Origin of the sequence: Neisseria blantyrii, from assembly GCF_962747855.1 — a bacterium.
Lineage (GTDB): Bacteria > Pseudomonadota > Gammaproteobacteria > Burkholderiales > Neisseriaceae > Neisseria > Neisseria viridiae.
Window position 1 is genome coordinate 57,672 of the sequence record NZ_CAUIZY010000007.1, and the last position, 56,440, is coordinate 114,111.

General features: G+C 50.5%; 54 protein-coding genes and 3 pseudogenes (1 of these 57 running past the window's edge). 31 read left to right on the top strand and 26 right to left on the bottom strand.

The window, feature by feature from the left end; translation table 11 throughout:
• The 3 genes in view from rlmN to ispG are tightly spaced (at most 15 nt apart) and all read left to right on the top strand, a layout consistent with a single transcriptional unit that may run on beyond the window.
• On the top strand, positions 1–982 hold the 3' portion of the coding sequence (rlmN, locus tag Q9J80_RS07240; protein WP_301668898.1) for a dual-specificity RNA methyltransferase RlmN. The gene continues 113 nt to the left of window position 1, outside the view; the window shows 982 of its 1,095 coding nt (coding positions 114–1,095); the start codon falls outside the window, past its left edge; its stop codon occupies positions 980–982.
• Between the two features lie 2 nt (positions 983–984).
• Positions 985–1,746 carry a type IV pilus biogenesis/stability protein PilW gene (pilW, locus tag Q9J80_RS07245; protein WP_301667186.1) on the top strand — a complete coding sequence of 254 codons (762 nt, stop codon included), beginning with the start codon at positions 985–987 and terminating at the stop codon, positions 1,744–1,746.
• Between the two features lie 15 nt (positions 1,747–1,761).
• On the top strand, positions 1,762–3,027 hold the full coding sequence (gene ispG, locus Q9J80_RS07250) for a flavodoxin-dependent (E)-4-hydroxy-3-methylbut-2-enyl-diphosphate synthase (RefSeq protein WP_118792150.1): 1,266 nt from the start codon (positions 1,762–1,764) through the stop codon (positions 3,025–3,027).
• A 52-nt stretch (positions 3,028–3,079) separates the two neighbouring features.
• On the opposite strand, the gene clpP is transcribed toward ispG, so the two are convergent.
• The 3 genes from clpP to Q9J80_RS07265 form a co-directional block, all read right to left on the bottom strand.
• Positions 3,080–3,700 carry an ATP-dependent Clp endopeptidase proteolytic subunit ClpP gene (gene clpP / locus Q9J80_RS07255; RefSeq protein WP_118792151.1) on the bottom strand — a complete coding sequence of 207 codons (621 nt, stop codon included), beginning with the start codon at positions 3,698–3,700 and terminating at the stop codon, positions 3,080–3,082.
• Between the two features lie 90 nt (positions 3,701–3,790).
• A complete protein-coding gene (gene tig / locus Q9J80_RS07260; RefSeq protein WP_301673253.1) occupies positions 3,791–5,101 on the bottom strand; it encodes a trigger factor in 1,311 nt (436 codons plus the stop codon).
• Between the two features lie 205 nt (positions 5,102–5,306).
• Positions 5,307–7,745 (bottom strand): DNA translocase FtsK, encoded by a 2,439-nt coding sequence (locus Q9J80_RS07265; RefSeq protein WP_301673216.1) that lies wholly within the window; start codon positions 7,743–7,745, stop codon positions 5,307–5,309.
• Positions 7,746–7,761: 16 nt separating this feature from the next.
• Here Q9J80_RS07265 and Q9J80_RS07270 point away from each other — a divergent pair, with 16 nt between their 5' ends.
• Both Q9J80_RS07270 and Q9J80_RS07275 read left to right on the top strand, forming a co-directional pair.
• Complete coding sequence (locus Q9J80_RS07270; RefSeq protein ID WP_301673215.1) at positions 7,762–7,932, top strand: hypothetical protein; 171 nt, start codon at positions 7,762–7,764, stop codon at positions 7,930–7,932.
• 34 nt (positions 7,933–7,966) lie between these two features.
• Positions 7,967–9,178, top strand: a complete 1,212-nt coding sequence (locus Q9J80_RS07275) for a uracil-xanthine permease family protein (RefSeq protein WP_107818973.1) — start codon at positions 7,967–7,969, stop codon at positions 9,176–9,178.
• Between the two features lie 51 nt (positions 9,179–9,229).
• On the opposite strand, the gene Q9J80_RS07280 is transcribed toward Q9J80_RS07275, so the two are convergent.
• Positions 9,230–9,712, bottom strand: coding sequence for a DUF4189 domain-containing protein (locus Q9J80_RS07280; protein ID WP_301673252.1), 483 nt, complete (start codon positions 9,710–9,712; stop codon positions 9,230–9,232).
• 327 nt (positions 9,713–10,039) lie between these two features.
• Here Q9J80_RS07280 and Q9J80_RS07285 point away from each other — a divergent pair, with 327 nt between their 5' ends.
• The 3 genes from Q9J80_RS07285 to Q9J80_RS07295 are packed head-to-tail and all read left to right on the top strand — an operon-like array spanning position 10,040 to position 10,608.
• Positions 10,040–10,177, top strand: coding sequence for a cupin domain-containing protein (locus Q9J80_RS07285; RefSeq protein ID WP_301673214.1), 138 nt, complete (start codon positions 10,040–10,042; stop codon positions 10,175–10,177).
• Between the two features lie 15 nt (positions 10,178–10,192).
• Positions 10,193–10,390, top strand: a complete 198-nt coding sequence (locus Q9J80_RS07290) for a hypothetical protein (RefSeq protein WP_301668907.1) — start codon at positions 10,193–10,195, stop codon at positions 10,388–10,390.
• A complete protein-coding gene (locus Q9J80_RS07295; protein ID WP_304671592.1) occupies positions 10,381–10,608 on the top strand; it encodes a hypothetical protein in 228 nt (75 codons plus the stop codon). Before Q9J80_RS07290 ends, Q9J80_RS07295 begins: the two co-directional genes overlap by 10 nt.
• Positions 10,609–10,718: 110 nt before the next feature.
• Here the strand turns inward: Q9J80_RS07295 and Q9J80_RS07300 are convergent, their stop codons facing one another.
• On the bottom strand, positions 10,719–11,099 hold the full coding sequence (locus Q9J80_RS07300; RefSeq protein WP_301668909.1) for a hypothetical protein: 381 nt from the start codon (positions 11,097–11,099) through the stop codon (positions 10,719–10,721).
• Entirely contained in the window at positions 11,042–11,491 is a 450-nt protein-coding gene (locus Q9J80_RS10915) for a hypothetical protein (protein ID WP_369422234.1), read from the bottom strand. The genes Q9J80_RS07300 and Q9J80_RS10915 overlap by 58 nt, the downstream gene beginning before the upstream one ends.
• Before the next feature lie 366 nt (positions 11,492–11,857).
• Between Q9J80_RS10915 and pssA the strand changes: the two genes are divergently transcribed.
• Positions 11,858–12,604 carry a CDP-diacylglycerol--serine O-phosphatidyltransferase gene (gene pssA, locus Q9J80_RS07310; RefSeq protein WP_025458074.1) on the top strand — a complete coding sequence of 249 codons (747 nt, stop codon included), beginning with the start codon at positions 11,858–11,860 and terminating at the stop codon, positions 12,602–12,604.
• Positions 12,605–13,411 (top strand): sulfite exporter TauE/SafE family protein, encoded by an 807-nt coding sequence (locus tag Q9J80_RS07315; protein ID WP_061726629.1) that lies wholly within the window; start codon positions 12,605–12,607, stop codon positions 13,409–13,411.
• 575 nt (positions 13,412–13,986) lie between these two features.
• Here Q9J80_RS07315 and Q9J80_RS07320 read toward each other — a convergent pair.
• The 6 genes from Q9J80_RS07320 to trxB all read right to left on the bottom strand — a co-directional run bounded on the left by Q9J80_RS07320 (position 13,987) and on the right by trxB (position 16,607).
• Positions 13,987–14,109 carry a universal stress protein UspA gene (locus Q9J80_RS07320; protein ID WP_239991936.1) on the bottom strand — a complete coding sequence of 41 codons (123 nt, stop codon included), beginning with the start codon at positions 14,107–14,109 and terminating at the stop codon, positions 13,987–13,989.
• A gap of 14 nt (positions 14,110–14,123) precedes the next feature.
• Positions 14,124–14,576, bottom strand: a complete 453-nt coding sequence (rplI, locus tag Q9J80_RS07325) for a 50S ribosomal protein L9 (RefSeq protein ID WP_301673212.1) — start codon at positions 14,574–14,576, stop codon at positions 14,124–14,126.
• A gap of 16 nt (positions 14,577–14,592) precedes the next feature.
• Entirely contained in the window at positions 14,593–14,823 is a 231-nt protein-coding gene (rpsR, locus tag Q9J80_RS07330) for a 30S ribosomal protein S18 (protein WP_002213306.1), read from the bottom strand.
• A 6-nt stretch (positions 14,824–14,829) separates the two neighbouring features.
• On the bottom strand, positions 14,830–15,132 hold the full coding sequence (gene priB, locus Q9J80_RS07335; protein WP_301673211.1) for a primosomal replication protein N: 303 nt from the start codon (positions 15,130–15,132) through the stop codon (positions 14,830–14,832).
• Entirely contained in the window at positions 15,133–15,501 is a 369-nt protein-coding gene (gene rpsF, locus Q9J80_RS07340; protein ID WP_002232587.1) for a 30S ribosomal protein S6, read from the bottom strand.
• A gap of 155 nt (positions 15,502–15,656) precedes the next feature.
• Complete coding sequence (gene trxB / locus Q9J80_RS07345) at positions 15,657–16,607, bottom strand: thioredoxin-disulfide reductase (protein WP_002239799.1); 951 nt, start codon at positions 16,605–16,607, stop codon at positions 15,657–15,659.
• Between the two features lie 138 nt (positions 16,608–16,745).
• Here trxB and Q9J80_RS07350 point away from each other — a divergent pair, with 138 nt between their 5' ends.
• The 5 genes from Q9J80_RS07350 (at position 16,746) to Q9J80_RS07370 (ending at position 23,873) form a co-directional block, all read left to right on the top strand.
• Positions 16,746–18,908 (top strand): heavy metal translocating P-type ATPase, encoded by a 2,163-nt coding sequence (locus Q9J80_RS07350; RefSeq protein WP_301673251.1) that lies wholly within the window; start codon positions 16,746–16,748, stop codon positions 18,906–18,908.
• 54 nt (positions 18,909–18,962) lie between these two features.
• Positions 18,963–20,849: an excinuclease ABC subunit UvrC gene (uvrC, locus tag Q9J80_RS07355; RefSeq protein ID WP_304671593.1), complete on the top strand. Its 1,887-nt coding sequence runs from the start codon at positions 18,963–18,965 to the stop codon at positions 20,847–20,849.
• A 116-nt stretch (positions 20,850–20,965) separates the two neighbouring features.
• On the top strand, positions 20,966–22,369 hold the full coding sequence (locus Q9J80_RS07360; RefSeq protein ID WP_304671594.1) for a tetratricopeptide repeat protein: 1,404 nt from the start codon (positions 20,966–20,968) through the stop codon (positions 22,367–22,369).
• Between the two features lie 121 nt (positions 22,370–22,490).
• Positions 22,491–23,207: a tRNA (guanosine(46)-N7)-methyltransferase TrmB gene (trmB, locus tag Q9J80_RS07365; RefSeq protein WP_304671595.1), complete on the top strand. Its 717-nt coding sequence runs from the start codon at positions 22,491–22,493 to the stop codon at positions 23,205–23,207.
• A gap of 318 nt (positions 23,208–23,525) precedes the next feature.
• Positions 23,526–23,873, top strand: coding sequence for a hypothetical protein (locus tag Q9J80_RS07370; RefSeq protein ID WP_301668922.1), 348 nt, complete (start codon positions 23,526–23,528; stop codon positions 23,871–23,873).
• Between the two features lie 74 nt (positions 23,874–23,947).
• On the opposite strand, the pseudogene Q9J80_RS07375 reads toward Q9J80_RS07370, so the two are convergent.
• Positions 23,948–24,186 (bottom strand): annotated as a pseudogene (locus tag Q9J80_RS07375) (REP-associated tyrosine transposase); the annotation flags it as partial.
• Positions 24,187–24,245: 59 nt separating this feature from the next.
• On the opposite strand from Q9J80_RS07375, the gene Q9J80_RS07380 reads away from it, so the two are divergent.
• The gene (locus Q9J80_RS07380) at positions 24,246–24,710 is read left to right on the top strand and encodes a hypothetical protein (RefSeq protein ID WP_301673208.1); all 465 of its coding nucleotides are present in this window, start codon (positions 24,246–24,248) and stop codon (positions 24,708–24,710) included.
• 261 nt (positions 24,711–24,971) lie between these two features.
• On the top strand, positions 24,972–25,448 hold the full coding sequence (locus tag Q9J80_RS07385) for a hypothetical protein (RefSeq protein ID WP_301673207.1): 477 nt from the start codon (positions 24,972–24,974) through the stop codon (positions 25,446–25,448).
• A gap of 57 nt (positions 25,449–25,505) precedes the next feature.
• Here the strand turns inward: Q9J80_RS07385 and uvrB are convergent, their stop codons facing one another.
• From uvrB to Q9J80_RS07405, 4 genes are all read right to left on the bottom strand, one after another.
• Entirely contained in the window at positions 25,506–27,578 is a 2,073-nt protein-coding gene (gene uvrB / locus Q9J80_RS07390) for an excinuclease ABC subunit UvrB (RefSeq protein WP_407075237.1), read from the bottom strand.
• Between the two features lie 64 nt (positions 27,579–27,642).
• A complete protein-coding gene (locus Q9J80_RS07395; RefSeq protein WP_304671599.1) occupies positions 27,643–28,464 on the bottom strand; it encodes a YwqG family protein in 822 nt (273 codons plus the stop codon).
• Positions 28,465–28,524: 60 nt separating this feature from the next.
• Positions 28,525–30,000, bottom strand: coding sequence for a S41 family peptidase (locus Q9J80_RS07400; protein WP_304671597.1), 1,476 nt, complete (start codon positions 29,998–30,000; stop codon positions 28,525–28,527).
• 126 nt (positions 30,001–30,126) lie between these two features.
• Positions 30,127–31,923: a peptidoglycan DD-metalloendopeptidase family protein gene (locus Q9J80_RS07405; RefSeq protein ID WP_301673204.1), complete on the bottom strand. Its 1,797-nt coding sequence runs from the start codon at positions 31,921–31,923 to the stop codon at positions 30,127–30,129.
• Between the two features lie 326 nt (positions 31,924–32,249).
• Between Q9J80_RS07405 and Q9J80_RS07410 the strand changes: the two are divergent.
• Both Q9J80_RS07410 and Q9J80_RS07415 read left to right on the top strand, forming a co-directional pair.
• Positions 32,250–32,467 (top strand): annotated as a pseudogene (locus Q9J80_RS07410) (CreA family protein); the annotation flags it as partial.
• A 49-nt stretch (positions 32,468–32,516) separates the two neighbouring features.
• Positions 32,517–33,131, top strand: coding sequence for a hypothetical protein (locus Q9J80_RS07415; RefSeq protein WP_003752544.1), 615 nt, complete (start codon positions 32,517–32,519; stop codon positions 33,129–33,131).
• Here Q9J80_RS07415 and Q9J80_RS10920 read toward each other — a convergent pair.
• On the bottom strand, positions 33,075–33,386 hold the full coding sequence (locus Q9J80_RS10920) for a polymorphic toxin type 44 domain-containing protein (protein ID WP_369422235.1): 312 nt from the start codon (positions 33,384–33,386) through the stop codon (positions 33,075–33,077). The genes Q9J80_RS07415 and Q9J80_RS10920 overlap by 57 nt on opposite strands.
• A gap of 201 nt (positions 33,387–33,587) precedes the next feature.
• Between Q9J80_RS10920 and rbfA the strand changes: the two genes are divergently transcribed.
• From rbfA to truB, 3 genes are read left to right on the top strand one after another with little or no spacing between them, the layout of a single operon-like run.
• Complete coding sequence (rbfA, locus tag Q9J80_RS07420; RefSeq protein ID WP_301669075.1) at positions 33,588–33,959, top strand: 30S ribosome-binding factor RbfA; 372 nt, start codon at positions 33,588–33,590, stop codon at positions 33,957–33,959.
• A gap of 10 nt (positions 33,960–33,969) precedes the next feature.
• Positions 33,970–34,494, top strand: coding sequence for a hypothetical protein (locus Q9J80_RS07425; RefSeq protein ID WP_301673275.1), 525 nt, complete (start codon positions 33,970–33,972; stop codon positions 34,492–34,494).
• A gap of 57 nt (positions 34,495–34,551) precedes the next feature.
• Entirely contained in the window at positions 34,552–35,472 is a 921-nt protein-coding gene (gene truB, locus Q9J80_RS07430) for a tRNA pseudouridine(55) synthase TruB (protein WP_301673272.1), read from the top strand.
• A gap of 64 nt (positions 35,473–35,536) precedes the next feature.
• On the opposite strand, the gene Q9J80_RS07435 is transcribed toward truB, so the two are convergent.
• Together Q9J80_RS07435 and Q9J80_RS07440 are read right to left on the bottom strand one after the other, a co-directional pair.
• On the bottom strand, positions 35,537–36,709 hold the full coding sequence (locus Q9J80_RS07435) for an alpha-hydroxy acid oxidase (RefSeq protein ID WP_301673274.1): 1,173 nt from the start codon (positions 36,707–36,709) through the stop codon (positions 35,537–35,539).
• A gap of 120 nt (positions 36,710–36,829) precedes the next feature.
• Positions 36,830–37,060 carry a hypothetical protein gene (locus Q9J80_RS07440; RefSeq protein ID WP_196428129.1) on the bottom strand — a complete coding sequence of 77 codons (231 nt, stop codon included), beginning with the start codon at positions 37,058–37,060 and terminating at the stop codon, positions 36,830–36,832.
• Between Q9J80_RS07440 and iscR the strand changes: the two genes are divergently transcribed.
• The 6 genes from iscR (at position 37,059) to iscA (ending at position 40,775) form a co-directional block, all read left to right on the top strand.
• Positions 37,059–37,505 carry a Fe-S cluster assembly transcriptional regulator IscR gene (gene iscR, locus Q9J80_RS07445; RefSeq protein ID WP_301673271.1) on the top strand — a complete coding sequence of 149 codons (447 nt, stop codon included), beginning with the start codon at positions 37,059–37,061 and terminating at the stop codon, positions 37,503–37,505. The genes Q9J80_RS07440 and iscR overlap by 2 nt on opposite strands.
• A gap of 28 nt (positions 37,506–37,533) precedes the next feature.
• A complete protein-coding gene (locus Q9J80_RS07450; protein WP_301673270.1) occupies positions 37,534–38,748 on the top strand; it encodes an IscS subfamily cysteine desulfurase in 1,215 nt (404 codons plus the stop codon).
• Between the two features lie 105 nt (positions 38,749–38,853).
• Positions 38,854–39,609 carry a YaaW family protein gene (locus tag Q9J80_RS07455; protein ID WP_301673269.1) on the top strand — a complete coding sequence of 252 codons (756 nt, stop codon included), beginning with the start codon at positions 38,854–38,856 and terminating at the stop codon, positions 39,607–39,609.
• Positions 39,610–39,784: 175 nt separating this feature from the next.
• Entirely contained in the window at positions 39,785–39,913 is a 129-nt protein-coding gene (locus Q9J80_RS07460) for a hypothetical protein (RefSeq protein ID WP_301673268.1), read from the top strand.
• A 68-nt stretch (positions 39,914–39,981) separates the two neighbouring features.
• Entirely contained in the window at positions 39,982–40,368 is a 387-nt protein-coding gene (iscU, locus tag Q9J80_RS07465) for a Fe-S cluster assembly scaffold IscU (protein WP_002213175.1), read from the top strand.
• An 86-nt stretch (positions 40,369–40,454) separates the two neighbouring features.
• A complete protein-coding gene (gene iscA / locus Q9J80_RS07470) occupies positions 40,455–40,775 on the top strand; it encodes an iron-sulfur cluster assembly protein IscA (RefSeq protein WP_002216984.1) in 321 nt (106 codons plus the stop codon).
• On the opposite strand, the gene Q9J80_RS07475 is transcribed toward iscA, so the two are convergent.
• Positions 40,735–40,956, bottom strand: a complete 222-nt coding sequence (locus Q9J80_RS07475; RefSeq protein WP_002222321.1) for an alternative ribosome-rescue factor A — start codon at positions 40,954–40,956, stop codon at positions 40,735–40,737. The two genes, iscA and Q9J80_RS07475, sit on opposite strands and share 41 nt — an antisense overlap.
• A gap of 81 nt (positions 40,957–41,037) precedes the next feature.
• Here Q9J80_RS07475 and hscB point away from each other — a divergent pair, with 81 nt between their 5' ends.
• The gene (hscB, locus tag Q9J80_RS07480; RefSeq protein WP_002219110.1) at positions 41,038–41,538 is read left to right on the top strand and encodes a Fe-S protein assembly co-chaperone HscB; all 501 of its coding nucleotides are present in this window, start codon (positions 41,038–41,040) and stop codon (positions 41,536–41,538) included.
• A gap of 269 nt (positions 41,539–41,807) precedes the next feature.
• On the opposite strand, the gene Q9J80_RS07485 is transcribed toward hscB, so the two are convergent.
• Together Q9J80_RS07485 and Q9J80_RS07490 are read right to left on the bottom strand one after the other, a co-directional pair.
• The gene (locus Q9J80_RS07485) at positions 41,808–42,188 is read right to left on the bottom strand and encodes a hypothetical protein (protein ID WP_301669064.1); all 381 of its coding nucleotides are present in this window, start codon (positions 42,186–42,188) and stop codon (positions 41,808–41,810) included.
• A gap of 132 nt (positions 42,189–42,320) precedes the next feature.
• On the bottom strand, positions 42,321–42,455 hold the full coding sequence (locus Q9J80_RS07490) for a hypothetical protein (RefSeq protein ID WP_301669063.1): 135 nt from the start codon (positions 42,453–42,455) through the stop codon (positions 42,321–42,323).
• 35 nt (positions 42,456–42,490) lie between these two features.
• Here Q9J80_RS07490 and Q9J80_RS07495 point away from each other — a divergent pair, with 35 nt between their 5' ends.
• A complete protein-coding gene (locus Q9J80_RS07495; protein ID WP_301911982.1) occupies positions 42,491–42,619 on the top strand; it encodes a hypothetical protein in 129 nt (42 codons plus the stop codon).
• A 39-nt stretch (positions 42,620–42,658) separates the two neighbouring features.
• Positions 42,659–45,403, top strand: coding sequence for a DNA gyrase subunit A (gene gyrA / locus Q9J80_RS07500; protein WP_301673266.1), 2,745 nt, complete (start codon positions 42,659–42,661; stop codon positions 45,401–45,403).
• A gap of 149 nt (positions 45,404–45,552) precedes the next feature.
• On the opposite strand, the gene Q9J80_RS07505 is transcribed toward gyrA, so the two are convergent.
• The 3 genes and pseudogenes from Q9J80_RS07505 to Q9J80_RS07515 form a co-directional block, all read right to left on the bottom strand.
• Positions 45,553–45,918, bottom strand: coding sequence for a hypothetical protein (locus Q9J80_RS07505; RefSeq protein WP_301673265.1), 366 nt, complete (start codon positions 45,916–45,918; stop codon positions 45,553–45,555).
• Positions 45,887–46,834, bottom strand: a complete 948-nt coding sequence (locus Q9J80_RS07510; RefSeq protein ID WP_301673273.1) for a YadA family autotransporter adhesin — start codon at positions 46,832–46,834, stop codon at positions 45,887–45,889. The genes Q9J80_RS07505 and Q9J80_RS07510 overlap by 32 nt, the downstream gene beginning before the upstream one ends.
• Positions 46,835–47,425: 591 nt before the next feature.
• Positions 47,426–56,248 (bottom strand): annotated as a pseudogene (locus Q9J80_RS07515) (ESPR-type extended signal peptide-containing protein); the annotation flags it as partial.
• Positions 56,249–56,440 lie beyond the last annotated feature (192 nt).

Below are 56,440 nucleotides of genomic sequence, written 5' to 3' on the forward strand. Positions count from 1 at the left end.
CGCGCAAAATTTTGACGAAATGACCGATTTGGCAAAATCCCTGCGCCATAAACTGAACGAACAGGCAAGCATCGAAATTCCCAAGCTGATGATGTCTCAAGAATCTTCAGACGGCACTCGAAAATGGCTTTTGGATGTCGGGACGGGCAACGGCGTGGAAACCGTCTTCATCCCCGAATCGGATCGCGGCACGCTCTGCATTTCCTCGCAAGTCGGCTGCGCTTTAGAATGTACATTTTGCTCGACCGGCCGGCAGGGCTTCAACCGCAATTTGACCGCTGCCGAAATTATCGGGCAATTGTGGTGGGCAAACAAAGCGATGGGCGTTACACCGAAAAACGAACGCGTAATTTCCAATGTAGTGATGATGGGTATGGGCGAGCCGATGGCGAACTTCGACAATGTCGTTACCGCCTTGAGCATCATGCTGGACGACCACGGATACGGTTTGAGCCGCCGCCGCGTAACGGTTTCTACTTCGGGTATGGTTCCCCAAATGGACAGGTTGCGCGATGTCATGCCGGTGGCTTTGGCGGTTTCCCTCCACGCTTCCAATGACGAAGTCCGCAACCAAATCGTACCGCTGAACAAAAAATATCCCTTGAAAGAACTGATGGCGGCATGCCAACGCTATCTGGTCAAAGCACCCAGGGATTTCATCACTTTCGAATACGTTATGTTGGACGGAATAAACGATAAGGCGCAACATGCGCGCGAACTGATCGAACTGGTCAAAGATGTTCCCTGCAAGTTCAATCTGATTCCGTTCAATCCCTTCCCAAACTCCGGATACGAACGCTCCAGCAATGAGAACATCCGTGTGTTCCGCGATATTTTGCAGCAGGCAGGATTTGTCGTTACCGTACGAAAAACGCGCGGCGACGACATCGATGCCGCCTGCGGACAGCTGGCAGGTCAAGTTCGGGATAAAACGCGCCGCCAACAAAAATGGCAGCAGATTTTAATCGGACAACAGGGGTAATTATGCCTTTTAAGCCATCCAAACGAATCTCTTTATTGCTTGTCCTTGCCTTGGGCGCGTGCAGCACTTCCTACCGCCCCTCGCGGGCAGAAAAAGCCAATCAGGTTTCCAATATCAAAACCCAGTTGGCAATGGAATATATGCGCGGTCAGGACTACCGTCAGGCAACGGCAAGTATTGAAGATGCCTTGAAATCGGACCCTAAAAACGAGCTTGCCTGGCTGGTTCGTGCCGAAATCTATCAATACCTGAAAGTTAACGACAAGGCGCAGGAAAGTTTCCGGCAAGCCCTCTCCATCAAACCCGACAGTGCCGAAATCAACAACAACTACGGCTGGTTCCTATGCGGCAGGCTCAACCGCCCTGCCGAATCTATGGCATATTTCGACAAAGCCCTGGCCGACCCCACCTACCCGACCCCTTATATAGCCAACCTGAATAAAGGCATATGCAGTGCCAAACAGGGGCAATTCGGATTGGCGGAAGCCTATTTGGAACGCTCGCTCGCCTCGCAGCCGCAGTTCCCCCCCGCATTTAAAGAACTGGCGCGCACCAAAATGCTGGCCGGGCAGTTGGGCGATGCCGATTACTACTTTAAAAAATACCAAAGCAGGGTAGAAGTCCTTCAGGCCGATGATTTGCTGCTTGGCTGGAAAATTGCCAAAGCCCTCGGCAACGCGCAGGCGGCATACGAATATGAAGCACAATTGCAGGCAAATTTCCCCTACTCGGAAGAATTGCAAACCGTCCTCACCGGTCAATAAACAGATTCAAACCATATGAACACACTCCAACGCCGCAGGACGCATCAAGTCCGCATCGATCATATTACCGTCGGTTCAGAAGCACCCGTCGTTATCCAATCTATGACCAACACCGACACTGCCGATGCAAAAGCCACCGCATTGCAGATTAAGGAATTGAGCGACGCTGGCTCGGAAATGGTGCGGATCACCGTCAACAGCCCCGAAGCCGCGTCCAAAGTTGCCGAAATCCGCCGCCGCTTGGACGATATGGGCTATGCCACACCACTGATTGGCGATTTCCATTTCAACGGCGAACGCCTGTTGGCGGAATTTCCCGAATGCGGCAAAGCATTGTCCAAATACCGCATCAATCCCGGCAATGTCGGCAAAGGCGTAAAAGGCGATGAAAAATTTGCCTTTATGATTCGGACTGCTGCTGAAAACGATAAAGCCGTCCGCATCGGCGTAAACTGGGGTTCTTTGGATCAGAGCCTCGCCAAACGCATGATGGATGCCAACCTTGCTTCTTCCGCCCCTAAACCGCCCGAAGAAGTGATGAAGGAAGCACTGATTGTCTCCGCTTTGGAATCTGCCGAAAAAGCCGTTCTATTGGGACTGCCCGAAGACAAAATTATCCTGTCGTGCAAAGTCAGCGCGGTTCAAGACCTGATTCAGGTTTACCGCGAACTGGGCAGCCGTTGCGCCTATCCGCTGCATTTGGGTTTGACCGAAGCCGGTATGGGCAGCAAAGGCATTGTCGCATCAACAGCGGCATTATCCGTCTTGCTTCAAGAAGGAATCGGCGACACCATCCGCATTTCACTCACTCCGGAGCCGGGCAGCCCGCGTACTCAGGAGGTCGTCGTCGGGCAAGAGATTTTACAGACTATGGGATTGCGTTCGTTTACGCCGATGGTTACCGCCTGCCCGGGATGCGGGCGCACCACCAGTACCGTTTTTCAAGAACTGGCTCAAGATGTGCAAAACTACCTGCGACAAAAAATGACCGTATGGCGCACTGCTTATCCCGGCGTGGAATCCCTGAATGTTGCCGTGATGGGCTGCGTCGTCAACGGTCCCGGAGAAAGCAAATTGGCCGACATCGGCATCAGCCTGCCCGGTACGGGGGAAACACCCGTCGCGCCGGTTTATGTAGATGGTGAACGTAAAGTAACGCTGAAAGGCGACAACATTGCAACGGAATTTTTGGCTATTGTTGAAGAGTATGTCAAAACCAACTACGGCGAAAACGGCTCCAAACGCAACCAGAACAAAATCATCCCGATACAGTCCCTATAAGACAAATGCCGTCTGAACTGTTTTCAGACGGCATTTGTCTACTTCACAAGGTTTAAAGCTGCAAAGAAGCGCGGTTTTCCAAAACTTGGTCAATCAAACCATATTCTTTTGCCTCTTCGGCAGACATGAAATTATCACGGTCGGTGTCGCGCTCCAAATCTGCCAAATCGCGGCCGCAGTGTTTCGCCATCAGGCGGTTGAGTTTTTCTTTGATTTTCAACAACTCGCGTGCGTGAATTTCAATGTCGGATGCCTGACCGCCCAAGCCACCGCTGATTAAAGGCTGGTGAATCATAATCCGGCTGTTGGGCAGGGCGAAACGTTTGCCTTTTTCGCCTGCCGAGAGCAGGAATGCGCCCATGCTTGCCGCTTGTCCCAAGCACAAAGTGGAGACGTTGGGCTTGATGAAATTCATGGTGTCGTAAATCGACATGCCTGCCGTTACCGAGCCGCCGGGGGAATTGATGTAGAAGAAAATATCTTTGTCCGGATTTTCACTTTCCAAAAACAACAGCTGGGCAACCACCAAATTGGCAGACTCGTCGGTTACCGGACCGACCAAAAATACGATGCGCTCTTTCAAAAGGCGTGAGTAGATGTCGAATGCGCGCTCGCCACGACCGCTTTGTTCGATAACGGTAGGGACAAGGTAATTATTGAAATCGAAGGACATTTTTGTCTCCTGTTAATGATGGAAAAGCACCAAAGCCATTTAAAGCGCTTCGGTGCTTTTGATTGTCTGTTTCAGATGGCCTTAGAGCAATTAAGCTTGTGCGCCCATTACTTCGTCAAAAGACAGCGCTTTTTCAGTTACTTTAGCTTTGCCCAAAACGAAATCAACGACGTTGCTTTCTACTGCCAAAGAAGTCGGGGCTTGCAGGCGGGAAGGCTCTGCGTAGTACCAGTCGATTACTTCTTGAGGATCTTCGTAGCTTTCTGCGAAGTTGGCGACAACGGCTTTGATTTGCTCTTCAGTCGGTTCCAGTTTGTTTTCGTCAACCAGTTTGGCCAAAATCAGACCCAAAGATACGCGGCGTTCGGCTTGTTCTTTGAACATATCCAAAGGCAAATCCAAGTTCGCGGCATCGGCCATACCTTGGTTAACGAAGTTTTGTTTCATTTCGTTTGCCAAACGGGCGGCTTCTTCATTGACCAAAGCAACCGGAACTTTCAACTCTACGGCTTTAATCAGCGCGTTCATTACGGATTCTTTGGTTTGTTCATTTACGCGGCGTTCCACTTCGCGGCTTACGTTTTTCCTCACTTCTTCGCGCATTTTGGCAACGTCGCCATCGGCAATACCCAATGCTTTGGCGAAGTCGGCATCCACTTCGGGCAGAGTGGGTTCGGATACGTTGTTCAATGTGATGCTGAAGACAGCGGATTTACCGGCAACGTCTTTACCGTGGTAGTCTTCAGGGAAGTTGACGGTAACGTCTTTGCCCTCGCCTGCCTTCATGCCGACTACGCCGGCTTCAAATTCAGGCAGCATTTGACCTGCGCCCAATACGAAGGCGTAGTTTTTGGATGCGCCGCCGGCAAAAGGTTCGCCGTCGATTTTACCTTCAAAGTCGATGATGACGCGGTCGCCGTTTCGGGCTTCGCGTTCGACATGGTTGAAGCGTGTGCGTTGTTTTCGCAGGATTTCTACGGTTTGATCCACTTCGGCATCGCCGACGGAAGCGGTTACTTTTTCGACCTCTTGTGCAGACAAATCGCCGATAACGACTTCGGGGAACACTTCAAAAATGGCGGCAACTTTGAAAGACTCTTTATCGTCTTGTTCTTCAACGCCTTCGAAACGCGGATAGCCTGCCACTTTCAACTCTTGGGCAACGGCAACATCGTAGAAACGGCGTTGGACCAGCTCGTTGATCACGTCGTTTTGCGTGCTTGCACCGTACATTTGGGCAATCATTTTTAAAGGTGCCTTGCCCGGACGGAAACCGTCGATTTTGGCACGGCGTTGGGTTTGTTTCAGTTTTTTATCGGTTTCTGCGTTGATTTCGGACCAAGGCAGGGACAACACTACTTTGCGTTCCAGATTTTCTAAAGTTTCAACAGTTACGCTCATCATAAGCCCTTAAATTTGTTGTGTTGATAAAATGACACCCCTTCCCGGCAACGGAAGACCGGCGCACGGCAGATACTGGGATTTGAACCGCCTTGCCGCAAAGGGAAAATTTTAGCTGGCAAGTATATCACAATGTCTCGCCTGAAACATAATATGCCGTCTGAAACGTCAATTCCGCCGTTCAGACGGCATTTTGCGACACGGGCTACAAATGATCCTTACGCGCCAAAATTTTACGGCTGCCGTTCAAATCGGTCGGCGAAACCACACCCGCATTTTCCAGTGCCTCCATCAGGTTTGCCGCGCGGTTATAGCCGATACGCAACTGCCGCTGCAAAGACGAAATGGAAGTTTTTTTGCTTTCCAAAACATAGGCGACTGCCTGATCGAACAATTCGTCGCTGTCTGCATTGGGGCTGACGATATTTGCCGTTTCCTGTGCCGCTTCGCCTGTAAGCAACCCTTCTACATAATTTGCCGGCGCCTGCTCCTTGACGAAAGCGACGACGCGGTGGACTTCATCATCGGAAACGAACGCACCTTGCAGGCGGGTCGGTTCGGCACTGCCCGGTTGCAGGAACAGGGAGTCGCCGTATTTCAGCAGTTCGTCCGCGCCTATTTGATCGAGGATGGTTCGGCTGTCGATTTTGCTTTGCACGGTAAACGCCATACGGGTCGGGATGTTGGCTTTAATCAGGCCGGTAACGACATCGACACTGGGACGTTGGGTGGCGACAATCATATGGATACCGGCGGCGCGTGCTTTTTGGGCGAGGCGGGCGATTTGTTGCTCGACGGCTTTGCGTTCGGTCATCATCAGGTCTGCCAACTCGTCGATAACAACCACAATCATTGGCAGTTTTTCCAGAGGTTCGGGTTCGTCGGGGGTCAGGCTGAACGGATTGAGCAGCGGCTTTCCTGCCGTTTTGGCTTGTTCGACTTTTTGGTTGAAGCCTTCCAAGTTGCGTACACCCGCATGTGAGAGCAGGCGGTAGCGTTTTTCCATTTCGGCGACGCACCAGTTCAACGCCTGTCCCGCTTCGCGCATATCGGTTACAACCGGACAGAGCAAGTGCGGAATGCCGTCGTAAATTCTCAACTCAAGCATTTTCGGGTCAATCATGATAAAGCGGACTTCCTCGGGCGTAGCTTTGAAAAGCATAGACATAATCATGCCGTTCACGCCGACGGACTTGCCCGAACCGGTCATACCGGCAACCAAAAGGTGCGGCATTTTCGCCAAGTCGCCAACGACGGGCGTACCGGCGATGTCTTTGCCCAGCGCGACGGTCAGCTTGGATTTGGCTTCGGCAAACACGGGCGAGGACAAGATTTCGCTCAACATCACGTCTTGGCGTTTGTCGTTGGGCAACTCGATGCCCATCGTGTTTTTCCCGGCGATGGTTTCGACGATACGCACGGATTGCAGCGACATCGAGCGCGCCAAATCTTTCGACAAGGCGACAATTTGACTGCCTTTGACACCTTGCGCGGGTTCGATTTCGTAGCGCGTGATGACGGGACCGGATGTGGCGGATACGACTTGTACGCCGATGCCGAATTCTGCCAGTTTGGATTCGATCAGTTCGGCTGTATTTTCCAATTCGGCGGGATTGATGCTGACCGGCTCGCTGTCGGGAATCCGCAACAGGTTCAATGCAGGCTTGTGGTATTCGCCGTTCTGCTGTACTTCATTGTCTTCAAACAGCGAAGGTTGGATTTTAGGCGGCTGCGCAACGGAAACCGCGACGGATTTGCGGTTGCTGCTGCTGCCTTCGAGGGGAATAACAGGTTTGGCGGTGATGTTTTTGGCTTCTTTCACCATGCGCCGTGTGTTTTGGGTATCGACACCGTCTGTTTTGGTATTCGGCCGGCGTTTTCCCAAAGCCATGACCTTGCCGGATAAGGCACTCAGCCGGTTTTGAACCGCCCTGCCCGTACCGTTCAAAAATTCCAGCCATGAAATCTGCACCAGCAGGGACAACGACAACAGCAGAACAACCAGGATAATCAGCAGGCTGCCCGATTTCCCCAGCAGCCACGCAAACACTGCGCCGACGCGTATGCCGACCATACCGCCGGCTCCGACAGGCAGGGAGTCGGCATATTTTCCGCCCAGCACAAAATACTCCAAGACGGGGCTGAAGACCGTCAGGACAAACAGCGCGGCGGCAGCGATTTTGTGGTTGTATGCCTCGTTTTCCGTCTGTTTTGCGTGCAGACGGAAATTTTTATACAGCACGACGCAGGCAGCCGCTATCCACCACCAGAACGACCAGCCGAAAAGATAATAGCCGACATCGGCAATATACGCGCCGAACAGTCCGCCCCAATTGGCGGCATCTCCGGCAAACGGCGAACTGTGCGACCAAGACGGATCGCCCATATCGAAACTGATCAGGGAAATCGCCAGATACAGGGTTGCCGCCAAACCCATCAGCCACAGCGCGTCGGCAATCAGGTTGACGACATGTTCGGGACGCGCCTTTTTGGCTTCGGTTTTCTGCAGCTCTTTGACCGCCTTGAGCCGCTCGGAAACTTTATTGCCCCGCGCGCCGTTGTCGGCTTTCTTGTTGCGCGCGGACGTTGGGGACGGGCTTCCCGCCCTGCCTTTTACTGTTTTTTTATGGGATTTTTCTGTCATGCCGTATTACCGGAAAATGCCGTCTGAAATAAGGGTCGGGACGGCTTGCGGATTGAATATGGAAAGTGTCGGATTATACTCCATTTCTCCTGCTTTCATCCTGCAACAGGCAGACGTTGCCTTTCAGACGGCATATCTGTTGCCCGACGTATGTATTTTTACGCAGACCCTCGGCAAACCAGTATAATCCGTGCCGTTTGAACCGACTGAAAGAAAATGGTATGAACCAACTGAAACTTGCCGTTTCCGGTGCGCAGATTTTATTTGTGGCATTCGGCGCAATGGTACTGGTTCCCCTGCTGACCGGTCTGAATCCGGCTCTTGCGCTTTTGGGCGCAGGCTTGGGAACACTGCTGTTCCAAATCACAACCAAACGCAAAGTGCCGATTTTTCTCGGTTCTTCGTTTGCCTTTATCGCACCGATCATCTACTCCGTCGGCGAATGGGGGCTGCCTTCCACCATGTTCGGACTGTTTGCCGCCGGCTTTATGTATTTTGTGTTTGCCGCGCTGATCCGTTGGCGCGGACTGGCGGCGGTACACAAACTGCTGCCGCCGGTCGTCATCGGCCCCGTCATCATGGTTATCGGCCTGTCTGTTGCCGTGGCGGCAAGCAGCATGGCAATGGGTCAGGCGGACGGCAAACAGGTCATCGACTATACCGATTCGCTGATTCTTTCCGGCTTTACCTTTGCCGTTACCGCCATCGTATCGGTTTTCGGCAGCAGGATGATGAAGCTGATTCCCATCTTGATCGGTGTCGCTTCGGGTTATGTTTTGGCACTGCTGATGGGGCTGGTGGACACGGCAAGCATTGCACACGCGCCCTGGTTCGCCGTTCCCCATTTTGAAACGCCGCAAGTCAACTGGCAGGCGGCACTGTTTATGCTGCCCGTTGCCGTCGCCCCCGCCATCGAACACATCGGCGGCATTATGGCAATCGGCAATGTGACGGGGAAAGACTATACGAAAGACCCGGGCTTGGACAAAACCCTTGCGGGCGACGGCTTGGGCGTGTGCCTTGCGGGTCTGATTGGCGGCCCGCCGGTTACAACCTACGGCGAAGTAACGGGTGCGGTGATGATTACCAAAAACAGCAACCCCGTCATCATGACTTGGGCGGCGGTTTTTGCCGTCTGTATGGCGTTTTTCGGCAAATTCAATGCGTTTTTGGCCTCCATCCCGATGCCCGTGATGGGCGGCATTATGCTGCTGCTGTTCGGTACGATTGCTTCTTTAGGCATCAAAACCCTGATTGATGCCAAAGTCGATTTGATGCTGCCGAAAAACCTGGTCATCGTCAGCTCGGTACTGACCACGGGCATCGGCGGCATGACGCTCAAATTGGGCAGTTTCAGCTTTGCGGGGGTAGGTTTGTGCGCCGTACTCGCCATTGTGTTGAACAGCCTGCTGCCCGATTCAAAAGAATCCTGACCGCTGATATGGAAATGCCGTCTGAACATCTTTCAGACGGCATTTTCCGTTTTATTTGAGATTTTGAATCAAAGAGCGCACAGTCCCGCCGTAATAAGAAGAAGACGTGCAATACACTGTTTCCAAAGCACATTGCCCCTGAACGCCGTATTTTTTGATGCACTGGTTGAGTGCGACCTGATGGACGCTTGTAAACCGTGGCGAGGTAATCACGACGGCGTTGTCGGCACGCAGCGCACCTTCGGCTTTCGGATATGCCAACGCAACACAGGTATTGCTCAAGGATACGACAGAGCGGCATCCGGTCGGCTCGTCTTCGGCAATGCCCGCAAGCGTGTCTTGACCTTTGCAAAAGGCCTCCAACTCGGCAAACGCTTCGCTTTTCGTCGAATCTTCTTTTGTGGTTTTAACCTGCAAAACATCGTTTGCATCCTGCGGATTCTGCCAAACGGCGAGATAGCCGTAAGTATCGGCAGCCCGTGCCGCCGCAGTCATCAGGCAGAGTACAGATACTGCCACCATCCTTTTTATCATCATAAACTCCTGACGGTTCGTCCAAATTCTGTCGCATTATAAACAAAAAGACAGAATACATCCCTGCTTTGCCGGTTTAGCCTTCCGAAACGGATTGCCGTTTACGGCAGGCATCCGCATACCGCACGCCCCATGTATACCCCATAATAACACTTCAAATGCCGTCTGAAAAAGCGTTCAAGAGGCATAACACTAAAAAAGGAATACATCATGAAAAATGTCAGATAAACCTACCGTAACGACAGGCAACACCGGGTAGGCGACGGCTTCCCTGTCCGGTCTCTGTTTTCCCACATGGGCGACGACAGGGGAACGAATCCGTTTTTAATGCTCGACTATGTCGTACCTTATGAACTTGCACCCAATCCGAACCGCCCCCCGAGGTGTCTCCCCCCCCACAAAGATTTTAAAACCGTAACCATCGCCTATCGCGGCGAAGCCGCACACCGCGACTCAAGCGGCTGAGGCGGTGTGCAATGGATGACTGCCGATTCCGGCATCATCCATGAAGAATTCCATTCCGAACGCTTCAACAAAACAGGCGGGCTTTTTGAAATGGTACAGCTTGGGGTCAATCTGCCCACCGATACAAGAACACTCCGCCCCGCTACCTACACCTTGCCAAAGCCGCCATTCCCGTTGCTGCGATTCCCGAAGGTGCAGGAAGTTTGCGGCTGATCGCCGGAAAATACGAGGAAGAAAAAGGAACAGCCAAAACCTTTACGGAAATGAACGTTTGGGACATCGCCATTCATGCAGATAAGGAAACCGCTTTGGCCGTCCCCGAAACACACAACCTGTCTCAAGATTGCCAAGTTTCGGATTCAGCGAAATTTCGATATGATCTGCCTTCTCTTCGACACGGATGTTGCCTCTGCCGTCTGAAGCCACCTTAACCGATTTTCCGGGTGAACCGTCCTGACCGGATTCACCTTTATCGCCCTTATCACCTTTTTTCACCCTTCAATGCAGCAGCAAAATCGGCTTCGGTTTTGCCGGTATTTCCCTACAGTTCTCTCCAAATTTCAAACGCCGACTTGCCGTCTGCACCCTCGTCGCATTTATCTCCCTTATCCCCTTTAAAATCAGGATTATTTTTCAGGTCGTCTTTACCGAGGATAACGATGGTTTTGTCGGTATCCGTTGTATCGGATTCGGTTTTCAAGCCGTCTTTAAACTCATAAAACTTGTTGAAGACGGTTTTAAAGTTGTTTTCCGTTGCCACTTCGCTGCTGCCGGCTTTCAACGTTGCCAATTCTTGAACGGCAGCATCATCAGCAGTAACGTTATTGCCGCCGATCAAATCATCTTGGGTTTGAGCCGCACTTTTCAGCAGATCGTATCCCCAAACATTACCGGCAACCGAGGTTTTGGAATGTGAACCCAACGCTGAGCCGCCTTCTGCGGTAGCGGTGCTGCCTGTGCCGAAAGCACTTGCGTGTTCGCCTCCTGCACGTGATTTGTAACCGATTGCGTTAGCAAAATCGCCTTTGTACGGGCGGATAAACCGATGGCAATGCCACCGCTTTCTTTGGTTGCTCTTGAGCTTGCACCGACAGCAGCGGCATTTTTGCCGCTGGTATTGGCACCGTTACCGACCGCTACGGCGTTTTCAGCCGAAACAGTGGCACCAGCACCCAATGCCATCGCATTGTTAGCATCTTTTGCATTGGCACTTTTACCCAATACGACGGCACTTTCCGAGTTTTTTACTTCGGAGAACGCACCTACTGCAACGCCGTTTTCAGATAAAACCGTCGACGTTGAACCGATTACCATCCCTCTGTTGGCATTTGTTGCATTTGTGCTTCGACCAAACGCAACGGCATTTTGTGAATTTTCGATTTTAGAGAGCAGACCGAATGCAACCGAATTTGTACTTTTTGTAATGGTCGCACTATTACCCAACAAAAGGCTGCTGTCAGATTTATCGTCAATGGTTGAGTTCGGAGCCAATACCGTACTTCTAATCAAGTTGGACTTGCTGACATTACCGATAGCAATGGCAAATCCGCCCGTGGCTTCTGTTTCCGCCTTTCATGCAAACATCTTATCAGAGGCTTAAACCAGCAGGGCGTATTGTTCGATAAGCGTTTGCGTTATAATCCGAACATCAATTCTCCACGTCCGTGAGACACTTCAGCTATGGAAATCCCGCCAAACACCCCGCAACGCTCCCTGCGTCAAAACAGTATCTACCTGCTGCCCAATTCCTTTACCATCGCCGCGCTGTTTTCCGCGTTTTACGCAATCACCCAATCCATGCACGGACGTTATGAAACCGCCGCTATTGCCGTATTCATTTCCATGCTTTTGGACGGTATGGACGGGCGCGTGGCGCGGCTGACCAACAGCCAAAGCGCGTTCGGGGAGCAGCTCGACAGCCTTGCCGACATGGTCAGCTTCGGTGTCGCCCCTGCGCTGATTGCCTACAAATGGCAACTTTGGCAATTCGGCAAAATCGGTTATTCCGTCGCCTTCATCTACTGCGCCTGCGCCGCCCTGCGCCTCGCCCTGTTCAACACGCTCATCGGCAAGGTGGACAAACGCTGGTTTATCGGCGTGCCCAGTCCGACTGCCGCCGCGCTGATTGTCGGGCTGATTTGGGTCAACCACAGCGTCGAAAAGTTCCCCGCCGTCCACTGGTGGGCATTGGGCATCACACTGTTTGCCGGCCTGTCGATGATTGTCCAAATCCCTTTTTGGAGTTTTAAAGAAATCAACATCCGCAGACAAGTCCCCTTTGTCGGAATGCTGCTTGCCGTCTTACTGCTGCTTCTGGTCACTTGGGAACCGTCGCTCGTCCTCTTCCTGTTCTTTCTCGGATACAGCCTGTCCGGCTACATTATGGCGGCACGCCGATTCTGGAAAAAATACAGAAAGGCGGATTAAATGTGGCATTGGGACATTATCTTAATCCTGCTTGCCGTAGGCAGTGCGGCAGGTTTTATTGCCGGTCTGTTCGGCGTAGGCGGCGGCACGCTGATTGTCCCTGTCGTTTTATGGGTACTTGATTTGCAGGGTTTGGCACAACATCCTTACGCGCAACACCTCGCCGTCGGCACATCCTTCGCCGTCATGGTCTTCACCGCCTTTTCCAGTATGTTGGGGCAGCACAAAAAACAGGCGGTCGACTGGAAAACCGTATTTGCGATGATGCCGGGTATGATATTCGGCGTATTCGCGGGCGCACTCTCCGCAAAATATATCCCCGCATTCGGGCTTCAAATTTTCTTCATCCTGTTTTTAACTGCCGTCGCATTCAAAACACTGCATACCGGCCCTCAGACGGCATCCCGCCCGCTACCCAAGCTGCCCGGACTGACTGCGGTTTCCACACTGTTCGGCGCAATGTCGAGCTGGGTCGGCATAGGCGGCGGTTCACTTTCCGTCCCCTTCTTAATCCACTGCGGCTTCCCCGCCCATAAAGCCATCGGCACATCATCCGGCCTTGCCTGGCCGATTGCACTCTCCGGCGCAATATCGTATCTGCTCAACGGCCTGAATATTGCAGGATTACCCGAAGGGTCACTGGGCTTCCTTTACCTGCCCGCCGTCGCCGTCCTCAGCGCGGCAACCATTGCCTTTGCCCCGCTCGGTGTCAAAACCGCCCACAAACTTTCTTCTGCCAAACTCAAAAAATCCTTCGGCATTATGTTGCTTTTGATTGCCGGAAAAATGCTGTACAACCTGCTTTAAAACACACGAAAAAACCTTTTTACCGTTTACACAAGCAATTAATCAGAATAAAGCTGCCCTGCCTCCTGTTCCGACAAGAGGACAGACAACCTGACCGTACGCCCGACTTTTCCCCTTAACTTCTTCTACCCACAGATTCCATTGCCTTTTTCCAAACTGCCGATTACCCCGCCTTAACGCCCGAAGGCATCGGCACATCGTCTGCCGTACCGACTCCACGCGATGCGGCTGTCTCCCAAACGGTATTTCCGCCATAATGACCGGCATACAAGCCGCAACCTTTACAATCATATAAGTTATTAAATTTTTAGGATGTATTTTGACAATCCGTTGATTTCAACTGTTTGCAAGGGAAAAAAACCATGGTTTTTCGATCAGTCAGGAAGTTATCCTATTGAATATTCCGGAACGAAGTATGCTTATCAGCAGCATATTGAAATACAGCCAAACTTTATGCCCGATACCATTTTCAAAATAAATAATTCCCTGATTTTCATAGATTTCTCAAAATCAGAAAAGTTTTTGTCAATTGAATATTTTTTAGCGCATTTTATGCGTCAAATTTCGTTAACAAACTATTTCTGCAAAGACCTCAGGCAAATAAAAACAACCGTCCCGATTTTTGCAGAACATACGGAAAACAAAACAAATGCCGTCTGAAACCACATTCCGATAATCGGCAGGGTTTCAGACGGCATTCTGATAATTTCAATTACTCAGCTGCAGCAACGACGGCAACGGTAATTTTAGCAACGGCATCAGTGTGCAAAGCCACTTCCACTTCGTACTCGCCAACGGCTTTCAGAGGACCGTTTGGCAGGCGTACATTTGCTTTCACAGCTTCGATACCGGCAGCAACGATTGCAGCTGCAATGTCAGCATTGGTAACGGAACCAAACAGACGACCGTCCACACCTGCTTTTTGGGCAACGGTAATGGTTTGGCCATCCAATTTTTCCTGACGGGCTTGGGCATCTGCCAAAATTTCAGCCTGTTTAGCTTCCAGTTCTGCGCGGCGTGCTTCAAACTCTTTCATGTTTGCTTCAGTAGCACGTTTTGCCTTACCGGCAGGAATCAAGAAGTTGCGGGCATAACCGTTTTTAACGGTTACGATGTCGCCCAAGTTGCCCAGACCGCCGATTTTTTCTAACAGAATAATTTGCATGATTCAATCTCCAAAATTATTTGTGTTGGTCGGTGTAAGGCAGCAGAGCCAGGAAGCGCGCGCGTTTTACGGCAACAGCCAATTGGCGTTGGTAGAATGCCTTCGTTCCTGTAATGCGGGCAGGAATGATTTTACCGTTTTCAGAGATAAAGTCTTTCAGCAAATCAACTTGTTTGTAATCGACTTCTTGGATTTTTTCAGCCGTAAAACGGCAGAATTTTCTACGTTTGAATGATTGACGAGCCATTGTCGTTTAACCTTTATATTCTTTAATATTTTGTATTCTGAGCATCGGCATCAGGGAACGTCTGCTTTTTTGAGCTAAAAAACCTTCGACGTTAACATATACACCTTGCCGATACTGCCACTCTTCCGCCTGCCTGCCTAAAATCCGTGCCGGAATTTCCAATTGGACAAGACATTGCTGTCCATTTTCTTTCTGCCATGATTCATGCTTTAAAATAATATCTAAGACAGAGATTCCGGCAGGCGTATATCGAATAGGGAAAGCCTTTTCAATCAACGCGGCAAGCGAAACAAGATTATCGAATCCCAATTATTGGGCAGCCGCTTCTTCAGACGCACCGCTCAGCAGGTTCTTAGCCTTTTCACCACCCAACATAGGGGATGCTTCGGTAACGGCGTGTTTGGTTTTGATGGTCAGATGACGCAATACCGCATCATTGAAACGGAACGCGGTTTCCAACTCCTCAACAACTTCAGGAGTGGTTTCGATGTTCATCAAAACATAATGTGCTTTATGGATCTTGTTAATCGGGTAAGCCAGTTGGCGGCGACCCCAATCTTCCAGACGGTGAATCTTACCGTTTGCCTCGGTAATCATGGTTTTGTAACGCTCAACCATAGCGGGCACTTGCTCGCTTTGATCAGGATGAACGATAAACACGATCTCGTAATGACGCATGTTATCTCCTTATGGATGGTAAAAACAGCCTTCTGCCATGCGAAAGCAGAAGGCAAGGTTCAAAGAACGGGCATTATATTGGGGTTTGCCGACAGAATCAAGGATTTGGTGCGAAAAACTTGCATTCCGCCGAAAATTTCGGTTTCAGACGGCATTCAAATGTTTTGGCTGCCCAACCAGCGTTCCGCGTCCAAAGCCGCCTGACAGCCGGAAGCCGCGCTGGTAATTGCCTGACGGTAGGTATGGTCTTTTACGTCGCCCGCCGCCCATACGCCTTCGATATTGGTTGCACCGACATTGTCCGCCGTACCACCTTTTGTTTTCAGGTAGCCGGCTTCGTCCATTTCCAACTGCCCTTTGAAAATATCGGTATTCGGCTTGTGCCCGATGGCGATAAAGATGCCGCTGACGGCAATTTGTTGCTCAGAACCGTCGTTGTTTTTTAATAATGCGCCGTTTACGCCCCGATCGTCGCCCAGTACTTCTTGCAGATTGCTTTCCAGCTTGAGGATGATTTTGCCCTCTTCCACGCGTTTCATCAGTTTGTCAATCATGATTTTTTCGGCACGGAACTCGCTGCGGCGGTGAATCAACGTAACGGTTTTGGCGATATTGGCAAGGTAGAGTGCCTCCTCAACTGCCGTATTGCCGCCGCCGACTACGGCAACATCTTGGTTTTTGTAGAAGAAACCGTCGCAGGTGGCGCAGGCGGAAACGCCTTTCCCTGCAAACGCTTCCTCACTCGGCAAACCAATGTATTTGGCGGACGCGCCTGTTGCGACAATCAGTGCGTCGCAAGTGTACTCGCCCATATCGCCTTTGAGTGTGAACGGGCGTTTTTGCAAATCGACGGCGTTGATTTGGTCAAAAATGATTTCTGTTCCGAAACGTTCGGCGTGGGCGAGAAACCTCGCCATCAATTCCGGCCCTTGCACGCCGTCAGCATCGGCAGGCCAGTTGTCCACTTCGGTAGTGGTCATCAGTTGCCCGCCTTGCGCGATACCTGTAATAATGACGGGGTTTAAATTGGCGCGCGCGGCATAGACGGCGGCGGTGTATCCGGCGGGGCCGGAACCCAAAATAATCAGTTTGCGGTGTTGGGACATCGTTTTTCCTTTGCTGTGTCAAGTTTTCGGATTCTACTCGAATTATCGGCGCGTTTGAGAAATTTCGACCATACCGGCGTTCAGACGGCATCCCGCAGCCTTGACCGCCGTCTGAACATCAAAGCAGGAATCAAACTTATGCAACAAAAAATCCGTTTCCAAATCGAAGGCATGACCTGTCAGGCATGTGCTTCACGTATTGAAAAAGTGTTGAACAAAAAAGACTTTGTCAAATCGGCGGGAGTGAACTTCGCCAGCGAGGAAGCGCAGGTTACGTTTGACGACAGCAAAACCTCCGCAGCCGACATTGCCAAAATCATTGAGAAAACCGGTTACGGCGCGAAGGAAAAAACGGAAGATACATTGCCGCAAGCTGAAGCAGAACACCATATCGGCTGGAGGTTGTGGCTTTTGCTGGTCATCAATATCCCCTTCCTTATCGGTATGACGGGGATGATGATCGGCAGACACGATTGGATGATTCCGCCGTTGTGGCAGTTCGCATTGGCAAGCGTGGTGCAACTTTGGCTGGCGGTGCCGTTTTACAAAAGCGCGTGGGCGAGCATTAAGGGCGGACTGGCGAATATGGACGTGCTCGTTACCATCGGCACGGTCTCGATTTACCTGTATTCCGTCTATATGCTGTTTTTCAGCCCGCACGCGGCGCACGGTATGGCGCATGTGTATTTTGAAGTAGGCGTGATGGTGATCGGTTTTGTGTCGCTGGGCAAATTTTTGGAACACCGCACCAAAAAATCCAGCCTGAACAGCTTGGGCTTGCTGCTCAAACTCACGCCTACCCAAGTCACCGTGCAACGCGATGGCGAATGGAAACAACTGCCCATCGACCAAGTGCAAATCGGCGACCTAATCCGCGCCAATCACGGCGAACGCATTGCCGCCGACGGCATCATCGAAAGCGGCAGCGGCTGGGCGGACGAGAGCCACCTCACCGGCGAATCCAATCCCGAAGAGAAAAAGGCAGGCGGCAAAGTGTTGGCGGGCGCACTGATGACCGAAGGCAGCGTGGTGTACCGCGCCACGCAGCTCGGCAGCCAAACCCTGCTCGGCGACATGATGAACGCGCTCTCTGAAGCGCAAGGCAGTAAAGCACCGATTGCGCGCGTGGCGGACAAGGCGGCGGCAGTGTTCGTGCCTGCCGTTGTGGGCATCGCGCTTTTGACTTTTATCGCTACTTGGCTGATTAAGGGCGATTGGACGCTCGCATTGATGCACGCCGTTGCCGTTTTGGTGATTGCCTGCCCGTGCGCGCTCGGTCTGGCAACGCCCGCCGCGATTATGGTCGGCATGGGCAAAGCGGTGAAACACGGCATTTGGTTTAAAGACGCGGCGGCGATGGAAGAAGCCGCCCACGTCGATGCCGTCGTGTTGGACAAAACCGGTACGCTGACCGAAGGCAGGCCGCAGGTTGCCGCCGTTTATTGTGTTCCCGACAGCGGCTTTGACGAAGACGCTTTGTACCGCATTGCCGCCGCTGTCGAACAAAACGCCGCCCATCCGCTTGCCCGAGCCATCGTTTCCGCCGCCCAAACGCGCAGCTTGGAGATTCCCACCGCACAAAACGCCCAAACCGTTGTCGGCGCAGGCATTACTGCCGAAGTGGAAGGTGCGGGATTGGTGAAAGCGGGCAAAGCCGAATTTGCCGAACTGACCTTGCCCGAGTTTTCAGACGGCATTTGGGACATTGCAAGCATTGTTGCAGTCTCGGTCGATAACAAACCTATCGGTGCATTCGCACTTGCCGACGCGTTGAAAGCCGATACCGCCGAAGCCGTAGGCCGTCTGAAAAAACACAATATCGATGTCTATATTATGAGCGGCGACAACCAAGGCACGGTCGAATACGTCGCCAAACAGCTGGGCATCGCACATGCCTTCGGCAACATGAGTCCGCGCGACAAGGCCGCCGAAGTGCAGAAACTCAAAGCTGCCGGCAAAACCGTGGCAATGGTCGGCGACGGCATCAACGACGCGCCCGCGCTCGCCGCCGCCAACGTCAGCTTTGCGATGAAAGGCGGTGCGGACGTTGCCGAACACACCGCGTCCGCCACGCTGATGCAGCATTCGGTCAACCAGCTCGCCGATGCCCTGCTGGTATCGCAGGCAACGTTGAAAAACATCAAGCAAAACCTGTTTTTCGCCTTCTTCTACAATATCTTGGGCATTCCGCTCGCCGCGCTCGGTTTTTTAAACCCCGTCATCGCAGGCGCGGCAATGGCGGCAAGCTCGGTTTCGGTATTGGGCAATGCCCTGCGCCTGAAACGGGTAAAAATTGATTGACCGCATATAACCACCCGACAGCTTTTCCGAACGGATAAGGCTGCCGCTGCCGATATGCCGTCTGAAGCCGTTTTTCAAATGATTGATATGAATACAGAAAACCGTTCTCCGGAACAATTCGACATCCCGCTCTTTCTCAAAAACCTGCCCAAGCTGCCGGGCGTGTACCGTTTTTTTGACGAAGGCGGCAAAGTCTTATACGTCGGCAAAGCGGTCAACCTCAAGCGGCGCGTGTCCGGCTATTTCCAAAAAAACGACCATTCGCCGCGCATCGCATTGATGGTGAAACAGGTTCGCCACATTGAAACCACCATCACGCGTTCCGAAGCCGAAGCCCTGATTCTCGAAAACAACTTCATCAAAGCCTTGTCGCCCAAATACAATATCCTTTTCCGCGACGACAAAAGCTATCCTTATCTGATGCTCAGCGGCCATCAATATCCGCAAATGGCGTATTACCGGGGCGCGCTGAAAAAGCCCAACCAATACTTCGGCCCGTATCCCAACAGTAACGCCGTGCGCGACAGCATTCAGGTGTTGCAAAAAGTCTTCATGCTGCGCACCTGCGAAGACAGCGTATTCGAGCATCGCGACCGCCCTTGCCTGCTGTATCAAATCAAACGCTGCACCGCGCCCTGTGTCGGACACATCAGCGAAGAAGACTACCGCGACAGCGTGCGCCAAGCCGCCACCTTCCTCAACGGCAAAACCGACGAACTAACCCGAACCCTGCAACACAAAATGCAGGCCGCCGCCGCGAATCTGCAATTTGAAGAAGCCGCCCGTTACCGCGATCAAATCCAAGCACTCGGCATCATGCAGAGCAACCAGTTCATCGACAGCAAGAACCCGAACAACCCCAACGACATCGATTTGCTCGCGCTGGCGGTTTCAGACGGCATCGTCTGCGTACACTGGGTCAGCATACGCGGTGGGCGGCACGTCGGAGACAAAAGTTTCTTCCCCGACACCAAAAACGATCCCGAACCAAACGGGCAAGACTACGCCGAAGCCTTCGTCGCCCAACACTATCTGGGCAAAAGCAAACCCGACATCATCATCAGCAACTTTCCCGTTCCCGATGCGTTGAAAGAGGCTTTGGAAGGAGAACACGGCAAACAAATGCAGTTCGTAACCAAAACCATAGGCGAACGCAAAGTCTGGCTGAAAATGGCGGAACAAAACGCACAAATGGCGATTGCCCAACGCCGCCTGCAACAAAGCAGCCAGCAAAACCGCATCGACGAGTTGGCAAAAATCCTGAACATGAATTCAGACGACCTCAACCGCCTCGAATGCTTTGACATCAGCCACACCCAAGGCGAAGCCACCATCGCCTCCTGCGTTGTGTACGATGAGCAAAACATCCAGCCTTCGCAATACCGCCGCTACAACATCACGACCGCCAAACCCGGCGACGACTACGCCGCCATGCGCGAAGTATTGATGCGCCGTTACGGCAAAATGCAGGAAGCCGAAGCCAACGGCGAAAGCGTCAAATGGCCGGATGTCGTGTTGATTGACGGCGGCAAAGGGCAAATCGGCATCGCCGTGTCCGTATGGGAAGAACTCGGGCTGCACATTCCTTTGGTCGGTATCGCCAAAGGCCCCGAGCGCAAAGCCGGTATGGAAGAACTCATACTGCCTTTTACCGGCGAAGTCTTCCGCCTGCCCCCGCACAGCCCCGCCCTGCACCTTCTGCAAACCGTGCGCGACGAATCACACCGCTTTGCCATTACAGGCCACCGCAAAAAACGCGACAAAGCACGCGTTACCTCGTCCCTCGGCGACATTCCCGGCGTAGGCAGCAAACGCCGCCAAGCCCTGCTTACCCGCTTCGGCGGTCTGCGGGGCGTGATTGCCGCCAGCCGCGAGGACTTGGAAAAAGTAGAAGGCATCAGCAAGGCATTGGCGGAAACCATTTATAATCATCTGCATTAGTATGCCGCCAAAGCAAAAACCGCCTGTAAAAATATGATACAGCAGGCCGGCGTGCCGATATAAACCTAACTTCATAACACATAACGATGATTCGACAAAACGGAAAACGATCTGACATGAACAATCCCGACTTACCCTATCGGCAGGCCTTGGAACGCCTGTCTCAAGAACAATATAACTTTACCGAAGTCCGCCGACTGCTGACAGAAGCGGCCTCGGCAGGTCATCCCGCCGCCGCATTCGAGTTGGCAAAACACCTGATGAACGCGGACAGCCCCTACCAAGACCGCGAACAAGGTATGGAAATGCTCCGCATCGCCGCCGAACAGGGACATCCCTACGCGCGTTACAATCTAGCATATATCCAAGAATTGGAAGGCGTGCGCCCGGAAACCTTGATATCGCTTTACAGGCCATTAGCAGAGGAAGGGCTGCCTGAAGCACAAGTCCGCCTGATGTACCTGCTGTATGCGTCCCTGCATTTTGAAGAAGCCCTGAAATGGGCAAAAACAAGCGCAAAAAACAACAACCCCCACGGGCAATACCTGCTTGCCCAATACTGCCGGTACGGCACACCGCCGGATTTTGAAACGGAGCACCTGCTCTACCGAAAAGCGGCGGCACAAGGCTTGCCGGAGGCACATTGGCAGCTCGGGCTGCAATATCGTTTCGGGCAAGGGACGAAAGTCGACACGGCACAGGCCGTCAATCATTTGCGCGCCGCCGCGCAACAAGGATACATTCCCGCCTACACCCCGCTTGCCGAACTCATCCTACCTACGGCTCCCGATGAAGCCGTTTACCGGTTCCAACAGGCGGCACAGGAAAATGACCCCGATGCCCATGCCGCACTGGCCGACATCTACCTACAAGGCAAGCATCTGGAAAGAAACCACAAACATGCCCTACGTCATGCCGAAGCAGCCGCAGCCGAACGTCATCCCGAAGGTTTGCGGATACTGGGCGACATCTACCGCTACGGTCTGGGCATCGCTTCCAATAAAGAAAAAGCCCTGCATTATTACCGGCAGGCAGCCGAAGCAGGCAGCCTTGCCGCGCATCAGAAACTCATGTCCGACAGCGCGTTAAACCATCCCGAGCAATATGGCAGCATCAAAGATTCCGCCATCAAATGCCAAAGGGCAGAGCAGCTTTATCAAAAAGCCCAAGCCCTTCATTACGGATTACAATGCGCGCCCGAATACGCAGCCGCGCTCAAACTCTACACAGAAGCCGCAGAGCTCGGACACAGCAAAGCCCAAACCAATCTGGGCAGTATGTATTACTTCGGACAGGGCATAGCCGCCGACTACGGCAAAGCCCGCAAATGGTTTGAACAAGCTGCCGCGCAAAAAGACAGTATGGCGTTCTACAACCTCGCCTGCATCCATTACAGCGGACACGGCGTCGAGCCGGACAAAGAAAAAGCCTGCCGCTACCTGCAAGAAGCCATAAACAACGGATACAGGCAAAAAAGCGTTCTGCAAGAACTGCTGCAACAATGGCAAAATGCCGTCTGAACACCGTTACACCTACCCTGCCGAAACGAAACAGGTATAATCGCCCCTTTCCCTTCCCGCCGTCCGAACAGGCATTTCACATTCAGACGGCATCCTGATTGCACAAGCGCACGGAAGCATTATGACAGACACCGCCGAAAACCAAACACCAAACGACCATCAAGCCGGACACCCCCGCAGCATCCGCAGCTTCGTCCTCCGCCAAAGCCATATGACCGCCGCGCAGCAACGCGCCATCGATACCTTATGGGACAGCTTCGGCATCGGCTACCAAGCAACACCGGCCGATCTTAATGCCCGTTTCGGAAGCAGCCGACCCAAAATCCTCGAAATAGGCTTCGGTATGGGGACGGCAACCGCAGAAATCGCCCGCAGGCTGCCCGAAACTGACTTTCTTGCCATCGACGTACACGGTCCCGGCGTAGGCAACCTGCTCAAACTCATCAACGAAAACCATTTAGAAAACATCCGCGTGATGCGGCACGATGCCGTAGAAGTTGTCGAAAATATGCTGCAAGACGGCTCGCTCGACGGCATCCACATATTCTTCCCCGACCCCTGGCACAAAAAACGCCACCACAAACGCCGCCTGATACAAGTCCCTTTCATCGCCAAACTGCTGCCCAAACTCAAAACCGGCGGCTATATCCACCTGGCGACAGACTGGGAAGAATATGCACAGCAGATGCTTGAAGTCCTCAGCAGCTTCGACAGCCTGCAAAATACGGCGGCAGACTACGCCCCCACCCCGGACTACCGCCCCGAAACCAAATTCGAAGCGCGCGGCAAACGCCTCGGACACGGCGTTTGGGACTTGGTATTCAAACGGATCAGATAACAAACCGCCGTTTGAAAAAATGCCGTCTGAAGCATGTTTGCTTACAGACGGCATTTTTTAAGATAAAGCAGCAAGTAATGTTTCGATACAAAGTTTAAAACAATAGTTTGAACGGCAAAACGCGTGTGTACCGCACGCATCCTTGTAGGTTTTATGCACATCGGTTTTAAAGTTTGTGCCGCCCGCAGGTAGTGGCACGCGGTTGGCGGAGATGCAGGCTACCGCTTGCTAATTATTCATCGTTACCAAAAGAAGACTTAGATGTATATTCAGGCATAGTTAACAAAACAACTAAACCTCTATTTACTGGAAAATAAAATGACTTATTTAAAAATAATAATAACTAGTATAGTTTTATACATTTTATTATTACAAATTAATCTCAAAATGTTAGAAAAAAGGATTGATTTCTTGGTAGGAAATATAGATAAATATTACCAGCAATATGGATCTTATCCAAATAATTTTGATTTTATATCAACTAAAACTGATTTTACCACTGAATCATATTGTGATTTTTGGGATAAAAATATTGCAGGATATGGTAATTGTTACTTCATAAAGAATGATAAAGACTATACTATTTTAGTCATGGGTTTCTCATCGAAAATACTATTTTCATCTCACAATAAAATAAAAGAATTCAATTCAAATAAATATGATTAAATACAACAAGCAAGCCGTAGCCCGCATAAAATCTTTAGTTTTCCGTAGGTCGGATTCTCGAATCCGACATTACTTTAATCGTATTCAATAGAAAAGTCCGCATTGCCGCCACCCCAATTATGCGGATAAATACCCTGTTTGACATAACGGTGAAACGTAGAAAACCGCCAATCGGAAATTTGCCCTACATAGCCATGTCTGACCGGATTGAAATACAGATAATCAAAATGGCAGGCAAAATTGGCCTCATCGCGGATAGTATGTTCCCCAAAGCGTTTTGCCAAAGCCTGAGATTGCCGCCGATTAAATATTGGTAAAAAAGGAAAGCCTACAAGTTTAAAATTTAAATTCCCAGCTAAATAAGGTTTTACTATGAATAAAGAAACAGCAGAAGAAATACAATGCGGATTTGAATATTTGGCCTTCGATGATCTTACTCCGATATCTTTTGCACCACTAGGGCGCGAACCGCAAACATGGCAATGGCAATTTGCAGTTGAATTTATATATCGGCTATTAGTATGTGAATTGGCTATTTTATGGCCTTTTACATTTGATAAAAAACAAGAGATATTCCTGTTTTGCCAGGAATTTGCAAAACAAAATCCTTTTGGTATGGAAAATAATGAATTATGGTATTCTGGGGAAATTACATTAACAAAAAAAGGTTTGGATTTAGTTAAATTTTATATTCCCGAACTATTCGAATGCGAAGATTTGCCATTTGAGCTTAATCATTCGTTCATTCTAGCACTAGAATCTATTTTTTCAGATTATGAAGTTCCATGGGAAGAAAATAATCCATTAATACCTATAAAAATATTAGATAATAAATAAATTACGTAGGTAGGCTCAAAATTTCTTCAGAGACGATTAAGAAGCAAGCTATAGCCCATATGAAATCTTTAGTTTTCCATAGGTTCGATTCTCGAATCCGACATTTTGGGCGTTGCTGCAATGGATTGCAACGACGGGAATGTTAAAGGTTTTGTCGGATACAAGTATCCGACTTAGAGTTGCTTGCTGAACAGCATCAAGGCGGCATTCATCGAGCAGATGGAGCATTAAGAAATCTTCAAAAACATTTGGATAGATAATATGTTTGAACAAATAAAAAATTCTTCTATTATTGTGAATAATTTCGATGAATATTCATTATGCCAAGAGAAAAATCTATTTTTTAAATTACCAGATAGTGATTTTATAGAGTTAGAAAAGCATATCCAAATCCCATATGATTCATTCTGCTTTTGGAAAGAAATTGGTTATGGTTTTCTTACTGTAAATGAAAGTGGAAGTATTCGCTCAGAGTCCGATAATCGAATTATGGATCCTTTATCCATTTTAGATATATTGATTGGGGAGTCAGAACAAGTTTCTTCTGATTTTGTTATTGAGCCATATCAAGTACCATTTTTCGAAAGATTTAGTGAATATTTTATTTGTTTTGATAGGAGAAATTTAGATAAGCCTAAACAACCTGTCTATTGGATATGGGATATGGAAAATCCGTTAGCTGACTCAATAGAGAGTTTTATTTACAAGTTATTTGAAAATCCTGATTTTTTTAAATGAAATTTAGTAGGTCGGATTCTTGAATCCGACCTACGCTTGCTTCAGACGGCATTTTTCTCACTTCGCCCCAAACAACAAATTCTCCTTAATCCCCCGTATCCTATCCCGCAACACAGCCGCCTCTTCAAACTGCAAATCCCTAGCCGCCTGCTGCATGGCTTTTTCCAGTTTGGCGATTTCTTTAACCGCATCTTCTTCGTTGTGAATCTCGCCGACTTTGACCTTGTTTTTGCCTTTCAGACAGCCTTTTCCGCCGTCTTCTTCGTGGTACACGCCGTCGATGATGTCTTTGACTTGTTTTTTAATCTGTTGCGGCACGATGCCGTGTTCTTCGTTGAATTTAATCTGTTTTTCGCGGCGGCGTTCGGTTTCGTCGATGGCGGCTTTCATGGAGTCGGTGATTTTGTCGGCGTACAGGATGGCGACGCCGTTCACGTTGCGTGCGGCGCGGCCTATGGTTTGAATCAGGCTGCGGTGGGAGCGCAGGAAGCCTTCTTTGTCGGCGTCGAGGATTGCGACGAGGGAGACTTCGGGGATGTCGAGGCCTTCGCGCAAGAGGTTGATGCCGACGAGTACGTCAAACAGTCCGAGCCGCAAATCTCTAATAATTTCAACGCGCTCTACAGTATCAATGTCACTGTGCAGGTAGCGCACTTTGATGCCGAGTTCGCTGTAATAGTCGGTGAGTTGCTCTGCCATGCGTTTGGTAAGGGTGGTAACGAGGACGCGTTCGCCTTTTTGGATACGGTCGTTGATTTCGCTCATTAAGTCATCAACTTGGGTGGCGACGGGGCGGATGATGATTTGGGGGTCGACCAGCCCTGTGGGACGGACGACTTGTTCGACCACTTGTCCGGCGTGTTCTTCTTCGTATTTGGCGGGGGTGGCGGACACAAAGATGGTTTGCGGCATGACTTTTTCAAATTCGTGGAATTTGAGCGGGCGGTTGTCGCGGGCGGAAGGCAGACGGAAGCCGTAATCGACGAGGTTTTGCTTGCGCGATGCGTCGCCTTTGTACATGCCGCCGATTTGGGTGACGGTAACGTGGCTTTCGTCGATGAACATGATGGCGTTGTCGGGCAGGTAGTCCATCAGCGTGGGCGGCGGTTCGCCTTCTTTTTTGCCGGAGAAATGGCGGGAGTAGTTTTCGATGCCTTTGCAGAAGCCCATTTCGTAGAGCATTTCGAGGTCGAATCGTGTGCGCTGTTCAATGCGTTGTTGCTCAACGGGGCGTTGTTCGCGGGCGAAAAATTCGATGCGTTCGCGTAGCTCTTCTTTGATGGACTCGCAGGCGCGCAATACGGTGTCGCGCGGGGTAACGTAGTGGCTGGACGGGAAGACGGTGTAGCGGCCGACGCGCTGGATAAGGCTGCCGGAAAGCGGGTCGAACATATCGAGGCGGTCGATTTCGTCGTCAAACAGGCTGATGCGCAAGGCGTTTTCGGAGCTTTCGGCGGGGTACACGTCAATCACGTCGCCGCGCACGCGGAAGCTGCCGCGTTTGAAGTCCAAATCACCGCGTTCGTACTGCATGGAAACGAGCGTGGTGATGATGTCGCGCTGCTCGATGGTGTCGCCTTCTTTGACGGACAATACCATTTGTTGATACTCGGTCGGGTCGCCGATACCGTAAATGGCGGACACGGTGGCGACGATAATCACGTCGTCGCGCGTCATTAGGTTTTTGGTGGCGGAAAGGCGCATCTGCTCGATGTGTTCGTTGATCGCGCTGTCTTTTTCGATGAACAAATCGCGGCTGGGCACATAGGCTTCGGGCTGGTAATAGTCGTAGTAGGAGACGAAATATTCCACCGCGTTTTCGGGGAAAAACTCGCGCATTTCGGCATAAAGCTGGGCGGCAAGGGTTTTGTTGTGCGCCATGATGATGGCGGGGCGGCCGCTTTGCGCGATGACGTTCGCCATGGTGTAGGTTTTGCCCGAACCGGTTACTCCGAGCAGGGTTTGATAGGCAAGGCCGTCTGAAAGCCCTTCGAGCAGGCCGGCAATGGCGGTGGGCTGGTCGCCGGCGGGCGGGAAGGGTTGGTGGAGTTTGAAGGGGGAATCGGGGTATCGGATAACTTCCATAATCTTGCCTGTGATGCGTTTGCGGACAAAGCGTGTAGTAGGGATGGGTCAGAAACGTCTTTCAGACGGCATGGAATAAAAGACATTCCCGACCGTATGCCGTCTGAACTCAACCGCAATCCCAAGTGAATGCCGTTTTGGAAAAATCGCATTTTTCCAAATCTTCGGGCGCGATAAAGAAATTGCCGACACCCATATCGCCCCACATAATGTCTATTCCTTCGTTCTCGTCATATTCGCTTTCCAATTGGAACAGCAGTTCATAGCCTTCCAAACTGCCGTCGCGCGGATCGTATTGGGCAAAGCAGGGATAACCGCCAATACAGTGTCCCGCCTGATTGGAGGCTTCCCGATAGTTCTCGTAAAGCCGCCAATCGTTATTACCCGTATCCGTAACCCTTTCGAGAATCAGCTTGCGCATTTCCGGAAAAGTCCGATCGAAACGGTAATCGTCGAAAGACAGATATTGCATCTCCGGTTCGGAAAAAACCATGCGGAATTCTTCCTCTGCACTAAACGGCAGACCGACTCCGAAATCCCCGAAATCGGAATATGCCGGAACATCCGAACGCAAACCTTCCTGCCGCACTTCGCGATGGTACAAAACACGGAATCCCTTTTGGGCGCGCAAGTCGTCGAAATCCATGCCCGACAAATCGTCGTAACCGTCGACAAAGAACTGGACGATGCCTTCGGTCGGATAGCCCGGCAGATGCGGCATTTGGGCAAAGTTGATTTGCGCCAACAGGGAAAGCGGTTGTCCTTGGTCGTTTTGGGGATATTCCATACCCTCCGGCAGATAAGGTCTGCCACCGACCTTGCTGTCCCACAGTTCTACTGTCTCTTTCTTCAAAGAAAAACGCACGACGGGTTTTGCCGTGGCTGCAATTTTCTCTGCAAACGGTTCAAATTCCGGTAAAAAATCGCTCATAACCTGTCCTTTCAAACATAATATGCCGTCTAAAACCCTTTCAGACGGCATCGTCAAAACCTACTTCTTATCTTTTTTGTCTTTACTTGAAACCGGCTTTTTCGCCGCCAGCCCCAAAGACTTCTGCCACTGCTCGGGCGACTTGACCAAATCCAAAGCCTTGCGCAACTGCTCATCTTTGGCAGGGTTGGGAATCCGCCTTGAAGACAAATCCTCATCCTTTTTCTTTTTGCCTTTTTCTTTTGCAGCGGGTTTATCCCCATTTTCTTCAACCGGCACGGCAAGGGTTTCACTATTGACATCCTCGCCGCCCAAAGGATTGCCGATGTGTCCGACCAAATCCGCCTCACGGCTTTCAAAAGCACGTTCCTTATCTTTTACCTCGACATCCGGAACAATCCCCTGCGCCTGAATGGAACGGTCGTTCGGCGTGTAATACAGGGCGGTCGTCAACTTGACCGCGCTGCCGTTAGACAAGGGAATCAAAGTCTGAACCGAACCTTTGCCGAAGCTCTGCGTACCGACAATCACCGCGCGTTTGTGGTCCTGCAATGCACCTGCGACAATTTCCGAAGCGGAAGCCGAACCCGAATTGATCAACACCGTCATCGGAACGGTTTTCAACTCGGCAGGAATACCCGTCAAAGGATCGCCGCCCATACCGTACATATAATCTTCGGGAACGGCTTTCAGTACCATGCCGTCTTTGCCGTCGCGCCCCTTGGTACTGACGACGACCGCTTCAGACGGCAGAAACGCCGCCGACACGCCGACCGCGCCGGTCAAAAGCCCGCCGGGGTCGTCGCGCAAATCCAACACCAGCCCCTTGAGCGGTCTGCCTTTGTTTTCCTTTACCAGCTCTTTTGCGGCGGTATTGACGCTTTCGACCGTCTTCTCTTGGAACTGCGACACGCGGATATAGCCGTAATCGGGTTCGATCAGGTGATGGCGGACGCTTTTCACTTTAATGATGGCGCGCGTAAGGTTGACGACTATCGGCTTGTCGGCATTTTTACGCGACAGCGTCAAAGTAATCTTCGTACCCTGCTTGCCCCGCATTTTCTTCACCGCTTCGCTGACCGTCATGCCGCGTGTCGAAACATTATCGATTTTCACAATGAAATCGCCGCTTTTCACCCCCGCCCGTTCCGCAGGCGTGTCCTCAATCGGCGAAACCACTTTGACAAAACCGTCTTCCTGCCCGATTTCCATCCCCAAGCCGCCAAATTCGCCGCTGGTCGATTCCTTCATTTCCGCATAACCTTTTTTATCCATATATTCGGAATGCGGATCCAAACCGGCCACCATACCCTTCATCGCACCTTCAAACAAATCGGCATCGGGTTTGTCCTGATAATAGTTTGCCTTAATCTGACCATAAACCTCCGCCATCGTACGGATGGATTGCACCGGCAGGACTTCGTTATCCCGTCTGTCCTTCTCGGCGGCAAAACCCTGCACCGCCAGACTGACGGCCACGCCGCTGATTGCACCCAAGGTATAAAGTGCGATTTTCTTAAAAACAGGTTTCGACATTCTTCTTTAACTTTCTCTCTTGATTTCCAAAAACCGGAAAACACAGGTACGGCAAACGGCAGACTTCACGGAACAGCGCACCATATCGGCACGATTCGCATAAAGTCTACCGTTTCGGCAATCCGATCAACGTATCCAACTCGAAGGGTTCAATACCTGACCTTGATAACGTATTTGCAGGTAAAGCCCCTCTTCCCCGTCCGGCAGCGACCCGCTCGTACCGATTTTGCTTCCCGCCGCGACCGCATAACCCTTGCCGACAGAAATTTCGCTCAAACCGGCATAAATGCTGATGTAGTTCTCGCCGTGATCGACTACGACCACTTTGCCGTAGCCGTCCAACTCGTCCGCATAGCTTACTGTTCCTGCCGCAATGCTTTCAACCGTTGCCGGTGCAGTGGAATAAAACACGCCTTTCCAAACATCGCCGCCGCTCCGGTTCTGCCCGAAAAGTCCGGTCGGCACACCGTCAACCGGTTTTTTCAAACGTCCCTGCATGCGGCTGAAACCGTCGGCACTGCCGATACCCATAACCGAAGGCGCTTGGATGTTCCTGTCTTCGGCAGTCAGATTGGACATTGCCGCACGTCGTGCTTCAGCTTTCTGCTGTACCGCTTCTTTTTCTTTTCTGGCCTTTTCAGCAGCCGCCAGTCTGGCTTCCGCCAGTTTTCTTTTTGCTTCCGCATCCTGAATGCGGTGTTCGGCCTTTTTCTTCTCCAAATTGCTCAAGAGCTTGTTCAGCTGCTGCTCGTTTTCTTTCTGTTCCAGCAGTTTTCGGGCATCTTTGGTGATTTTGGCATTCTGTCTGCGGCTTTCCGTCTGTTCCGCCGCATCGGTTACACCCTGTTTTTTCAGCAGGGATTGCACGTTTGCCTGAATCTTTTTCAAATACGCCAACTCGTTGTTGATTTTCTGCTCTTGAATTGCCAAAGCCTTCTGCTGCTTTTCCAAATCCTTGACGACTTCCTGATTGGAGGCGTTCACATAGCGCGTATAGCGCAAAAAGCGGTTTTTCTGACCCGGTTCGGCATTTTTCAGGAACAGGGCAACCGCATTCGGCTGGCTGTTTTTATAGTTTCCCGATACGAAACGGGAAATCTGCGCTTTCGTACCGGCGACTTCCGTTTTCAAACGGTTCAGCTCGGTATTGAGTTTTTGAAACTTGTCCCAAGCCTCGCGCTGTTTGCGGTTGACGGAAGCAAGGTTGCCGCGCGCCTGACGGATACGCTCTTGGCGGATACGCTCTTCCTGAAGCTGTTTGAGGGAATTGCTAACATGAAGCAGCATTCCTTCGCTTTGTTTGAGCAGGGCTTTTTTGTTTTCGACATCGTTGGTTGCTGCGGCAACGGCGGCTTTCAATTCGTCGGAATCGGTTTTGGCATTTTTCTCTTCCGTGAGTTTTTTGTCCTGTTTCACTGCTTTTCCGTCCTTGTCGGTACGGTCTTTTTTATTTGCAGAAACAGTGTCTTTGTCCGACTTGCCGCCCTTACGCGGATTGTCCTGTCCTTTTGTCTCTTTTTTGCCTTGTTTGTTTTCAGGCTGTGTTTTTGCGTTTTTTTCTTTGGATTCGGACACAGGCTTGCCATATGCCTTTTTGTGTTCCGCCTTCGATTCCTTATCCTCTTCGCGTCCTTTGCGCGCAGACTGCTTGGATGTTGCCTCCTTCTCTGCTTCTTTACGGTTTTTGGCGGTTTTTTTGGACTCTTTGCCCTCTTTTGCCGCCTCTTTGCCGCCTGTTTTTTTATCTTTCACTGCGGCATTTTTGCCTTTTTCTTTTTTGCCTTCCGCCGCTTCTGGCTGTTCTTTTTTGTTCTTCGCCTGTTTTTTCACTTCGGCGGAACGGTTGTGTGCCGCGTCGTGGGCGGCAATGGCGGGCGTGGAAAAAACGAGCATCAGGGCAAGCAGAAGGGGTTTATAGCGCATGGTTCGACCTTCGGAAAAAGTTGGATAATACTGAAGGCTGCACGAAAGCAGCCGGACGTTTGGATTATACTGTCAGTTATGCCGTCTGAAAATGCCGTTTGCCCAATCTTGCACCTTCTTTGCGCAGATACTTGCAATCGGCTCAAACAGCCTTATATTGTGTGGCATATTTTCAATGCTGCAACAGATATTGTGTTCCGACACACAGGGTAGCACATTAAGCCGCATACCGTATGTTGCCCGATTTGGGAGCGTGCGCCCCTCCAAACAAAGCAGGCTCTGCTGCCTTCACGGAAAACAAGGATTCAACCGATAAGGAAATTTTGATGAACAGACTGCTACTGCTGTCTGCCGCCGTCCTGCTGACTGCCTGCGGCAGCGGCGAAACCGATAAAATCGGACGAGCAAGCACCGTTTTCAATATGCTGGGAAAAAACGACCGTATCGAGATGGAAGGATTCGACGATCCCGACGTTCAGGGCATTACCTGTTATATTTCATATGCAAAAAAGACGGCTTGAAGGAAACGGTCAATTTGGAACAAGTAAATTTTGGCAAAATATCTATAAAGGAAATTTTAAAGTACACCCATAATGGAAAAAATATTTTATCAAATTAGCGACCCCACACAAAATGTTCCCGAAGGAGATGACAGTTGGATAGATCAATTGAAACAAGAGAATATAATGTGCGATTGTGGAAATATCATTAAACATACAGCAATTGATGTCTTTCTAAATGAAAAAATAAAAAAAAGTTTTGCTCCAATTACCTACGCAAGAGGTACATTTATTGGAATGTTACATAAAGATATTGTTTCATTACTGGGCATTCAAAATATTGAGAATGTATATTTTGTAGGAAAGGTTTATGATGTAAACAAAACTGTATCCAAAGAATACATTTCAGTTGTTCCAAAATTTAGAATTTATATAAGGGGAGGGAAAGAATCAACTTGTAGTATATGTGAAAAGTGCGGAGTCGTTTTATATTTTCCTTTGCCATTAAATAGTTGGTATATTGTGGATAAATCTATCCCAAATCTCACTTTCTTTCCAAGCGCTTTAACAGGTATTATTGTGAATGACGAAATTTTAAAACAAATAAAAAAATCAGGAATTAAAAGAATTGGATATGAAAAATTGCCAGTATTAAAAGAAGCAATTGATGGTCACAATAGTTGTTTTGGGGCTTTGCCACCGGAATAATGACCTTTTCGGCAAAATCAAGAGTACTCGCAATGTCTTAGTTCCCTCAATATCACTCGCATCATCAAAAGCTGCTAAAAAATCTGCATCCCAAAGTTCTCTAATCCGATTTTGAATGTATTGAGAAACCCATGCCCCCAAATTTCGAGTATTATCTTTCAACTGTGCTACTCCTGCACCGGCTGTTAACTCCCATTCTGTAAACCCAACCGCTTTTCCGATAAAACCATAGTGTATATTTAGACCACAAATCATAGAAAAACAAGAAATGTTTATTCTTATCACAAGACCAATGTTTATACCCTTGAAGTCTTTGTATTGCCTTCTTGTGATTCCAAGGACATCCTGCCGCGTATTACCTTAAAATCCCGCCGATTCGGCTATAATACGCCCCTTCGCAACCGCCCCGGCGGCAGAAATGCCGTCTGAAACCAAATCTGAAATCTGAGGATATTCATGAAAAAAACCCAACGCGGCTACGCCCGCCAAGACCGTGTCAAAGAACAAATTATGCGCGAGCTTGCCGAACTCGTCCGTACCGGACTGAAAGACCCCCGCGCCGGCTTCATCACCATTAACGAAGTCGAAGTCACCCGAGATTACAGTCATGCAACCGTGTTCTATACGGTTTTAAACCAAGACGCGCGCGAAATTACGGAAGAAGTGCTGGAACACGCGCGCGGACACCTCCGCAGCGAATTGGCCAAACGCATCAAGCTGTTCAAAATCCCCGAGCTGCATTTCAAATACGACGAATCCTTGGAACGCGGTATGAACCTGTCCGCCCTTATCGATCAAGTGGCGGCGGAAAAACCGGTTGAAGACTGATACTACTAAAATGAACAATCTGATTCCCGAACATTTAGCCGCCTATGTACATAGTGATGGCCTGCAAATTGAAGGCGGGCATCGTTGCTTTTCATTATCCTGCCAAGGTAGAGATACTTTCCACATCCGTTACTATGGAGAGCCTTTTGATGGATTGATTACCGATACTGATAAGGCTCCGGTAAAAATTGTGGCGGTAGAAGCTGTAAGCGGCGATGAAATCGTACTGTTTGATGGCGCGGAACATGGCTATAACGCTATGTTTTGCAACAAATATAGCCCAAATCAAAAGCAAAACAGAACATTAACTGATTTGGATGAGTATACTTACCGAGTTCTGATTCATCTTTATTACAATATAGACTATGAAGATGAATATGAAGATTTCGTCAATTCTGAAGGACAAGTTCCCTTAATTGATGGTTGCGTCATTAGTTTTGACTCATTAAAACGAAATGGCTTTGATGCAATCAGCGTTGATCTAATTGATGAAAAACACTCTGTTCGTGAATTATTGAATGAAGAATTAAGCTAACACGCAGGCCGTCTGAACCCTTTCAGACGGTCTGAACATTAATATTCCCTAATTAATATGACCAATAAACCCGCCAAACGCCCGGTCAACGGCGTTCTTCTTCTCGACAAACCCGAAGGCCTTTCCAGCAACACCGCGCTGCAAAAAGCGCGGCGTTTGTTTCATGCCGAAAAAGCCGGACATACCGGCGTACTCGATCCTTTGGCGACCGGACTTTTGCCCGTCTGCTTCGGCGAAGCGGCCAAGTTCGCCCAATATCTGATTGATGCCGACAAAGCCTACACCGCCACGCTGAAACTCGGCGAAGCCAGCAGCACCGGCGATGCCGAAGGCGAAATCATCGCCACCGCCCGCGCCGATATTTCCTTAACCGAATTTCAGACGGCATGCCAAGCCCTGACGGGCAACATCCGCCAAGTGCCGCCGATGTTTTCCGCCCTCAAACACGAAGGCAAACCGCTATACGAATACGCGCGCAAAGGCATCGTCATCGAACGCAAAGCGCGCGACATCACCGTTTACGCCATCGATATTGCCGAGTTTGACGCGCCCAAAGCCATCATCGATGTACGTTGCAGTAAAGGCACCTACATCCGCACTCTCAGCGAAGACATCGCCAAACACATCGGCACATTCGCCCACCTGACCGCCCTGCGCCGTACTGAAACCGCAGGCTTTACCATTGCCCAAAGCCACACGCTCGAAGCCTTGGCAGAATTGGACGAAGCCGAACGCGATGCCCTGCTGCTGCCTTGCGACGTATTGGTTTCACACTTCCCCCAAACCGTTTTAAACGATTATGCCGTCCATATGCTCCGCTGCGGGCAAAGGCCGCGCTTCGAGGAAGACCTGTCTTCCGATACGCCGGTACGCGTTTACACGGGAAACGGCCGCTTTGTCGGCCTGGCGGAATATCAAAAGGAAATATGCCGTCTGAAAGCCTTGCGCCTGATGAATACTGCGGTATCCGCCGCCTGAGCGGGAATGAAAAATATGATGCCGTCCGAACCATGTGTTCAGACGGCATCGTATTTTTCAGTATTTAAACCGTTTCCCTACCCCAATCTTTACCCCTTAAAATCGAGGCATCGACATCTTGAATATCGCGGTGTCCCGTAAACGCCATAGATATATCCATTTCCTTATATAGGATTTCCAGCGCACGGGTTACGCCTTCTTCACCATACGCACCCAAACCATACAGGAACGCGCGGCCTATCATTGTGCCTTTCGCACCCAAAGCCCAAGCTTTCAAAATATCCTGACCGCTGCGAATGCCACTGTCCATCCAAACCTCGATGTCGCTGCCCACCGCGCTGACTACATCAGGCAAAGCTTTAATGGCGGACACGGTATCGTCGAGCTGGCGGCCGCCGTGATTGGAAACGACCAATGCGTCCGCGCCGCTTTTCGCCGCCCTTTCTGCGTCTTCAGGCTCCATAATGCCTTTGATAATCAGCTTGCCGCCCCACAAATCTTTAATCCGCGCCACATCGTCCCAGCTTAAGCGCGGGTCGAACTGTTCCGCCGTCCACGAAGAAAGTGAAGACAAATCGCCGACGTTCTTCGCGTGTCCGACGATATTGCGGAAGGTGTGGCGTTCCGTGTTCAGCATTTTCATGCACCATTCCGGTTTGGTCGCCAGATTGATTAAATTGGCGATGGTCGGTTTCGGCGGTGCGGACAGGCCGTTTTTGATGTCTTTGTGGCGCTGACCCAAAACCTGCAAATCGGCGGTCAAGACCAATGCCGAACATTTGGCATCCTTCGCGCGCTTAATCAGGTTTTCCATAAACTCGCGGTCGCGCATCACATAAAGCTGAAACCAAAACGGCGCGCTGGTATTCTCGGCAACGTCTTCAATCGAGCAGATAGACATCGTGGACAGCGTAAACGGAATGCCGAACTTCTCCGCCGCCCGCGCCGCCAAGATTTCACCGTCGGCGTGCGCCATACCGGTAAAGCCCGTCGGCGCAATCGCCATCGGCATTTTCACATCCTGCCCGATCATTTTGGTTTCGAGACTGCGCCCCTCCATATTGACCAATACTTTTTGTCGGAAACGGATGTCTTTAAAATCCGAAGTATTTTCGCGGTAGGTAGTTTCCGTCCACGAACCCGAATCGATGTAATCGTAAAACATACGCGGCATTTTGCGCTTGGCAACGCGGCGCAAGTCTTCGATGCAGGTCATTTTGCTCAAATCACGTTTCATCTTGTTTTTCCCTGTTTGACAGCCTGATGGAGTATGCCGTCTGAAACCGCTTGAGCTTTCAGACGGCATTTCAGGCAATACCCAAATAAATCACTAAGATTTAGATAATCTATATCAATATCAAAAATAAATCAAATTGTTTTGAAACCGCTTGCCGGCAAAACGCCCCAACCGCCGCTCCTCAAAAAACATAACCAACTGATTCAAAAAAACAAACAAATAAAGCAAAATCAGACTATACCGCCATTTAAACAAACAATCGGCAACAGCTCCTCCATACTTGACTGAAACACTCAGATATTGGACAATTCCGCCCACTATAAAAAAGCCGACACGGGCAACCACCACCATGAGACTGACCACCAAAGGGCGTTTCGCCGTTACCGCTATGCTGGATTTGGCGATGAACGCGCAAACCGGCGCCGTCAAACTCAGTGCCATCAGCGAACGCCAAAACATATCCCTCTCCTATCTCGAGCAATTGTTCGGCAAACTCCGCCGCGCCGGACTGGTTGAAAGCCTGCGCGGACCCGGCGGCGGCTACATCCTCGCCGCCCCTCCCGCACAAATCAACATCGCCCAAATCATTTCCGCCGCCGAAGACCGGCTGGACGCGACCCAATGCGGCAGCAAAGCCAACTGCCACCACGGCGCGCCCTGCCTGACGCACGACCTTTGGGAGAATTTAAACAAAACCATCAACGACTACCTCGGCAGCGTTACCCTGCAAAGCATCATCGAACAGAAAAACAGCGGCGACAGCAGCCGCGTCGTCCAATTTACACACATCCATTAAATAACACCCGAAAAAGAAAGAGCAAACCATGACCGTCCAAACCCCCGTTTACCTTGACTACGCCGCCACCACACCCGTTGACAAACGCGTTGCCGAAAAAATGATTCCCTATCTGACCGAAACCTTCGGCAACCCCGCCTCCAACAGCCACGCATTCGGTTGGGAAGCAGAAGAGGCCGTCGAAAAAGCCCGCGCCGACATCGCCGCCCTGATTAATGCCGATCCCAAAGAAATCATCTTCACCAGCGGCGCGACCGAGTCCGACAACCTCGCCATCAAAGGTGCGGCAAACTTCTACAAAACCAAAGGCAAACACCTCATCACCGTCAAAACCGAACACAAAGCCGTACTCGACACGATGCGCGAACTCGAACGCCAAGGTTTTGAAGTAACCTACCTCGGCGTGCAGGAAAACGGTTTGATTGATTTGGAAGAACTCAAAGCCGCCATCCGCGACGACACCATCCTGATTTCCGTAATGTGGGTAAACAACGAAATCGGCGTGGTGCAAAACATTCCCGCCATCGGCGAAATCTGCCGCGAACGCAAAATCATCTTCCACGTCGATGCCGCCCAAGCCTGCGGCAAAGTGCCTGTCGATGTCGAAGCCGCCAAAATCGACTTGCTCTCGATGTCCGCGCACAAAGTGTACGGCCCCAAAGGCATCGGCGCGCTGTACGTCCGCCGCAAACCCCGCGTCCGCCTCGAAGCCCAAATGCACGGTGGCGGCCACGAACGCGGCTTCCGCAGCGGCACCCTGCCGACCCACCAAATCGTCGGTATGGGCGAAGCCTTCCGCATCGCCAAAGAAGAACTCGAACAAGATATGGCGCACTACCGCAAACTGCGCGACATCTTCCTCAAAGGCATCGAAGGCATCGAAGAAGTCTATATCAACGGCGACCTCGAACACCGCGCCCCGAACAACCTGAACGTCAGCTTCAACTTCGTCGAAGGCGAAAGCCTGATTATGGCGGTGAAAGAACTCGCCGTATCCAGCGGCTCCGCCTGCACCTCCGCCTCGCTCGAACCCAGCTACGTCCTGCGCGCATTGGGCAGAAATGACGAATTGGCGCACTCGTCCCTGCGCATTACCTTCGGTCGCATGACCACTGAAGAAGAAGTGCAATTCGCCGCCGAACTGATTAAATCCAAAATCGGCAAACTGCGCGAACTGTCGCCGCTGTGGGAAATGTTTAAAGACGGGATTGATTTGAATTCGATTGAGTGGGCGGCGCATTGATAATCTAAATAGGCTATCTGAAAAAGGAGAAGGATTTTGTTTCAGATAGCCAAAAAACTATTCTTATTAATTTTATTTCTAACTCCTAAAGGGATATAAAAAGAAATGGCGTATCGTTGTGACACTGATCTGGAATTTTTGGCAGAGATTAAATCAGAAGATTTAAATGACCTTGTATATTGCCTAACTCATGATAAAGATGGTGAGAAAAGATTTACAGAAGAATTAAGTGAGAGTAGCGCATATAAAGAATACTATCCGGACCACCATCAGTATTGGAAATTGATAGCAGCAGAAATTCAATGTTTTGGTGCAAATACTTTTGCTACATTATTAAGAGGAGGAGAAGGAATACTTTACAAGGAAGTATTAACTGATGTATGTGATAAATTAAAAGTTAATTATAACAATAACTCATCAGTTGAAAAGATAGAAACACATCTATTAATGAAAATTCTAGAGGATTCAATAGAAAAATTAAGTCATTCTGAATTGCAAGACTTGGCAAGAAATTTAGGACTTAAAAACTTTTCAGGAATTACACCAGAAGCACTAGTGGGTATATTTCAAGCAGTATTTAGAGCAGGTGGGTTTAAATCATACCAGCTGACCTTAATCATTGTTAATTATATTATGAAGGCTATTTTAGGAAGAGGGCTAAGTTTAGCAGGTAACGCAGCTTTAACAAGAACAATGTCTGTTTTAGCTGGCCCGATTGGTTGGACTATTACAGGATTATGGACTGCGATTGATATAGCAGGTCCTGCTTACCGTGTAACAATTCCTGCTGTAATTCATGTTGCGGTACTTCGCCAAAAATATTTGTATGATGAGAAAGCAAGAGATGTTTCTTTTGGATAATTACAGTAATCGCAGGTTGGGTTAAAAACCCAACAAACCTATCAATCCACTCGAAGTGTTGGGTTTAACAAACCAACCTGCCTATATATTAAAAACAACAAAGGTCGTCTGAAACCTCACAAAGACCTTTTCAGACGACCCCAATGCCACAACCTTCAAATTAAGGATGCAACCCATGAACGAACAAGAACTTGACCTCGACAATCTCGACAACCTGCTCGAAGATTTTGACGACGTTACCGTCGAAGGCGGCGTCGATTCGGAAAACGACGAAGGCTGCGAAGGCGGCGCGTGCAAAATCTAAACTTCAGGCCGTCTGAAAATCGGCAAACAAACCACTGAAACCATCAAAAACATTAAGGAAACCACATCATGGCATACAGCGATAAAGTTATCGACCACTACGAAAATCCCCGCAACGTCGGCACATTCGACAAAAACGACGAGTCTGTCGGCACCGGTATGGTCGGCGCACCCGCCTGCGGCGACGTAATGCGCCTGCAAATCAAAGTGAACGATGAAGGTATCATCGAAGATGCGAAATTCAAAACTTACGGCTGCGGTTCCGCCATCGCTTCGTCCAGCCTGATTACCGAGTGGGTTAAAGGCAAAAGCCTGGATGACGCGCTGGCAATCAAAAACAGCGAAATCGCCGAAGAGTTGGAATTGCCGCCGGTAAAAATCCACTGCTCCATCTTGGCTGAAGATGCGGTAAAAGCGGCCGTTGCCGACTACCGCAAACGTCAGGAAAACAGATAAAGCCCTTCAGACGGCATCGTCCCGCAATGCCGTCCGAACCGCCCGCCGCTTCGGGTCTGTCCGGGGCGATACAACAAGGAAGAAATATGATTACCCTTACCGAGAATGCCGCAAAACACATCAATGACTATCTCGCCAAACGCGGCAAAGGCTTGGGCGTACGCTTGGGTGTGAAAACCAGCGGCTGCTCGGGGATGGCGTACAACCTTGAATTTGTCGATGAAGCCGATGGCGACGACCTGATTTTCGAAGGACACGGCGCACGCATTTATATCGACCCGAAAAGCCTGGTTTATCTGGACGGCACACAAGTCGATTACACCAAAGAAGGTTTGCAGGAAGGTTTCAAATTTGAAAACCCCAATGTCAAAGACTCCTGCGGCTGCGGCGAAAGCTTCCATGTTTAAGACATAAAAATGGCGGGACAGTATCAAAACCGTCCCGCCATTTTTTCGCTTCCTGCCTGTTGTAGCTGCCTTTGCCTTTCCTTTTCCGTTCCACCTTGTGCCGGAACAAATCGGATTTCACTAAGGCTTTTAAAGCATTGTCGCGTATTTTGCCTTTATTGTGCTGCACTTTGCCGCCCATATTCAGTCCTTTCGTTTAAGAAGCTGCAGATTATAAGGCAAAAACAGTTTTCTGCCAAAATCTTACATTTATCATCCTACTATGTCCCAATATTTCACCCTCTTCCGGATTGAACCCGCTTTCGATATCGACACCGAAAACTTGGAACAAACCTACCGCGCCTTGGCCGCCCGTTTCCATCCCGATAAATTCGCTTCAGCTTCCGCCTTTGAGCAAAAGCAGGCAGTGATGATGTCTTCCACCATCAACGATGCCTACCGCACCTTGAAAAACCCCATCGACCGCGCCGCCTACCTGCTGAAAACATCGGGCATCGATGCCGACGCGCCGGAGCATACTGCTTTCGCCCCCGAATTCCTTATGCAGCAAATGGAATGGCGCGAAACGCTGATGGAGGCACGGGCGGGCAACGACCTTGAATCCTTGAAAAATCTCGACAACGAAATCCGCGACGAACAAGAAAAACTGTTCTGCGGTCTGAAACAGTCATTCGCGCGCCAAGATTACGACACCGCCGCACAACAAGTCCGCCAAGGCAGGTTTCTCGACAAACTCCGCAACGAAATTTCCTCGGCATTATAATCCGCACCGTGTTTCAGACGGCATAACCGTTTCGTCCGCCATGCCGTCCGAACATAGCGGCTACCCGCCCACAACAGACAAAAGCCGTGGAGGAACATCAAAAAAATAACATTTTTGCGGGAGGCAATGCCGAACCTCCGCCTGCATCCGTTTTTTAATGACGTGCGCCAGCGTTTCGGCATTGCCCCCATTCTATCCTTCGAAACATTACCAATCAGATAAGTCAGGTAATTTTATACCTTTCCCATTCATTGCATTCAATTCGTGCATTATAACACTCCACAAATTAGGACAATCATCACCGAAATTAAAACATATCCATTCATTTCGTGTTGAGAGTGATTTTTTTGTTCCCTCAAATTTGGTAAATGATTTGTAAAAGAAATAAAATCTAATTCACTATCTTGCATATAATACACAATCAACCAAGACCATTCCGATTTGCTTAATTCATAAAATGCTTTGTAAAATTCAGATTTATCAAAATATGGGTTTAATTGTATATAGCTTTTGATAGTACGAGAAACTGTTATTGTATCTGTTGGCATATTTGCCTCATACAATTTAATTTCATATTCTCCTTTTCCAACTAAAAAATCAAAAATTTCGTCCTGTGCAATAGCTTTTTGCAGTTTTTCTGTATTATTCATAATGTTTTTGTTATTATTACATCTGTTACTCTAATAGGGTCTACTATCGGCAGAAAATCCTTCTTCGGACGGTATGCCAAAATCGGCATCAGCTTCGGCAAAGACCGTCCCGAAAGCACACATACCTGCACATCAAACTTTTTCAATCCGCCCGTTTTTCCTCCTCGCATTCCCATCCGAAAATATACCGTCTTCATCCACCTGTTCCTCCAAATCGAAAAACGCCAATACTTCCCACCAATCACCGTCATCGGCACGATACGCCATCTTCCCCTCCGTCCCGTTTTCCTATGGAAAGGATTATGCCCCGATGCCGTCTGAAATGCCGCCTGTACAAATTTGTGGAAGCCGGACGCTTCCCGCCGCATTTTGCCCGCGCCTTTCAGACGGCATATCCGGCCGCCGCACCGTTCCGCGTCAAAATATGCTAAAATAAGCAACAATTTTTTGCCATACGAAACATTGAAACCATGACCGACGCAACCATCCGCAACGACCACAAATTCGCCCTCGAAACCCTGCCCGTCAGCCTTGAAGACGAAATGCGAAAAAGCTATCTCGACTACGCCATGAGCGTGATTGTCGGGCGCGCGCTGCCGGACGTGCGCGACGGTCTCAAACCCGTACACCGCCGCGTGCTTTACGCCATGCACGAGCTGAAAAACAACTGGAACGCCGCCTACAAAAAATCGGCGCGCATCGTCGGCGATGTCATCGGTAAATACCATCCGCACGGCGATTCTGCGGTTTACGACACCATCGTGCGCATGGCGCAGGATTTTTCGATGCGCTACGTCTTAATCGACGGTCAGGGCAACTTCGGCTCGGTTGACGGCGACGGCGCAGCAGCGATGCGTTATACCGAAATCCGCATGGCGAAAATCGCCCATGAAATGCTGGCGGACATCGAAGAAGAAACCGTCAATTTCGGCCCGAACTACGACGGCAGCGAACATGAACCGCTGGTGTTGCCGACCCGCTTTCCCGCGCTGTTGGTCAACGGCTCGTCCGGTATCGCCGTCGGCATGGCGACCAACATTCCGCCGCACAACCTCACCGACACCATCAACGCCTGTCTGCGCCTTTTAGACGAACCTGAAACCGAAATCGACGAATTGATCAACATCCTCAAAGCCCCCGATTTCCCGACCGGCGCAACCATCTACGGCTTGAGCGGCGTACGCGAAGGCTATAAGACCGGCCGCGGCCGCGTCGTCATACGCGGTAAAACCCATATCGAACCCATAGGCAAAAACGGCGAACGCGAAGCCATTATCATCGACGAAATCCCGTATCAGGTGAACAAAGCCAAGCTGGTGGAAAAAATCGGCGAACTGGTGCGCGAAAAAACATTGGAAGGCGTATCCGACCTGCGCGACGAATCCGACAAATCCGGCATGCGCGTCGTTATCGAATTGAAACGCAACGAAAACGCCGAAGTCGTTTTAAACCAACTCTATAAACTCACCCAGCTTCAAGACAGCTTCGGTATCAACATGGTTGCCTTGGTGGACGGTCAGCCGCGCCTGCTGAACCTGAAACAGATTTTGGCGGAATTCCTGCGCCACCGTCGCGAAGTCGTTACCCGCCGCACCCTGTTCCGCCTGAAAAAAGCGCGTCATGAAGGCCATATCGCCGAAGGTAAAGCCGTCGCCTTGTCCAATATCGACGAGATGATTCGGTTGATTAAAGAATCCGCTGACGCGCCTGAAGCCAAAGAAAAACTGCTGTCCCGCGCATGGCGCAGCGGTTTGGTGGAAGACATGTTGAGCCGTACCGACCTCGACCTGCGCATGGCGCGTCCCGAAGGTCTGCCCGCCAACCTCGGCTTACAGGAACAAGGCTATTATCTGAGCGAAATCCAAGCCGACGCCATCCTGCGTATGAGCCTGCGCAACCTGACCGGTCTCGACCAAGAAGAAATCGTCGGCGACTACAAAAACATCATGGCAAAAATCATCGACTATTTGGACATTTTGGCGAAACCGGAACGTATTACCCAAATCATCCGCGAAGAATTGGAAGAAACCAAAACCAATTTCGGCGACGAACGCCGCAGCGAAATCAACCCGTTCGGCGGCGACATCGCCGATGAAGACCTGATTCCGCAACGCGAAATGGTCGTTACCCTGACACATGGTGGCTATATCAAAATCCAGCCGACCACCGACTATCAGGCGCAGCGTCGCGGCGGACGCGGCAAACAGGCTGCCGCCACCAAAGACGAAGACTTTATCGAAACCCTGTTTGTTGCCAACACGCATGATTATTTGATGTGCTTTACCAATTTGGGCAAGTGCCACTGGATTAAGGTTTACAAGCTGCCCGAAGGCGGACGCAACAGCCGCGGCCGTCCGATAAACAACGTCATCCAATTGGAAGAAGGCGAAAAAGTCAGCGCGATTTTGGCAGTACGCGAGTTTCCCGAAGACCAATACGTCTTCTTCGCCACCGCGCAGGGAATGGTGAAAAAAGTCCAACTTTCCGCCTTTAAAAACGTCCGCGCCCAAGGCATTAAAGCCATCGCACTCAAAGAAGGCGACTACCTCGTCGGCGCCGCGCAAACCGGCGGTGCGGACGACATCATGCTGTTCTCCAACTTGGGCAAAGCCATCCGCTTCAACGAATACTGGGAAAAATCCGGCAACGACGAAGCGGAAGATGCCGACATCGAAACTTCAGACGGCATCGAAGACGAAACCGCCGACAGCGAAAACGCCCTGCCGAGCGGCAAACACGGTGTTCGCCCGTCCGGCCGCGGCAGCGGCGGTTTGCGCGGTATGCGCCTTCCCGCCGACAGCAAAATCGTCAGCCTGATTACCTTCGCTCCTGAAACCGAAGAAAGCGGTTTGCAAGTTTTAACCGCCACCGCCAACGGATACGGAAAACGCACCCCGATTACCGATTACAGCCGCAAAAACAAAGGCGGGCAAGGCAATATCGCCATCAATACCGGCGAGCGCAACGGCGATTTGGTCGCCGCAACCTTGGTCGGCGAAACCGACGATTTGATGCTGATTACCAGCGGCGGCGTGCTTATCCGCACCAAAGTCGAACAAATCCGCGAAACCGGCCGCGCCGCAGCAGGCGTGAAACTGATTAACTTGGACGAAGGCGAAACCTTGGTATCGCTGGAACGTGTTGCCGAAGACGAATCCGAACTCTCCGACGCCTCTGTAATTTCCAATGTAACCGAACCGGAAGCCGAGAACTGAAAATCATCTCCCGATGCCGTCTGAAAGCCTTTCAGACGGCATTTTTTATGGAACTGCCCTCCTCAACAACACGGAATGGACACCAGATTTCCTGCTCCAATACAGATGTTTTATCGGCTTTTTTACTTCAGGAATCGGAATGTCCAAAGTCAGCCGAAGGGTTCTCCGTGGAACACCAATACTGAAAGATGGTTTGAGAATATTTCGGCATGGGATTGCATATGAAACACACCCCGCATCTTGCCCGAATTAGAAAGAAGCCAATAAACCGAACCTTCCCGTCCTTCAGAGCGGAACTCAGCCGTCAGGGAAATTCCGATAAAGCAGGCCGATCCTTTTGTCCCATACAAACCTATGCCGTCTGAAGGCCCTTTCAGACGGCATAGGTTGAAAATGCGGCACGCCCAAATAAAAAGGGCGGCAAATCGCCGCCCTTCCTTCAAACCTTCCGCCTGCCCCAACAGCAGACAGGCGAAAAAGCCCTTACCACTGATAACCGACAGATGCGGAAGCACCGAAATGGCCGCGCGAATTGCCGGAAGCCGTGCCTTTGATAATCCAATTTCCGCCGTCGGAAATACTGGAGTAGCCGATGGCATAACCGGCTTCGCCGCGATAAGTGCCGCCGCCGATCGCCATCATACTCTTGCCGGGCAAATACGCCTGAACCAAACCTGCGGTTGCAATCGCTTGGGCGATGCCCGCACGCGCGTTGCCGTCCACATTGTCGATGCGGTTGTTCAAGTTTTGCGCCACGCCTTTAAGTTGTGCAACGTTTGTAACATCCCCCTCTTTAACGCCCGGGGCGACATTGGTAATGCGAACGGGTTTGTTGTCCTTCTTACTGCCGACATTCAATGCGTCCCCATCCACGCTCAAAGTCGGCGCATCCGCCCCCGCACCGAGCGAAACGCTGGAAAACTGCGGAGTCATCGAAGTGGCGATGCCGATATTTTTACCGTTGCGGGTAATCTCGATGTTGTTGCCGGCATCAATGTTGACGGTTTCATCCATCTTTACCTTGCTCGGCGAAACATTGCCGCTGATGACTTTGCCCGAAGAACCTGCAACCGCTTTGGAATCCAAATTCCAACCGCTGTTTTGCAGCTGATCGACGTTTACGGCATCGCCCGGTTTCTGACCCCAGGCAACATTGGTAATGACCGTACCGCCGATACCTTTGTCCAAACCGTTGTCTTTCAGGTATTTGTCTTTCGCTTCAACCCGTGCGACTTCTGCTGCGGCTTTTTGAGCGGCTTCGATAACGGCTTTAGACTGACCTTTCAGCTGTTCGGCAATCTTGTCGGCAGCAGCTTTGGCATATTGATCCTGCTGCTTGGACAATGCGTCTTTCTGATCGACAGTCAGCGCGGCATCGTCGGAACGTTTCGCAAGCGGCGTATAACGGTCGCCCTTGTTCTCAGGGTCCATGCTGGCAGACTGGCGGACTTTCGCCGGATCGACTTTAGGCTGGGTCTTGTCGGCAGTACCGTCGGCTTTGCCGGGATACCAGTTGCCGTCTGCATCTTTAACCACTTTATTGCCGTTTTCATCGATAGCGGAAATCTGGCTTATCGGCAACTTGGCATCTACTCTGATGTAGGTGTTGGTTACGGTCTTACCGTCTTTGTCGACTTCCTCAACCGTTGCCGCTTTAACGACGGTATTGTTGCCGTTGGCAAAGTGTATATTGTCGTCAGGATTCACTTTTTCCGGATTGCCCGCATCCAGCGCGTATTTGCTGTCGCCGAATGCCGCATCCGCTTTGGCTTTTTCTGCCAATCCGACGTTCCAGCCGGATTTGTTGATTACATTGGCGACCGTGTTGCCGGTTACAAAACCCGAACCGCCATTGTCTGCCGATTTAATATCCGCAGCGGGAATTTCCGTCTTCGTCTTCGGTTTTCCTTTTCCATCGTCCTCATAGTATTTGCCGTCAATGATGACCGCATTGACTTTCGAGCCGTCGGTTTTGGTTATCTCGACTTTGTTGGTAACCTTGCCTTCTTTGGCAGACACAGTAATCACGCGCGTGCCGTCGGCGGCGGTGCTTCCGCGCACCTCGATGCCGTTGCCGCCTTTGAAGTCCACTTCGTTGGCGTTCTTCACGACATCGGTGTAGCCGTTGCCGTCTTTGGTCGATACCACCCAGCCCATATTTTGCAAATCGCCTACGGTTGCGGCGGCGTTCTTGTTCACTGGTGCGGTATCTGTACCTGCCAAATTGATCAGTTTTTCCGTTTTCGACTCTGCCGGCTTACCGTCCGCCTTTTTATCGCCGTTCGGTTTGGTGATGACTTCGCTTGTATTCAACACCGATGCCACGCCGACAAGTTGGGCCGGTTTGCCGTCTGAAGAGATTTTCAGTGCCGTTGCCGGTTTGTTTGCCGCATCGTTATTGGATGCTTCTTTAGCTGCTTCCGTCGTCAGGCTGACCGGTTTTTTGCCGTCTTCATCTTTACCGATTTTCACGGTTGCAAACTCAACGTCGTCTTTGGTCGCATAAGTGACTTTGCCGCCCGCATCCTGTTTCACGGTCAGATTTTTACCTGCAACCATTTCAACGGTTTTACCCCGATTGATGACTTCCCCGTTGTTCTTCAGGGTATTATCAGCAGTCAGATTGTCGTCGGCGGCAGTGGCGGAAGTTTTCAGCGTAAAGCCGGACTCGTTAATGGCTTTTGCCACATTCTGCGCCGTAACACCTTTATTTTGCTCTTTCACCAAATCGGCTTCCGCCTTTGCCAATGCGGTTTTTTTCGCCTCATCCGTCGGGTTCGCGTCGGCATCAGCTTTTGCCGCCTTCACGGCATCTTCCAATGTCTTCAAATCGGGCGCGTTGATTTTACCGTTTGACGCGGTCAAATCCGCCGTATCCACATCCACCTTCACCCGGCTTTCCGCGCCGTCGGTTTCGATGCTGACCGTCGTACCTTTGCCGTTTACAAAGTTCACAGTGTCATACGCCCTGACAAAATCAACCGCGCTTCCGTTGCCCTTCAAGTTCCAGCCGCTGTTTAAGATGTCGCCCACAGTGGCGGCGTTGTTCGCATTCACATTACCCTCAGCCGTGCCGATTGTCGGGGCGGATTGCGATTTGCTTGCCGGTTTGTCGGCATCCGCCGTGTTGCGTGTTTCAGGGAGGTTTGATTTAACATTCGACAAGGTGGTCGGAGATTTCGTGCCGTTCGCGCCGTTGACCGAAACGATTACGTCGCCTGCCGGCACTTCGTCTCCCGTACCGTCGGCATTCGGATAAAACTTGGTTTCCGTCGTGCCGTCATTTTTAGTTACGGTTTTCGGATAGACTTTTGTTCCGTCTTTCTTGGTATATTCCACCGATTTGACCGAATTGTTCGTCGCAAGCTGGTGATCCACGCCCACTGTAATGGTGCGGACATTGCCCTCCGTTTTACCGGAAACGATAACGCCCGACGCACCTACGAATTTCACTTCTTCGGCATTTTTTACCTGCGCGTTGTAAGCCTCAGCGAGATTGTCTGTTTTCTTATCGGCAGAAAGCACCCAGCCCATACCGCGCAAGTCGCCCACGGTGGCGGCGGTATTGTCGCCGACTGCCGGAGTGCCTGTAGTCGGTTTGCTTAAATCAACCAAGCCTGTTTTTGGCGTATCTTTGTTGTCAACTTGCGGATAAGTCGCTAAACCGCTAGTTACGCCTGTAATACTCACCGGTTGAGCCGCACCACCTGCCGCATCGGATTTGCTTAAGTTCAAACCGTTTGCGGTCGGCGCGATATTGACGGTGTTGCCGCCTTTTTTCAGCGTTACGCCTTCAAACTCGGGCGTTTCCACAGTGGCAAAGGTAAATTTGCCGCCGACGCGTTTGACGCGCAGGTTTTTGCCCGCCGTCAGCGTCAACGTGTTGCCCGCGCCCATCGCCTCGCCTTCGTCGTTGGTGGTTTTATCCGTATTGCCGACAGTGGCGGTCTGGTCGTTGTCCGCCTTCGCATACCATTTCGCGCTGTTGACGGCATTGGCGACGCTTTCCACCGTGGCGAGCTTGCCTCCGTCGCCGTCTTTGGCTTTAAGCTGCCCTTTTTTCTTGCCGTCTGCATCTGCCGACAGTGTTTCCGTTTCGCCCGTTACGGCTGTAACTTTGCCGTCATCGCCCACTTTGATGGTCGTGCCGTCGGCTTTGACATCATATTTCACGCTGACGGTATCGGGGTTGCCGTCCTTGCCTTGCTTAACTTCCACATTGGCAACCGTGCCGTTGCCGTTTTCGTAATTGACGGCATCGCCCGGATTGATTAATTGGGTTTTGTTTGTGTCGGTTGCCGCCACGTCGTCGATTTTGGTCGCATTGGTTTTCCATCCCGACTGATTGATGGCGTTTGCCACATCGCCGGTTTTTGCCACTTTGTCCCCTGCTTTAGGGTCGGTGTCTGCCTGATTGTTTGTGCCGACGACAACCTTACCACCCGCCGTCGTGATGCTGCCGGCGTCATTTTTGGCGGTAATGGTAACGACTGCGCGTTTGCCGCCGTCTTCTGCGGCAACGGTAACATCCGTCGTTGCCTTATTACCGCTAACGAAGTCCACGGTGTCGTAGGTGCGGACGAAATCGACGTTTTCGACATTACCGCCCGCCTGTTTCGCGCCCCGGATGTTCCAGCCGCTGTTTAACACGTCTTGAACGCTGGCGGCGCGGTGATAGGCGGCGGCATTAATGTTGCCGACGATATGGGCGGTCGTACCGCCCGCCAAGGTGTCGGTCAGGGTCGGCTTGATACCGTTCAGATAGACCGGGGCTTTGTTGTTTGTCGATCCGTCGGCGGCGGTTTCCGTGCCGGAGAGGGTCAGACCGTTTGCACCGCTTGCGATATTGACTTTCGCCCCGTCTTTGCCGATGGTCAGCGTGTTTCCTACATTGGCGGTGTCAACCGTAATGTCCTTCGCCAAGGCAAAGGTAATGTCCTTCTCGGTGCGGTTGACTTTCAGGTTTTTGCCCGCTTTCAGGTTCAACGTGTCGCCCGCCTTGACCGCCGTGCCTTTATCGTCTTCGGTCGGCGTATCCACACTGTCTTCCGTGTTTTCCACTTTGGCAATCCACGCTGCGCTGTTGATTGCATCCGCAACGTTTTTCACTGTGGCAATCTCGGAAGCGGCGCGGGTTTCCGCCTCCGCCTGTGTTTCCGTCGTGCCGTCTGCCTTGGTTTTTGGGGTAACGGTTACCTTGCCGCGATCGGCAGTTTGGTCTTCGCCGCCATTTGCTGCGGCAATCGCGCCTGTATTGACTTTTACGCCGTCTTTGCCGACGGTAAGCGTTTTATCGGCGGCTTTCACGGTAATACCGTCCGTCGTAGTCTCGATGCCGTCTGAAGTCTTGACCTTCACGCCGTTTGCGCCGACTTCCAAAGATTTGTCGGTAGCTTTGACGCTGTATTTCACGGTCGAGGTCTGTTTGTCGGCAGACACGCTGACAGACACGTCCGTGCCGTCGCCTTGTGCGAAGTTTACGGTGTCGTAGGTTTTGACAAAGTCTTTTGCCGTGCCTTTTTCTTGGATGTTCCAGCCGCTGTTTAACACGTCGCCTACGGTTGCCGCGTTACTATTATTAAGCGTTGTCGGTTTGTCTGCTTCAGTTGTCGGCTCGGTCGTACCGGTTTTCGCGCCGTCAAGGTTGCCGGCTACGCTGGTAATCTCATTGCCGCCGTTGTTTAAGCCATTTTCGGTCAGACTAACATTCGGTTTTTGCTTACCGCCGGTCGTCGGCGCAGCGGGCGTGATGACTATGCCGTCTGAACTGATTTTCATCGTCGGTTTGCCGTCGGCTTTAAACTCTGCGCTGGTCAGGCTGATTAATTCCGGATTCAGGCTGTAAGTTACTTTACCGTCCGCTTCCTGTTTTACGGTTAAGTTTTTACCTGCAACCATTTCAACGGTTTTGCCCGGTTTGATAACTTCGCTGCCTGTCGATGTGTCATCTTTCTTGCCGTCGTCAGTGGCGGAAGTCTTCAGCGTAAAGCCGGAATTGTTAATCATATCCGCAACGTTTTTAGCCGTGGCAACGCCTTTGTCATCCAAAGCCTTATTTAATGCCGTTTCGGCATCTTTGACTTTTTTCTCAGCCGCTTCTTTTGCCGCTTTAGTTGCAGTGTTAGGCAATGCGGCCAACTCGTCTTTTGCAGCTTTTAATACGTCTTGAAGCTTGGAATCAGTTGACGGCGCAATCACAGAACCGTCGGTGCTTGAAACCAGCTTGGCAGTTTTAACATCAGGCACTTCCACATCAACGGTAATGGTGCGTACGCCGTTCTCGGTTTTACCCGATACTTTGGCTGCGTTTTTGCCGACGAATTTCACTTCGTCTGCATTTTTTACCACATCTAAATATGCACCTTTTGCACCCGTCGTTTCATCTGACGAAACTTTCCAGCCCATATTCGCCAAATCGCGCACGGTGGCGGCAGAGTTTAAAACATTGTCTGCCAATGCCGTCTGATTATGTGCCGTACCCAAATTAACCAATTTTGGTTGGGTTGTCGGTGTGGTGCCGTCCGGCGCGCTTGTAACCGTTGTCGTATTCAACACCGAACCCACGCCTGTAATTTGCGTCGGTTTCGCATCTGTGCCCGTGCCGCTGCTGATATTCAACGCGGTCGTCGGGGCTTTTCCTGTCTGATTATTATCGGCAGTTGTTGCCGCTTCGGTTGTTAAGCTGACCGGTTTTTTACCCGTTGCAGCATCATCCTTACCCACTTTTACCGTAGTAAATTCAACATTATCTTTTGTCGAGAATGTGAATTTACTTCCATTTTGAGCAATCTTGATGTTTTTATCCGCTTCAAATGTAACGGTTTCGCCCGGTTTCACAAGTTGCGCTACTTCACCTGACACCTCTCCATTTTCAGTTTTAGCAGCAATGGCATTCCAACCCGCCTTGTTGATGGCTTCAGTAACATTTTCTACCGTCGCAATCTGTTTGCCCGCATCAGCTTTTGCTTTATTTGCAGCATCAAGTTTCTCTTGTGCTTTTTGCTGTGCAGTAATATCCCCAGCCTTGGTCGCTTCATCCAATTCCTTGGTCGCCTCTGCAATCGCTTTATCTAGTGCAGTTGTTGCCTTACCCGTTGATTCCGTTGCAATATCGCCCGTGTTTACTTTCATGCCATCTGTACCAACGGTAATTGTTCTATCCGCTGGTTTTACAAAAATAGTATTGCTTGCCGTATCTTTCTGTAAACCATTGCCAACGTTCACATCGTATTTGACGTTGACGTTGCCGTTTTCTTTGCCGTCTGCACCTTTATCTTTTTCAACAGTTACGGTTGTGCCACTACCATCCAAGAAATTCACTTGCTCGCTTGGATTGATGGTGCCAACGTCAGTTTTGTTATTTCCTGCAACTTTCCAACCGCTTGCTTTTAATTGGTTTACGTTTACAGCATCGTTGCCATCGCTACCGTTAGCCACGTTGGTGATTTTGGTCGGGCTTGTGCCATCCGCTTTAGTGACTTTTAAGTTATCACCATCGTTGGTGATTTTCGGGCCGTTGTTGCCGAATTGGACACTGGTAAATTCAGGCGTGTCGGTGGTGGCAAATTCAAAGCTGTTGGCGGTATGGCTGACCGTCAGGTTTTTGCCTGCTTTGAAGGTAACCGTGTCGCCGGCTTTCACATTGTCTGCTACATCCGTTGTTACACCATTACCTGAAGCCGCCGCTTTCCAATAGGCATCATTAATCGCACTTGCTACAGTTTCTGCTGTTGCAAATGTATTGCCTGCTCTTTCTGCTTTAACCTTGCCTACATTAGCTGTATCGGCTTTGATTGTCGTGGTGTTTACACTGTATTTCACTGTCGAGGTTTGACCATCCTTGCTTTCAACAGACGCAGTTGTACCATCACCGTCCACAAAATCCACAGTATCGTAGGCTTTTACAAAGTCAACCGCTGTACCCTTGCCTTTCAAGTTCCAACCTGCATTTAATACATCGCCTACGGTAGCGGCATTGTTTGGATTGACATAATCTGTGCCTTTCATATTCGTTGTATTTGGCACTGCTTGAGTTTTCGTGGCATTACTTGGCGCAGCTGCTGTATTTGCAGTATCGCTATTTTTAGTAGCAGGAAGATTAGATTTCACATTAGAAATCGCATTGCCGCCGTTGTTCAAGCCGTCTTTGTTCAGGGTTACGGCAGGTTTCGCCGTTCCGCCACCCGGTGCGGCTGGCGTGATGGTCATACCGTCTGAAGTAATTGAGGTCGTATCGCCTGCCGTATTTTTGAACTCGGCAGAAGTCAAATCTGCCAAAATCGGATTGAGCGAGTAGGTAAAGTCCGTACCTGCCTGTTTGATTATCAGGTTGTCGCCCGCTTTAAAGGTTACGCTGCCGCCCGCGCTGATTTTTTCGGTGGTTTTGGTATGGCCGGACATTGCGAAGCTGCCGCCGTCGATGCCGGACGTAATGCTCCACGCGGCATTGTTGACGGCACTTGCCACTGCATCGACTGTCGCCAGCTTGCCTTTTTCCGCATCTGCAACACGCACCTGCCCGGCTTTTTCCGTTCCGGTTTTATTGTCATCTGTAACCGTTTCTATCGAGCCTGTAACCGCCTTCACTTTGTCGTCTGTGCCGACAGTGATTGTTGTACCGTCGGTATCAACCGTAACTTTGTTGCCAGCCGTATCGATTTTCAGACCTTTGCCCGTATTGACCTTAATGCCATCCGTCGTTGTCTTGATGCCGCCTGAAGCCTTGACCTTCACGCCGTTTGCACCAACTTCCAAAGAATCGTCGGCGGCTTTTACATCAAACTTAACATTTGCACCTTTTGCTGTTGTAACCTTGTCGCCAGATTTCACTTCATTTTGTTTCTCAACAGTTACAGTCGTACCATTACCATTAACAAAGTTCACTTGATCATCAGAGCCAATACCAGATACTTTAGTTTTATCGTTGCCTGCAATATTCCAACCTGAAGCTACCTGTTTTGCAATTGAGTTAAGTTGAGAACCATTGATAGCATCTGTTGAATCTTCTGCCACACGACCTGCTGCCACATTTTTCAACTGGCGTTCCGCACCTGCACTGCCGAAAGACACCACGTCGCCAGCTGAAGTATTAATACCGCCCGCCCATCTGAAGGTATAGGCGACATCGGGCGAATCAGAAGAGACAATCGATCCGGCAGCGTTGTAGGAAACGTCGGTTTGGCGCGTGCCTTGCAACTCGGTTGTCGAACCGGTGCCGATTGCCACGGCATTTTGACGGTCTGCCACCGCCCCCGCGCCGAGTGCGATTGAGCCGAGGCTGTTGGCGCGCGCGCCCGTGCCGATTGCCGTACCCAAATGCCCTGTAGACAGGGCGTGGATACCGAGGGAAATAGAGGAATGGCCGTTTTGGTTCTTTGAATCGGAATAATCCAAAGTAGTCGTGTTCATTTCCTTTCCGGTCAGTGCCTTATAGGCTGTGGCAAGCGTGTCGCTTTTCTTATCTGTACCGATAACTTTGTAATGACGCTTCACCTTTGCACCATTAATCATTTCATCCACGGTAACATCTGTCACTTTTGTCTTGTCTTCTTCGACATAATTGACGGTTTGACTTGCCGCCTCCGAAATATCCGAACCGCCAATCATAATAGAAGAATGCCCGACTGCCCTTGTACCGAGACCGGCCGCGATTGCCCCTTGCAAACCAATCGCTCTCGCCCCTTTACCTATCGCAATATCTGCTTCATTCAGCGATGCTGATTCAGAACCAATCGCTACCGACCTGTCTGCCGCCTCCGCTTTATATCCGGCTGCTACCGCGTCCTGACCTGCATGAGAAGAAGTACCCAAGGACAGCGCGTTTCGTTTTGCCGCATCTGCATACGTACCCAAGGCAATGGCATTGTCTTCCCGCGCATTTGAGTTAGAGCCTATAGCCATCGAGTGTTCTGCATGAGCCTGTGCATGATCACCAAGGGTTGCACTTTCTTTTCCGATGGCTTTTGCATACCAACCGATAGAAACAGCGTGCTCCCCATCGGCAACCGCTTCATTTGCAATCGCTACAGAACGGTATTTATTAGCCTTACTGTTATAACCAATTGCCACTGAGTCAGCTCCTGTTGCCGCTGCTAACGGACCTACTGCAATATCGTGATTTCCCGTAGCTTTTGACTCTTGACCCAAAGCAACCGATCCGCCGCCGGAGGATACAGCCTCCCTTCCCAATGCTACCGCATCTGTGTTAGAACTGGATGCCTTATAACCTTGCGCGATGCCATTTTGGTGTGTCACCGTTGCGTTATAGCCGATTGCAATACCTTTACTGCCTGCCGTTGCTTTATTCCCTAAGACGACAGATTGCGATTTAGCTACCGTATTACTACCGATGGAAATCGCTTCCGAACCATCTTTCGTTTTCGCCGTATTACCGATGGCAATCGAGTTATTACCCACATTATCAGCAGACACACCAATGGCGATAGATTCTTTCTGGCTATTGTGTGCTCCCTTACCTATAGCAATCGCGCCATCAACATCCTTGCGGTCATTATATGCACCTGCACCAATGGCTATACCATCCGTATTATTGGCTCTCGCATTATTACCAATAGCCACAGAAGTTCCTGAATCCGCACTTGAGTTAGCCCCCCAAGCCACAGCCGTTCCTTGTCCTGACCCCGCCGTATTGACGGCATAAGCCGCATTCGCACCCGCTAACAACCCTAAGGCGATAACGGAGGATTTGAAGATGCTTCCCGAAATGTTCACTGCATTTTTTTGTGCATTTGACGAACTTTGTTTTTTATGTGCTTTTGTCAATTCCGACACGGCCACCCAAGATTGGGTTGCCTGACTGTAAATGACACGGAAAATTTTGTTCATTGATTCTCTCTGTTTGTGATACGCCGCCCACGCTCTTGATGCTTCCGGCCGTCGGACGGCAAACGGCCATACACACTTATTGACAGTCTCATTGTATTATGGAAGTCAGCCTAGGGGAATCGCTCTAATTGTCAACATTCCCTTATAATTAAAGGGATTACACTTTCTTACGCAAATGCGGGGGGGGGGGGG

Coding starts and splice junctions, on each gene's coding strand:
- Q9J80_RS07265 (WP_301673216.1), bottom strand. CDS start 7,745: ATGACAGAAAAATCCCATAAAAAAACAGTAAAAGGCAGGGCGGGAAGC.
- Q9J80_RS07320 (WP_239991936.1), bottom strand. CDS start 14,109: ATGCCGTCTGAAACCCTGCCGATTATCGGAATGTGGTTTCAGACGGCA.
- Q9J80_RS07475 (WP_002222321.1), bottom strand. CDS start 40,956: ATGGGCGGCAAAGTGCAGCACAATAAAGGCAAAATACGCGACAATGCT.
- Q9J80_RS07270 (WP_301673215.1), top strand. CDS start 7,762: ATGCCGTCTGAAATAAGGGTCGGGACGGCTTGCGGATTGAATATGGAA.
- rpsF (WP_002232587.1), bottom strand. CDS start 15,501: ATGCGTCATTACGAGATCGTGTTTATCGTTCATCCTGATCAAAGCGAG.
- Q9J80_RS07400 (WP_304671597.1), bottom strand. CDS start 30,000: ATGTCGAAACCTGTTTTTAAGAAAATCGCACTTTATACCTTGGGTGCA.
- trmB (WP_304671595.1), top strand. CDS start 22,491: ATGACAGACACCGCCGAAAACCAAACACCAAACGACCATCAAGCCGGA.
- Q9J80_RS07285 (WP_301673214.1), top strand. CDS start 10,040: ATGCTCGACTATGTCGTACCTTATGAACTTGCACCCAATCCGAACCGC.
- Q9J80_RS07380 (WP_301673208.1), top strand. CDS start 24,246: ATGAATAAAGAAACAGCAGAAGAAATACAATGCGGATTTGAATATTTG.
- Q9J80_RS07510 (WP_301673273.1), bottom strand. CDS start 46,834: ATGGACCCTGAGAACAAGGGCGACCGTTATACGCCGCTTGCGAAACGT.
- trxB (WP_002239799.1), bottom strand. CDS start 16,607: ATGTCCCAACACCGCAAACTGATTATTTTGGGTTCCGGCCCCGCCGGA.
- Q9J80_RS07450 (WP_301673270.1), top strand. CDS start 37,534: ATGACCGTCCAAACCCCCGTTTACCTTGACTACGCCGCCACCACACCC.
- Q9J80_RS07425 (WP_301673275.1), top strand. CDS start 33,970: ATGAACAATCTGATTCCCGAACATTTAGCCGCCTATGTACATAGTGAT.
- rbfA (WP_301669075.1), top strand. CDS start 33,588: ATGAAAAAAACCCAACGCGGCTACGCCCGCCAAGACCGTGTCAAAGAA.
- rplI (WP_301673212.1), bottom strand. CDS start 14,576: ATGCAAATTATTCTGTTAGAAAAAATCGGCGGTCTGGGCAACTTGGGC.
- Q9J80_RS07455 (WP_301673269.1), top strand. CDS start 38,854: ATGGCGTATCGTTGTGACACTGATCTGGAATTTTTGGCAGAGATTAAA.
- tig (WP_301673253.1), bottom strand. CDS start 5,101: ATGAGCGTAACTGTTGAAACTTTAGAAAATCTGGAACGCAAAGTAGTG.
- Q9J80_RS07460 (WP_301673268.1), top strand. CDS start 39,785: ATGAACGAACAAGAACTTGACCTCGACAATCTCGACAACCTGCTCGAA.
- Q9J80_RS07280 (WP_301673252.1), bottom strand. CDS start 9,712: ATGATAAAAAGGATGGTGGCAGTATCTGTACTCTGCCTGATGACTGCG.
- Q9J80_RS07405 (WP_301673204.1), bottom strand. CDS start 31,923: ATGCGCTATAAACCCCTTCTGCTTGCCCTGATGCTCGTTTTTTCCACG.
- Q9J80_RS07485 (WP_301669064.1), bottom strand. CDS start 42,188: ATGAATAATACAGAAAAACTGCAAAAAGCTATTGCACAGGACGAAATT.
- ispG (WP_118792150.1), top strand. CDS start 1,762: ATGAACACACTCCAACGCCGCAGGACGCATCAAGTCCGCATCGATCAT.
- Q9J80_RS07490 (WP_301669063.1), bottom strand. CDS start 42,455: ATGGCGTATCGTGCCGATGACGGTGATTGGTGGGAAGTATTGGCGTTT.
- rpsR (WP_002213306.1), bottom strand. CDS start 14,823: ATGGCTCGTCAATCATTCAAACGTAGAAAATTCTGCCGTTTTACGGCT.
- Q9J80_RS07395 (WP_304671599.1), bottom strand. CDS start 28,464: ATGAGCGATTTTTTACCGGAATTTGAACCGTTTGCAGAGAAAATTGCA.
- Q9J80_RS07385 (WP_301673207.1), top strand. CDS start 24,972: ATGTTTGAACAAATAAAAAATTCTTCTATTATTGTGAATAATTTCGAT.
- pssA (WP_025458074.1), top strand. CDS start 11,858: ATGGAAATCCCGCCAAACACCCCGCAACGCTCCCTGCGTCAAAACAGT.
- Q9J80_RS07275 (WP_107818973.1), top strand. CDS start 7,967: ATGAACCAACTGAAACTTGCCGTTTCCGGTGCGCAGATTTTATTTGTG.
- iscA (WP_002216984.1), top strand. CDS start 40,455: ATGATTACCCTTACCGAGAATGCCGCAAAACACATCAATGACTATCTC.
- Q9J80_RS07290 (WP_301668907.1), top strand. CDS start 10,193: ATGACTGCCGATTCCGGCATCATCCATGAAGAATTCCATTCCGAACGC.
- pilW (WP_301667186.1), top strand. CDS start 985: ATGCCTTTTAAGCCATCCAAACGAATCTCTTTATTGCTTGTCCTTGCC.
- iscU (WP_002213175.1), top strand. CDS start 39,982: ATGGCATACAGCGATAAAGTTATCGACCACTACGAAAATCCCCGCAAC.
- Q9J80_RS07440 (WP_196428129.1), bottom strand. CDS start 37,060: ATGGTGGTGGTTGCCCGTGTCGGCTTTTTTATAGTGGGCGGAATTGTC.
- Q9J80_RS10920 (WP_369422235.1), bottom strand. CDS start 33,386: ATGATTTGTGGTCTAAATATACACTATGGTTTTATCGGAAAAGCGGTT.
- Q9J80_RS07495 (WP_301911982.1), top strand. CDS start 42,491: ATGCCCCGATGCCGTCTGAAATGCCGCCTGTACAAATTTGTGGAAGCC.
- iscR (WP_301673271.1), top strand. CDS start 37,059: ATGAGACTGACCACCAAAGGGCGTTTCGCCGTTACCGCTATGCTGGAT.
- Q9J80_RS07315 (WP_061726629.1), top strand. CDS start 12,605: ATGTGGCATTGGGACATTATCTTAATCCTGCTTGCCGTAGGCAGTGCG.
- Q9J80_RS07435 (WP_301673274.1), bottom strand. CDS start 36,709: ATGAAACGTGATTTGAGCAAAATGACCTGCATCGAAGACTTGCGCCGC.
- Q9J80_RS07360 (WP_304671594.1), top strand. CDS start 20,966: ATGAACAATCCCGACTTACCCTATCGGCAGGCCTTGGAACGCCTGTCT.
- gyrA (WP_301673266.1), top strand. CDS start 42,659: ATGACCGACGCAACCATCCGCAACGACCACAAATTCGCCCTCGAAACC.
- truB (WP_301673272.1), top strand. CDS start 34,552: ATGACCAATAAACCCGCCAAACGCCCGGTCAACGGCGTTCTTCTTCTC.
- clpP (WP_118792151.1), bottom strand. CDS start 3,700: ATGTCCTTCGATTTCAATAATTACCTTGTCCCTACCGTTATCGAACAA.
- Q9J80_RS10915 (WP_369422234.1), bottom strand. CDS start 11,491: ATGGTAATCGGTTCAACGTCGACGGTTTTATCTGAAAACGGCGTTGCA.
- Q9J80_RS07350 (WP_301673251.1), top strand. CDS start 16,746: ATGCAACAAAAAATCCGTTTCCAAATCGAAGGCATGACCTGTCAGGCA.
- hscB (WP_002219110.1), top strand. CDS start 41,038: ATGTCCCAATATTTCACCCTCTTCCGGATTGAACCCGCTTTCGATATC.
- Q9J80_RS07370 (WP_301668922.1), top strand. CDS start 23,526: ATGACTTATTTAAAAATAATAATAACTAGTATAGTTTTATACATTTTA.
- uvrC (WP_304671593.1), top strand. CDS start 18,963: ATGCCGTCTGAAGCCGTTTTTCAAATGATTGATATGAATACAGAAAAC.
- Q9J80_RS07415 (WP_003752544.1), top strand. CDS start 32,517: ATGGAAAAAATATTTTATCAAATTAGCGACCCCACACAAAATGTTCCC.